The sequence below is a fragment of the Paraburkholderia fynbosensis genome (genome assembly GCF_902859935.1).
GTDB classification, from domain to species: Bacteria; Pseudomonadota; Gammaproteobacteria; order Burkholderiales; family Burkholderiaceae; genus Paraburkholderia; species Paraburkholderia fynbosensis.
This window is the reverse complement of sequence record NZ_CADIKI010000014.1, coordinates 1-56,169: the sequence shown is the minus strand read 5'-3', so window position 1 is coordinate 56,169 and position 56,169 is coordinate 1. Positions and strand designations below refer to the sequence as shown.

Annotated in this window: 55 protein-coding genes and 1 pseudogene; 30 read left to right on the top strand and 26 right to left on the bottom strand. The window is 64.5% G+C overall.

Translation table 11 applies throughout. The annotated features are described in order from the left end of the window. The first annotated feature begins 393 nt into the window (after positions 1-393). The 4 genes from HV770_RS22640 (at position 394) to HV770_RS22625 (ending at position 4,087) form a co-directional block, all read left to right on the top strand. A complete protein-coding gene (locus HV770_RS22640) occupies positions 394-1,806 on the top strand; it encodes a cytochrome ubiquinol oxidase subunit I (protein ID WP_175163152.1) in 1,413 nt (470 codons plus the stop codon). Positions 1,807-1,842: 36 nt separating this feature from the next. Further along, positions 1,843-2,847, top strand: a complete 1,005-nt coding sequence (gene cydB / locus HV770_RS22635) for a cytochrome d ubiquinol oxidase subunit II (RefSeq protein ID WP_175163150.1) — start codon at positions 1,843-1,845, stop codon at positions 2,845-2,847. Then, entirely contained in the window at positions 2,822-3,013 is a 192-nt protein-coding gene (locus HV770_RS22630; RefSeq protein WP_175163064.1) for a hypothetical protein, read from the top strand. The genes cydB and HV770_RS22630 overlap by 26 nt, the downstream gene beginning before the upstream one ends. Before the next feature lie 324 nt (positions 3,014-3,337). Further along, positions 3,338-4,087, top strand: coding sequence for a response regulator transcription factor (locus HV770_RS22625; protein ID WP_175163148.1), 750 nt, complete (start codon positions 3,338-3,340; stop codon positions 4,085-4,087). A 26-nt stretch (positions 4,088-4,113) separates the two neighbouring features. Here HV770_RS22625 and HV770_RS22620 read toward each other — a convergent pair whose 3' ends face one another. Further along, the gene (locus tag HV770_RS22620) at positions 4,114-6,030 is read right to left on the bottom strand and encodes an ATP-binding response regulator (RefSeq protein ID WP_175163146.1); all 1,917 of its coding nucleotides are present in this window, start codon (positions 6,028-6,030) and stop codon (positions 4,114-4,116) included. 248 nt (positions 6,031-6,278) lie between these two features. Beyond that, on the bottom strand, positions 6,279-6,419 hold the full coding sequence (locus HV770_RS22615) for a hypothetical protein (RefSeq protein ID WP_175163144.1): 141 nt from the start codon (positions 6,417-6,419) through the stop codon (positions 6,279-6,281). Between HV770_RS22615 and HV770_RS22610 the strand changes: the two genes are divergently transcribed. Then, positions 6,418-7,209 (top strand): hypothetical protein, encoded by a 792-nt coding sequence (locus HV770_RS22610; RefSeq protein WP_175163142.1) that lies wholly within the window; start codon positions 6,418-6,420, stop codon positions 7,207-7,209. The two genes, HV770_RS22615 and HV770_RS22610, sit on opposite strands and share 2 nt — an antisense overlap. Positions 7,210-7,390: 181 nt before the next feature. Next, a complete protein-coding gene (locus tag HV770_RS22605; protein ID WP_175163139.1) occupies positions 7,391-10,810 on the top strand; it encodes an alpha/beta fold hydrolase in 3,420 nt (1,139 codons plus the stop codon). Between the two features lie 322 nt (positions 10,811-11,132). Here the strand turns inward: HV770_RS22605 and HV770_RS22600 are convergent, their stop codons facing one another. Both HV770_RS22600 and HV770_RS22595 read right to left on the bottom strand, forming a co-directional pair. Continuing rightward, the gene (locus HV770_RS22600; RefSeq protein WP_246291097.1) at positions 11,133-12,584 is read right to left on the bottom strand and encodes an FAD-binding oxidoreductase; all 1,452 of its coding nucleotides are present in this window, start codon (positions 12,582-12,584) and stop codon (positions 11,133-11,135) included. Then, the gene (locus tag HV770_RS22595) at positions 12,581-13,570 is read right to left on the bottom strand and encodes an isopenicillin N synthase family dioxygenase (RefSeq protein ID WP_175163137.1); all 990 of its coding nucleotides are present in this window, start codon (positions 13,568-13,570) and stop codon (positions 12,581-12,583) included. Before HV770_RS22595 ends, HV770_RS22600 begins: the two co-directional genes overlap by 4 nt. 22 nt (positions 13,571-13,592) lie before the next feature. Here HV770_RS22595 and HV770_RS22590 point away from each other — a divergent pair, with 22 nt between their 5' ends. The 6 genes from HV770_RS22590 to hutC (HV770_RS22565) all read left to right on the top strand — a co-directional run bounded on the left by HV770_RS22590 (position 13,593) and on the right by hutC (HV770_RS22565) (position 17,856). After that, positions 13,593-13,793: a hypothetical protein gene (locus tag HV770_RS22590; RefSeq protein WP_175163135.1), complete on the top strand. Its 201-nt coding sequence runs from the start codon at positions 13,593-13,595 to the stop codon at positions 13,791-13,793. A gap of 65 nt (positions 13,794-13,858) precedes the next feature. Next, a complete protein-coding gene (locus HV770_RS22585; protein ID WP_175163133.1) occupies positions 13,859-14,686 on the top strand; it encodes a transporter substrate-binding domain-containing protein in 828 nt (275 codons plus the stop codon). An 83-nt stretch (positions 14,687-14,769) separates the two neighbouring features. Beyond that, positions 14,770-15,420 carry an amino acid ABC transporter permease gene (locus HV770_RS22580; RefSeq protein ID WP_175163131.1) on the top strand — a complete coding sequence of 217 codons (651 nt, stop codon included), beginning with the start codon at positions 14,770-14,772 and terminating at the stop codon, positions 15,418-15,420. A gap of 24 nt (positions 15,421-15,444) precedes the next feature. Then, on the top strand, positions 15,445-16,107 hold the full coding sequence (locus tag HV770_RS22575; protein ID WP_175163129.1) for an amino acid ABC transporter permease: 663 nt from the start codon (positions 15,445-15,447) through the stop codon (positions 16,105-16,107). 13 nt (positions 16,108-16,120) lie between these two features. Continuing rightward, a complete protein-coding gene (locus HV770_RS22570; protein WP_281366226.1) occupies positions 16,121-16,990 on the top strand; it encodes an amino acid ABC transporter ATP-binding protein in 870 nt (289 codons plus the stop codon). Between the two features lie 62 nt (positions 16,991-17,052). Then, complete coding sequence (gene hutC / locus HV770_RS22565) at positions 17,053-17,856, top strand: histidine utilization transcriptional repressor HutC (protein ID WP_175163127.1); 804 nt, start codon at positions 17,053-17,055, stop codon at positions 17,854-17,856. Positions 17,857-17,897: 41 nt separating this feature from the next. Here hutC (HV770_RS22565) and hutC (HV770_RS22560) read toward each other — a convergent pair whose 3' ends face one another. The 10 genes from hutC (HV770_RS22560) to HV770_RS22515 all read right to left on the bottom strand — a co-directional run bounded on the left by hutC (HV770_RS22560) (position 17,898) and on the right by HV770_RS22515 (position 26,807). Continuing rightward, positions 17,898-18,686: a histidine utilization transcriptional repressor HutC gene (hutC, locus tag HV770_RS22560; protein WP_121321568.1), complete on the bottom strand. Its 789-nt coding sequence runs from the start codon at positions 18,684-18,686 to the stop codon at positions 17,898-17,900. A 91-nt stretch (positions 18,687-18,777) separates the two neighbouring features. Beyond that, positions 18,778-20,427: an HAL/PAL/TAL family ammonia-lyase gene (locus HV770_RS22555; RefSeq protein WP_175163125.1), complete on the bottom strand. Its 1,650-nt coding sequence runs from the start codon at positions 20,425-20,427 to the stop codon at positions 18,778-18,780. 38 nt (positions 20,428-20,465) lie between these two features. Then, a complete protein-coding gene (locus HV770_RS22550; RefSeq protein WP_175163123.1) occupies positions 20,466-21,257 on the bottom strand; it encodes an ABC transporter ATP-binding protein in 792 nt (263 codons plus the stop codon). 46 nt (positions 21,258-21,303) lie between these two features. Beyond that, positions 21,304-22,059 carry an ABC transporter permease gene (locus HV770_RS22545; RefSeq protein ID WP_175163121.1) on the bottom strand — a complete coding sequence of 252 codons (756 nt, stop codon included), beginning with the start codon at positions 22,057-22,059 and terminating at the stop codon, positions 21,304-21,306. A gap of 14 nt (positions 22,060-22,073) precedes the next feature. Continuing rightward, positions 22,074-22,796 (bottom strand): ABC transporter permease, encoded by a 723-nt coding sequence (locus HV770_RS22540; RefSeq protein ID WP_175163119.1) that lies wholly within the window; start codon positions 22,794-22,796, stop codon positions 22,074-22,076. Between the two features lie 88 nt (positions 22,797-22,884). After that, the gene (locus HV770_RS22535; protein ID WP_246291108.1) at positions 22,885-23,709 is read right to left on the bottom strand and encodes a transporter substrate-binding domain-containing protein; all 825 of its coding nucleotides are present in this window, start codon (positions 23,707-23,709) and stop codon (positions 22,885-22,887) included. Between the two features lie 310 nt (positions 23,710-24,019). Continuing rightward, positions 24,020-24,700, bottom strand: coding sequence for a methyltransferase family protein (locus tag HV770_RS22530; RefSeq protein ID WP_175163115.1), 681 nt, complete (start codon positions 24,698-24,700; stop codon positions 24,020-24,022). A gap of 32 nt (positions 24,701-24,732) precedes the next feature. Then, the gene (locus HV770_RS22525) at positions 24,733-25,569 is read right to left on the bottom strand and encodes an arylamine N-acetyltransferase family protein (protein ID WP_175163113.1); all 837 of its coding nucleotides are present in this window, start codon (positions 25,567-25,569) and stop codon (positions 24,733-24,735) included. 206 nt (positions 25,570-25,775) lie between these two features. Then, positions 25,776-26,456 (bottom strand): hypothetical protein, encoded by a 681-nt coding sequence (locus HV770_RS22520; protein WP_175163111.1) that lies wholly within the window; start codon positions 26,454-26,456, stop codon positions 25,776-25,778. A 159-nt stretch (positions 26,457-26,615) separates the two neighbouring features. Next, positions 26,616-26,807: a hypothetical protein gene (locus HV770_RS22515; RefSeq protein ID WP_175163109.1), complete on the bottom strand. Its 192-nt coding sequence runs from the start codon at positions 26,805-26,807 to the stop codon at positions 26,616-26,618. Between HV770_RS22515 and HV770_RS22510 the strand changes: the two genes are divergently transcribed. Both HV770_RS22510 and HV770_RS39815 read left to right on the top strand, forming a co-directional pair. Next, on the top strand, positions 26,794-28,317 hold the full coding sequence (locus HV770_RS22510; protein ID WP_175163107.1) for a carbohydrate porin: 1,524 nt from the start codon (positions 26,794-26,796) through the stop codon (positions 28,315-28,317). The two genes, HV770_RS22515 and HV770_RS22510, sit on opposite strands and share 14 nt — an antisense overlap. Before the next feature lie 248 nt (positions 28,318-28,565). Then, complete coding sequence (locus HV770_RS39815) at positions 28,566-28,796, top strand: hypothetical protein (protein ID WP_425497465.1); 231 nt, start codon at positions 28,566-28,568, stop codon at positions 28,794-28,796. Between the two features lie 60 nt (positions 28,797-28,856). Here the strand turns inward: HV770_RS39815 and HV770_RS22500 are convergent, their stop codons facing one another. Beyond that, positions 28,857-29,738, bottom strand: coding sequence for a LysR family transcriptional regulator (locus HV770_RS22500; protein ID WP_121321548.1), 882 nt, complete (start codon positions 29,736-29,738; stop codon positions 28,857-28,859). A 101-nt stretch (positions 29,739-29,839) separates the two neighbouring features. Here HV770_RS22500 and HV770_RS22495 point away from each other — a divergent pair, with 101 nt between their 5' ends. After that, complete coding sequence (locus tag HV770_RS22495; RefSeq protein WP_175163105.1) at positions 29,840-30,760, top strand: DMT family transporter; 921 nt, start codon at positions 29,840-29,842, stop codon at positions 30,758-30,760. Positions 30,761-30,932: 172 nt separating this feature from the next. Here the strand turns inward: HV770_RS22495 and HV770_RS22490 are convergent, their stop codons facing one another. Beyond that, complete coding sequence (locus HV770_RS22490) at positions 30,933-32,231, bottom strand: MFS transporter (protein WP_175163402.1); 1,299 nt, start codon at positions 32,229-32,231, stop codon at positions 30,933-30,935. A gap of 194 nt (positions 32,232-32,425) precedes the next feature. Here HV770_RS22490 and HV770_RS22485 point away from each other — a divergent pair, with 194 nt between their 5' ends. The 8 genes from HV770_RS22485 to mdcH are packed head-to-tail and all read left to right on the top strand — an operon-like array spanning position 32,426 to position 39,552. Further along, complete coding sequence (locus tag HV770_RS22485) at positions 32,426-33,199, top strand: GntR family transcriptional regulator (RefSeq protein WP_175163103.1); 774 nt, start codon at positions 32,426-32,428, stop codon at positions 33,197-33,199. An 8-nt stretch (positions 33,200-33,207) separates the two neighbouring features. Continuing rightward, complete coding sequence (gene mdcA / locus HV770_RS22480) at positions 33,208-34,878, top strand: malonate decarboxylase subunit alpha (protein WP_175163101.1); 1,671 nt, start codon at positions 33,208-33,210, stop codon at positions 34,876-34,878. A gap of 2 nt (positions 34,879-34,880) precedes the next feature. After that, complete coding sequence (locus tag HV770_RS22475; RefSeq protein WP_175163099.1) at positions 34,881-35,915, top strand: triphosphoribosyl-dephospho-CoA synthase; 1,035 nt, start codon at positions 34,881-34,883, stop codon at positions 35,913-35,915. Further along, positions 35,903-36,217, top strand: coding sequence for a malonate decarboxylase subunit delta (locus tag HV770_RS22470; protein ID WP_175163097.1), 315 nt, complete (start codon positions 35,903-35,905; stop codon positions 36,215-36,217). The genes HV770_RS22475 and HV770_RS22470 overlap by 13 nt, the downstream gene beginning before the upstream one ends. Next, positions 36,214-37,098: a biotin-independent malonate decarboxylase subunit beta gene (locus tag HV770_RS22465; protein WP_175163095.1), complete on the top strand. Its 885-nt coding sequence runs from the start codon at positions 36,214-36,216 to the stop codon at positions 37,096-37,098. Before HV770_RS22470 ends, HV770_RS22465 begins: the two co-directional genes overlap by 4 nt. Beyond that, positions 37,095-37,910 carry a biotin-independent malonate decarboxylase subunit gamma gene (mdcE, locus tag HV770_RS22460; RefSeq protein WP_175163093.1) on the top strand — a complete coding sequence of 272 codons (816 nt, stop codon included), beginning with the start codon at positions 37,095-37,097 and terminating at the stop codon, positions 37,908-37,910. The genes HV770_RS22465 and mdcE overlap by 4 nt, the downstream gene beginning before the upstream one ends. Next, entirely contained in the window at positions 37,910-38,620 is a 711-nt protein-coding gene (locus HV770_RS22455; protein WP_175163091.1) for a malonate decarboxylase holo-ACP synthase, read from the top strand. Before mdcE ends, HV770_RS22455 begins: the two co-directional genes overlap by 1 nt. Beyond that, positions 38,620-39,552, top strand: coding sequence for a malonate decarboxylase subunit epsilon (mdcH, locus tag HV770_RS22450; protein ID WP_175163089.1), 933 nt, complete (start codon positions 38,620-38,622; stop codon positions 39,550-39,552). Before HV770_RS22455 ends, mdcH begins: the two co-directional genes overlap by 1 nt. 147 nt (positions 39,553-39,699) lie before the next feature. Here the strand turns inward: mdcH and yjfF are convergent, their stop codons facing one another. The 5 genes from yjfF to HV770_RS22425 all read right to left on the bottom strand — a co-directional run bounded on the left by yjfF (position 39,700) and on the right by HV770_RS22425 (position 45,467). After that, positions 39,700-40,809, bottom strand: coding sequence for a galactofuranose ABC transporter, permease protein YjfF (gene yjfF, locus HV770_RS22445; protein WP_175163087.1), 1,110 nt, complete (start codon positions 40,807-40,809; stop codon positions 39,700-39,702). Next, positions 40,806-41,849 carry an ABC transporter permease gene (locus tag HV770_RS22440; RefSeq protein ID WP_175163086.1) on the bottom strand — a complete coding sequence of 348 codons (1,044 nt, stop codon included), beginning with the start codon at positions 41,847-41,849 and terminating at the stop codon, positions 40,806-40,808. Before HV770_RS22440 ends, yjfF begins: the two co-directional genes overlap by 4 nt. Then, complete coding sequence (locus HV770_RS22435) at positions 41,846-43,471, bottom strand: sugar ABC transporter ATP-binding protein (protein ID WP_175163084.1); 1,626 nt, start codon at positions 43,469-43,471, stop codon at positions 41,846-41,848. Before HV770_RS22435 ends, HV770_RS22440 begins: the two co-directional genes overlap by 4 nt. A gap of 196 nt (positions 43,472-43,667) precedes the next feature. Beyond that, positions 43,668-44,654 (bottom strand): ABC transporter substrate-binding protein, encoded by a 987-nt coding sequence (locus HV770_RS22430; protein WP_175163081.1) that lies wholly within the window; start codon positions 44,652-44,654, stop codon positions 43,668-43,670. A 213-nt stretch (positions 44,655-44,867) separates the two neighbouring features. After that, positions 44,868-45,467, bottom strand: a complete 600-nt coding sequence (locus tag HV770_RS22425; protein WP_175163079.1) for an alpha-ketoglutarate-dependent dioxygenase AlkB family protein — start codon at positions 45,465-45,467, stop codon at positions 44,868-44,870. 160 nt (positions 45,468-45,627) lie between these two features. Here HV770_RS22425 and HV770_RS22420 point away from each other — a divergent pair, with 160 nt between their 5' ends. After that, on the top strand, positions 45,628-46,212 hold the full coding sequence (locus HV770_RS22420) for a malonic semialdehyde reductase (RefSeq protein ID WP_175163077.1): 585 nt from the start codon (positions 45,628-45,630) through the stop codon (positions 46,210-46,212). Between the two features lie 58 nt (positions 46,213-46,270). Here HV770_RS22420 and HV770_RS22415 read toward each other — a convergent pair whose 3' ends face one another. After that, the gene (locus HV770_RS22415) at positions 46,271-46,612 is read right to left on the bottom strand and encodes a hypothetical protein (RefSeq protein WP_175163075.1); all 342 of its coding nucleotides are present in this window, start codon (positions 46,610-46,612) and stop codon (positions 46,271-46,273) included. Between the two features lie 376 nt (positions 46,613-46,988). On the opposite strand from HV770_RS22415, the gene HV770_RS22410 reads away from it, so the two are divergent. Continuing rightward, positions 46,989-48,152 carry a metallophosphoesterase gene (locus tag HV770_RS22410; RefSeq protein ID WP_175163073.1) on the top strand — a complete coding sequence of 388 codons (1,164 nt, stop codon included), beginning with the start codon at positions 46,989-46,991 and terminating at the stop codon, positions 48,150-48,152. Positions 48,153-48,184: 32 nt separating this feature from the next. Here HV770_RS22410 and HV770_RS22405 read toward each other — a convergent pair whose 3' ends face one another. Next, complete coding sequence (locus HV770_RS22405; protein WP_175163072.1) at positions 48,185-48,709, bottom strand: hypothetical protein; 525 nt, start codon at positions 48,707-48,709, stop codon at positions 48,185-48,187. Between the two features lie 490 nt (positions 48,710-49,199). Here HV770_RS22405 and HV770_RS22400 point away from each other — a divergent pair, with 490 nt between their 5' ends. From HV770_RS22400 to HV770_RS22390, 3 genes are all read left to right on the top strand, one after another. Beyond that, complete coding sequence (locus HV770_RS22400) at positions 49,200-49,343, top strand: hypothetical protein (protein WP_175163070.1); 144 nt, start codon at positions 49,200-49,202, stop codon at positions 49,341-49,343. Between the two features lie 3 nt (positions 49,344-49,346). Then, the gene (locus HV770_RS22395; RefSeq protein WP_121321507.1) at positions 49,347-50,054 is read left to right on the top strand and encodes an MgtC/SapB family protein; all 708 of its coding nucleotides are present in this window, start codon (positions 49,347-49,349) and stop codon (positions 50,052-50,054) included. Between the two features lie 163 nt (positions 50,055-50,217). Then, positions 50,218-50,472, top strand: coding sequence for a GlsB/YeaQ/YmgE family stress response membrane protein (locus tag HV770_RS22390; RefSeq protein WP_111933499.1), 255 nt, complete (start codon positions 50,218-50,220; stop codon positions 50,470-50,472). Positions 50,473-50,530: 58 nt separating this feature from the next. On the opposite strand, the gene scpC is transcribed toward HV770_RS22390, so the two are convergent. The 3 genes from scpC to HV770_RS22375 form a co-directional block, all read right to left on the bottom strand. Beyond that, on the bottom strand, positions 50,531-52,045 hold the full coding sequence (gene scpC, locus HV770_RS22385) for a succinyl-CoA:acetate CoA-transferase ScpC (RefSeq protein WP_175163400.1): 1,515 nt from the start codon (positions 52,043-52,045) through the stop codon (positions 50,531-50,533). Positions 52,046-52,244: 199 nt separating this feature from the next. Beyond that, positions 52,245-52,469, bottom strand: a complete 225-nt coding sequence (locus HV770_RS22380; RefSeq protein WP_121321503.1) for a hypothetical protein — start codon at positions 52,467-52,469, stop codon at positions 52,245-52,247. Positions 52,470-52,622: 153 nt separating this feature from the next. Continuing rightward, a complete protein-coding gene (locus HV770_RS22375; protein ID WP_175163068.1) occupies positions 52,623-54,800 on the bottom strand; it encodes an FUSC family protein in 2,178 nt (725 codons plus the stop codon). A gap of 199 nt (positions 54,801-54,999) precedes the next feature. Here HV770_RS22375 and HV770_RS22370 point away from each other — a divergent pair, with 199 nt between their 5' ends. Together HV770_RS22370 and HV770_RS38820 are read left to right on the top strand one after the other, a co-directional pair. Further along, positions 55,000-55,995, top strand: coding sequence for a LysR family transcriptional regulator (locus tag HV770_RS22370; RefSeq protein WP_175163066.1), 996 nt, complete (start codon positions 55,000-55,002; stop codon positions 55,993-55,995). Between the two features lie 56 nt (positions 55,996-56,051). After that, positions 56,052-56,169: pseudogene (locus HV770_RS38820) on the top strand (carotenoid 1,2-hydratase); the annotation flags it as partial.

Below are 56,169 nucleotides of genomic sequence, written 5' to 3'. Positions count from 1 at the left end.
GCCTGAGAGGGTAGCGGCCTTGATTTCCTGCGTGTGAATAAAACTTTATGCTCAGGAAATATCGAAGTCAAGCGGGCCGCGGGCAAACACCAGGGCCGAGTCCTCCCGCAAAGGCGGCGGTGTGCATTGTTGCGGCGCGGTCTATTGACGCAGTTGCGGCGCGCAGCTGCAGAATCCTCGCTCGAAGACAATCAGGAAAACTTGATATCTCTCAATTACTTGCCACCAAGAAACGTAAAACCAGCCTAAAACAAGGCGGTTTTTTGACGCACGTCGCGGTGCAGCAAAATTGTGCCCGGTCCCCTACTCTTGCGCCATCTGCCAGCCGCAGTGCGCACCGACACCGGTCGACGCGCGTAGTCCGCTCCCGCGGCCATCACGCACAACACGCTCATGAACTCCGCAATATCGGCATTCGATCTCGCCCGCATTCAATTCGCGTTCACCGTCTCTTTCCACATCGTGTTTCCGGCGCTCAGCATCGGCCTCGCCAGTTTCATCGCCGTCCTCGAATGGCGCTGGCTGAAGACCGGCAAGGCGTACTACAAAGATCTTTGCCTGTTCTGGTCGAAGATCTTCGCAGTGGCCTTCGGCATGGGCGTCGTCTCCGGCGTCGTGATGAGCTATCAGTTCGGCACCAACTGGTCGGGCTTCTCCAGTTTCGCGGGCCCCGTCACCGGGCCGTTGCTGATGTACGAGGTGATGACCGCGTTCTTTCTCGAAGCGGGCTTCCTCGGCATCATGCTGTTCGGCTGGCAGCGCGTGAGTCCGCGCGCGCACTTCGGCGCCACGCTCATGGTCGCCATCGGCACGCTGATCTCGACCTTCTGGATTCTCGCTTCCAATAGCTGGATGCAAACGCCGCAAGGTTTCGAAGTCGTGAACGGGCACGTCGTGCCGCTCGACTGGTTCAAGATCATCTTCAATCCGTCGTTCCCGTACCGGCTCGCGCATATGGCGCTCGCGGCGTTCATCGTCGCGGGGCTGGTCGTGGCGGCCGTGGGCGCATGGCATCTGCTGCGCGGACGGCGCGATCCGGCCGTGAAGAAGATGTTCTCGATGGCGCTGTGGCTGCTGTTGATTCTCACGCCGATCCAGGCATTCGTCGGCGATCAGCACGGTCTGAACACGCGCGAATATCAGCCGGCGAAGATCGCCGCGATCGAAGGTCTGTGGGACACCGAGAAAGGCGGCACCGCGCTGAACCTGTTCGGCATTCCCGATATGAAGGCGGAGACCACGCGCTACGCGGTGTCGATTCCGCACCTGGGCAGCCTGATCCTCACGCATAGCTGGGACGGCGAAATTCGCGGCCTCAAGGAATTCCCGCCGCAGGATCGTCCGAACTCGACGGTGGTGTTCTGGAGCTTTCGCATCATGGCCGGCCTTGGCGTTCTGATGATCGTGATGTCGCTCGCCGCCTGGGTGCTGCGCCGCCGCGGACGTCTGTTCGAATCGAAGTGGTTCCAGCGCTTTGCCGTCGCGATGGGTCCGACCGGCTTCATCACGCTGCTGGCCGGCTGGGTCACCACCGAGGCGGGCCGCCAGCCGTGGGTCGTGTACGGCGTGATGCGCACCTCGCAGGCCGTGTCGCCGCTGACCGCGCAGCAGGTGGGCATTTCGTTGATGGCCTTCGTGGTCGTCTACTTCCTCGTGTTCGGCACTGGCATCTACTACATGCTCAAGCTGATGCGCTCGGGCCCGGCATTGCCTGGACACACGCCGCACGGCGTGCCGCGCCACGAGCCGAATCAGACCGCGCGCCGCCCGCTGTCCGCCGCCGATCAGATGATCGACGCCGCGTAGCCGCAACCCTCACCCCAACCACTTGCGAGAAAGAAAATGGATGTAACCGTCGTGTGGGCCGCGATCATCGCGCTGGGCCTTTTCATGTACGTCGTGCTGGACGGCTTCGATCTGGGTATCGGCATCGTGTTCCCGTTCTTCCCCGACGAGAAGGAACGCAACCTGATGATGAACACCGTCGCGCCGGTGTGGGACGGCAACGAGACCTGGCTCGTGCTCGGCGGCGCCGCGCTGTTCGCGGTGTTTCCGGTGGTGTATTCGACCGTGCTGTCCGCGCTGTATCTGCCGCTGATCTTCATGCTCGTGTGTCTGATCTTTCGCGGCGTGTCGTTCGAGATTCGCGCCAAGGCCAATCGCACGAAGCATCTGTGGGACCTCGCGTTCATCGGCGGCTCGGCGGGCGCGACGTTCTTCCAGGGCATCGTGCTGGGCGCGTTCCTGCAAGGCATTCCGGTGATCGACGGCGGCTATGCCGGCGACGCGTTCGGCTGGCTCACGCCGTTCAGCCTGCTCACGGGCCTCGGGCTCGTCGTCACGTATGCATTGCTCGGCTGCTGCTGGCTGGTGGCGAAGACCGAAGGCGATCTGCAACGACGGCTGCATCGCGTGGTATGGCCGCTCACGCTGGTGCTGCTCGGCTTCATCGCGATGGTCAGCCTGTGGACGCCGCTGCAGGACCCGACGATCGCGCAGCGCTGGTTCCACGACAACCTTTTCTACCGCCTGTTGCCGGTGCCGTTCCTCGTCGCGGTCTGCGCGTTCCTGATGCATCGCGCGGTGCGCGCGCGACATCACAACACGCCGTTCGTGCTCGCGCTGCTGCTCGTGCTGCTCGGCTACGCGGGGCTGCTGGTGAGCCTGTGGCCGTATGCGATTCCGTCGAGCATGACGCTGTGGGAAGCGGCCGCGCCGCGCGCGAGCCAGACCTTCACACTGGTCGGTGCGGCGGTGATTCTGCCGATCATCATCGCCTATACGACGATGGGTTACTGGGTATTCCGAGGCAAGGTGCGCCATGACGACCAACATCACTATCACTAACCACAACGGCTCGAACTGCACGCTGGCCGGCTCCCCGCCGCGGCGGCGCAAACTGCCCGGCTGGTTGTGGTTCATCGCTCTGTGGTGCTTCGGCGTGGCCTCGGCGATGTCGCTCGGCTTCGCCTTCAAACTGCTGATGAATGCGACGTTATTTGCAGTCAAATAGACGCGGCCGGCACGCACTTTCATCCTCGGCGCATAACCTGTTCGATCTTGCGCGGAGGGATTCAAAAAAAGGCTCGCGCGGCTCGTCTACGTAGCAAGCCGGAACCTATGCGCGGGAGACCTGCCTTACACATCACGTGGCGCATCGAACCAGCCGGCGAGTACTCATAGCGCGCCTCCAGCGCGGCCAGCCGGAAGGCGCGCCACCGATCGGCGCAGGAAACGCGGGGGAGCCGGCCATGATGCGGTTCACGAGGACAGAAGTAAAACGACACCCCACCACGGCGGTGGTCCACAACGGGCAGGCCCGACTCGCGGAGACATCATGAAGTTTCTTGTGGCCGACGACCATGAACTGATCCGGCAAGGCGTCAAGGGCATGCTGCGCGGTTTCGATCCCGACGCCCAGTTCGATGAAGCCGATAGCTGGGAAACCCTCGCCACCGCCGCGCGGCCCGACGCCGATCACGATCTGGCGATCGTCGATCTGCACATGCCGGGCATGACCGGCGCGTCGTCGCTTGAAGTGCTGTTGAAGGCAAACCCGGCGCTACCGGTGGTCGTGCTGTCCGCCGAGGAATCGCCGGACGAAATGCGCGCGGTGCTGGCCGCGGGCGCGCTCGGCTTCGTGCCGAAGCGGCAGCCCGCGAGCGTGATGCTCAAGGCGATCGAACTCGTGTTGTCGGGTGGCGCTTATGTGCCGATGGAAGCGCTCAGTCTGCTCGGCTCACGTGATGCGCAGGGGGCGGTGGCAGGCGCCGGTTCGGCTGCGCAATCCGCTGCACAAGCGGCGTCCGGCCAAGGGGGCGCCGCGCTGACCGAGCCGATCACCCAAGTGCCGGCCTTGCAGCCGCATCAGCAGCATCTGCTGGAAAACCTGTCGCCACGTCAGCAGGACATCATGCGGCTCGTGCATCGCGGCTGGACCAACAAGATGATCGCTCGCGACCTGGGAGTCGCCGAGGGAACGGTCAAGGTGCATCTGTCGGTGATTTTCCGGGCGCTCGGCGTGCACAACCGGTCGACCGCGATTGCGGTGATCAACGGCTGGCTGGAGGCGGGGAAGACTCTGTAGGCCCGGGCACGCCCACCTTGGCGCCCCTACTTTTGCGGTTCGCTCCCGGAGCGCGTCTGCGAGCCGCCGGGCGCGCTGCGCGATGAACCCGCCGCATCCCCTGCCGCGTCACGCGCCACGTCCGCCTCGCCACCCGCCTCGCCCTCGCGCAACGCAGTCGTCGCCAGCGCCCGTCCGCGATCCAGCTCCGCCTGCTGCCACAGCATTTCCAGCGTGCGCCGCAAACGCGCGGGCGTCACCGGTTTATGCAGCACCGGAATGCCCTGCAACGCGAGCGCCGCCAATTCCGCCGAGGCCATGTCGCCGGTAATCAGCAGGGTCACCACGTTCTCGTGCCCCGCGCGCGCGAGCACACCGCGCACCGCCGTCAGCGCCTGCGCGCCGGTGCGGTGATGCGCGAGCTGGTAATCGCACAGCACCGCGTCCGGCACGAAGCCGCTGGTGAGCGCCGCGAGCGCCTCGGCCTCGTCGCGCGCGCCGAGCACGTCGCAACCCCAGCGCCCGAGCAGACTCGCGAGGCCTTCGAGGATCGACGGTTCATCGTCGATGCACAGCACGCGCCGCCCTTGCGCCGACGGACCGCCCGCCACCGCCTGGTTCAGGCTCGCGACGATGCCGCCGGCGTCGCCCGCCTGCACCGGAAAGCGGAACACGGACCCGCGTCCGGGCGCCGAACGCAGTTGCAACTCGCCGCCGAGCATGCCGACCAGCCGCTTCACCGTCGGTAAGCCGAGACCGTGGCCCTGGCGCGCGTCGCGCTGTGGATTGGCGACCTGATAGAACTCTTCGAATATGCGCTCGTGCTCGTCGGCCGGAATGCCGATACCCGAATCGCGCACTTCGATAAAGCCGCCCGTGTGCCGCCCTGCGCGGCGAAAGCCGAGCCAGATCGCGCCTTCCTCGGTATAACGCACCGCGTTCGACAGCAGATTGCTCAGCACGCGCTCGAGCAGCACCGGGTCGTCGTGGACGACCATCGTGGTCGGCGCGATGCGCAGCGCGAGCCCTTTCGCCGCAGCCTGCGGGCGGTACTGGCTACCCACCCGCTCGAACAGTTCGGAGAGCCGGAAGTGCAGGCGGATCACCTGGGTCACGCCGCTTTCGAGCCGCGCGAGATCGAGCACCTGATTGAAGAGCTGATTCAAGGCCTCGACGTTGTAGACGATGTGCTCAGCAGTCTTCGCGTGCTGCGCGGGCGTGGCGGTGCTGTCATCGAGCGACGCCGCCAGCAGGCCGATCGCGTGCAGCGGCTGGCGCAGATCGTGGCTCGCGGCCGCGAAAAAGCGCGTCTTCGCCATGCTGGCTTCTTCGGCGACGTGTTTCTGCGCCGCCAGCGATTCCGCCAGATACTGCTGATCGACGCGCGCTTGCACGACCTGGCGAAACAGCTTGCGATAGCTCATCGCGTAGACGTTGATCGCGCAGAAAAAAAACGCGAGGACGATCGCGAGTATCGTGCGGTCGAACGTATGCGAGCCGAAGTGCAGCACGATCGACGGAAACAGCAGGAACGGAATCGCGGTCGAGAAGTTCAGCAGGTCGAATCCGTTCGACATGAACACGCCGGCCGCCAGCGTCACGAGCAGGACGGTGTGCAGCAGCGGCAAATCGCTCTGCGGGACCTGGAACGCGAACCACACCGCGAGGCCGGGCGCGCTGTACAGCAACACGCCGCGCAATGCGTGCAGATAGATCCAGTCGCGCGGCGAGAAAAACTGCGGATAACGTTGATTGAGAATCCACAGCGCGAGGCCGCCGCAATTGGCCGCCGCATAAAAACCGAAACACGCGACGAACAGCGGCGGCGACGGAATTCTCGGCCAATAGATCGCCACCAGCACCGCGATCGAAAACCAATGCGAAAAGAAGGCGATCGGGTCTTGCGCATACAGCACGCGCACCAGGTCTTCGTCGATGGCACGCTGGATCGGGTCGGCCCGCATTGCGCGGTCTCCTTGTCGGGCACGGCAACTTCGATGAAGGGGCGCGCAAGCCCTGCGCCACGGGCCGCAACAGCAGTACAGGCCGGGCGTGGCGAGCCGCAGGCGCGCTGCGGGGGCGGCAGAGTCATGCAACGCCGTATTGCGGTTGCGCGGGGCGATTTTCCGCTGCCGCGGAGCGCCCTCTCGTCAGACGAATGGCGGGTTTCTCGTAAGAAGGTTTACCCGGCAGTTTACCCACCGGCTACCACTTAATCCATATAGGCGAAGCGGTTGCCGCGAACCATACTGGACTTACGTTCCAGCGCGGCTTCTATGCTCCACTCTTCACCCGCCGGCCCGCAGCCAAGGCTCACCGCGCTCCTCGCCTTACCCCTGACGGAGGTTTTCATGGGCGCAGTTCCGAGCTACGAGTTCGTCCGCCATCTCGACGATGCGATCCTGCCGGATCTATGGCGCCGGCGCACCCGCCTGTCCGCGGACGAAATGGTGTCGATGGTCGAGCTGGTCAAGCGGGCGCTGCGCACCTATCACCCGCTGGAATTGCAGGCACTCGGCGAGGACAAGGAAGAACTGGTCGCGCAGTTCATCTACGCGAAAGTACTGCGGCTCGCGCCGGGCCACACCGAGACCCATGCCTGCGCCGACAGCGCGCCGTCGAACGGCTACGCCGTGTGCGCGTATTTCCGCCGCTATCTGATCGACTGTCTGCGCAGCGCGGGCCATCAACGCAACGTGTCGATGGAAAGCGATGGCATGGCGCAGGAAATCGATCTGCGCGCTCATGCGCTCGAAGACCCGGTGGAAAGCGTGCTGCTGCAATACGGCCTCGACGAACAGCGCGTGCGGCTCGCCGCGCGCGAGTTCATCGATGGTCTCGACGAACCCGAGCGCATCGTGCTGGCTGGCAGCCTCGGCTGGTGCTCGGAAGGCAAAGGCGGCCTGTCGGCGGTCGCGGCTCAGCATCGGGTGCCCTCCTATCACTATCGCGCCGTCAAACTCGGCGTGACGATGAAAAAGACGGCTGGCGCGGAGGATTTTTCCAACACCAAGATCGGCCGCTGGCTCACCGACGTGCTGGGAATCGCCATCGACATCGACAATCGCGCGGTCATTCTGCTCGCACTGAATCTGCTCGCCGCCGAATCGAGCGACAGCGAAATGAATAAAGTGGCCGCCTAAAAGAGACGAAATGGGCGGCGTTGGCCGCACGCGACGCGCCTTTAACATCGCGCGTTGCGCACGCCACGCTTTTTTTGTCACCCCGCACCATCTACGATAAAAAAGCCGCAGCCGCGCACCGTCTTCCTTCCGGAGTCCGCGTCCCCTTCCCCGCATTCGATTCCCAGACGAGGTGGTCCTGATGAACCGCTTATCGAGCGCGCCGACGGCGCTGCAAGACCATTACGACGTGGTCGTGGTGGGCTCCGGCTACGGCGGCGCGATTGCCGCGAGCCGCATGGCGCGCGCCGGCCGCAGCGTGTGCGTGCTCGAACGCGGGCGCGAATTCATGGCCGGTGAATTTCCGCGCACGCCGTTTCAGGGCGCCGCGCAGATCCAGTACAACACCGCCGCCGCGCAAATCGGCTCGCCGCTCGCGCTGCTCGAAGTGCACGTCAACGAAGACGTGAACGCAGTGGTGGGCTGCGGTCTGGGCGGCACCTCGCTGATCAACGCGAACGTCGCGCTCGAAGCCGACCCGCGCCTGTGGGACGATCCGCGCTGGCCTGCCGCGCTGCGCGCCGACATGACGGGCCGCGATCACGGCTATGCATTGGCCCGCGCAATGCTGCAACCGTCGGCGGTGCCCGCCACATTTCCCGCGCTGCCGAAATTGCAGGCGCTCGAGAAATCGGCGCAGGCACTCGGCATGGCTGACCGCTTCAGCCGCCCGCCGATCACCGTCACCTTCACAACAGGGGCGAACGCCGCAGGCGTCGATCAGAAAGCTTGCGTGGGCTGCGGCGATTGCAATTCGGGTTGCAACTACGAAGCGAAGAACTCGACGCACATGAACTATCTGCCCGATGCGGCCGCGCACGGCGCGCAGATCTTCACGGGTGCCGCGGTGCATGCGGTGACGCGCGCGGCCGGCTCGCAGCGATGGAAGGTCGGCTTCCAGCTCGTGGCGCTCGGACGCGAAAGCTACGACGCGCCCGATCTGTTCGTGAGCGCCGACATCGTCATCGTGGCAGCCGGCACGATCGGTTCGACGGCGCTGCTGCTGCGCTCGCGCAAGGAAGGTTTGAGCGGCTCGGACATGCTCGGCCGGCACTTCACCGGCAACGGTGACGTGCTCGCCTTCGCCTACAACACCGACGATCCGATCAATGGCGTCGGCTGGGACTCGCACGAAGAAGGCGAGATTGCGCCGGTGGGGCCGACCATCACAGGCCTGATCGACAATCGCAACACCGCAAACGTGAAAGACGGCTACGTGATCGAGGAAGGCTCGCTCGCCGGGCCGGTCGGCGCGGCGCTCGTCGGCATGCTCGGCGCGGCTGCGCCGCTCGAAGGCGTGGACGTGGGCGGACCGCGCTCGCTGCATGAGCGGCTTGCCTACGACGCGCGCGTGATCGAGAGCCTGCTGCGCGGCCCGTATCACGGCGCGCTCCACCACACGCAAAGCTATCTGGTGATGGCGCACGACGACGAAAGCGGCCAGATCGGCATCGACGACAGAGGCCGCGCGCGCATCGCGTGGGAGAACGCGGGCCGCCAGCCGATCTTTCAAACGATCGAAAACGCGCTGAAACAGGCGACCCTGCCGCTCGGCGGCAAGTACCTGCGCAATCCGATCTCCACCGAGATCGTCGGCAAGCGGACCGTTACCGTACATCCGCTCGGCGGCTGCGGCATGGGCGAGGATGCCGAACGCGGGGTGGTCGATCACATGGGCCGCGTGTTCAGCGGCGCGGCGGGCGACGCGGTGCATGATGGCCTGTACGTGATGGACGGCGCAGTGATGCCGATGTCGCTCGGCGTCAACCCGCTGCTGACCATTTCCGCGCTAGCCGAACGCAATTGCGCGCTGCTCGCGGCCGCGCACGGCTGGTCGATCGACTATCAGTCCAAGGGCAGCGCCGCGACACCGCCCGCCGAAAAAATCGGCCTGCGCTTCACGGAAACGATGGTCGGCACGTACACGCCGGTCGACCCCGGCCTCACAGGCGGCGCCGCCACGAGTCCGATCGAGTTCACGCTGACGGTCGAATCGGACGACCTCGCCGATATGCTTTGCAATCCGCAGCATCTCGCCCGCACCGCCGGCACGCTGACCTGCGCCGCGCTCTCAGCACGACCGATGACGATCACGAACGGCACGTTCAACCTGTTCGTCGTCGACAGTTCGGACGTGGACGAGCGCGACATGAACTACCGCATGACGCTCAATGCCGTCGACGGAAAAACGTACTACCTCACCGGCCAGAAGATCATCACGCGCACGTCGCCCGTCAATCTGTGGGAGCAGACCAACACCCTCTATGCGGAGCTTCGCGACGCGCCGCAAGCCGACGCGCCAGTGATCGGCAAAGCCACGCTGATCATCACGCCCGAGAACTTCCTCAAGCAGCAACGCACGCTCGAAGTGACCCATACGCCCGATCTGGAGACCCGTCTCGAGTGGACGCTGAAGTTCGGCAAGTTCTTCGCGGGCGTGCTGTTCACCGAATACGGCGGAGTGGCCGCACCGTTGCAATACTTCGACGCGAAGACGACGCCGCGTCTGAAGCGGGCGCTGCGCGCGCCGGCGCCGCAAATCTTCTTCTTCGATACACCCGACGGCACGACGCTGCGGCTCACTCGCTACGTCGACCCTGCGCGTAAAACAGCGCGACCGGTGCTGCTGATTCACGGCTCGGGCGTGTCGAGCCGCATCTATTCGACCGATCTGATTGCGACCAACATGGTCGAGTACCTTTGCGCGGCCGGCTACGACGTGTGGCTCGTCGATCTGCGCGTCAGCATCGAGATGCCGAGCGTGCTCGCGCCGACCAACGTCGACAAGGTGGCTCGCGAGGATATCCCCGCCGCGGTCGCGAAGATCCGCGAACTGACCGGCGCGCAGCAGATACAGGCGGTCGGCCACTGCCTCGGCGGCCTCGCGTTGAGCATGTCGTTGCTGTCCGGACTCGAAGGGGTGCGCTCGGCGGTTATCTCGCAGGTGTCGACGCATCCGGTGCCGGGCACGTTGCAGAAGATCAAGGCAGGCCTGCATATCCCCGCCATCATGCAGCATCTGAAGGTGCGCGATCTCACCGCGTACACGCAGGACGACACGTGGCCCGGGAACCTGCTCGACGAAGCGCTACGGCTTTACCCGATCGATCACGACGAGGGCTGCGGCAACCCGATCTGCCATCGCGCGACCTTCCTGTACGGCCTGCTCTACGAGCATGAAAAACTCAACGAGACACTGCATGCGAATCTGCAGGAATTGCTCGGCGTGCATGACGTCGAGGTCTTCAAACATCTGGCGACGATGGTGCGCGCGGGCAAAGTCGTCGATGTCGACGGCAACGATGTCTACCTTACGGGAACCGCCGGCATGAAGGGGCTCGCGGGCATGCGCCTGCCGATCGGCTTCATCCACGGCGACAGGAACGAAACCTATCTGCCGCAAAGCACTGAACTGACTTTCGACATGCTCGTGAAGCACTTCCCCGAGCAACCCTACGAGCGCCACCTGATTCCGGGTTATGGGCACATCGACTGTATCTTCGGCAAGAACGCGTCGGTGGATGTTTATCCGGTGATTGCGCGCTATCTTGACGCGCATTGACGGCGTTCGGGCGAAGCGCCGTTCGCGGCATCAACCCAGCCTGTTCCGGTTCATGCACGCTGCCTGATCGCCGTGCACGGGTTCTCCTATTGCTTCCATTCAGGTATGGTTGATCCTGCGCGGCACCCGCCGCCGCAGACTGCGCAGGCCACCGTCCGTTCGACCGGACTCGACTCCGTCACCACGCATTAACACGCATTAACACGCATTAGCACGCATCGACACGCATTGACGATTCACCCGGCGCGCGTCGGGCAGCCTCGTGCGTGCCCGGAACGCGCCGTGCGCTCTCCTGTATCTCTCGTCAACAACGCCCCCGCGCTCAGAACAGCTTCCCCGGATTGAGAATGCCATGCGGGTCCAGCGCCTGCCTGATCGCGGCCATCGCCGCCAACTCCGCCGGCGACCGCGAGATCGGCAGAAATTCGCGCTTGAGCAAACCGATGCCGTGTTCCGCCGACACCGAGCCATGCAACGGCCCGAGCATCTCATAGACGAACGCGTAAACCGCATGATGATCGACACCAGCGATCGAATGGCCGTCCACGGTCACATGCAGGTTCGAATCGCCGATATGCCCGAAGAAATACGACGCGTTGCCCGGCCAGCGTTCGTCGAGCGCCGCGCGGCAACGCTCGACGAACGCGCCAATCTCGCCGATCGGCAGGCTCACGTCGAAGTTGATCGCGTCGAGGCGCACCGGGAACTCCGCGGTGCATTCGCGAATCGCCCACAGCGCGCGCGCGTCGGCCACCGATTGCGCGATCACCGCATCGCGAATCGCGCCCGCATCGAGCGCTTCGGTCAGTGCCGCGGAGAAGCGTTCACCGTCGTCGCTCGCATCGAAGCTCGCGTGTTCGATCAGCGCGTAGAGCGGATGCGCGTCGGCGAACGGAGAACGGGCGCCGGTCAGCTTCACGCCGAAGTTGTAGAAGTCCGGCCACATGATCTCGAACGCGCCGATGTCGTTGCCGAAGCGGGTCGACAAACGGCGCAGCAGATTCACGGCGGCGTCGTACTGGTCGAGTGCGACGAGCGCCGTATGACGCGCCGCGCGCTGTGGATGCAGCCGCAACACCGCGCGCGTCATCACGCCGAGCGTGCCTTCCGAGCCGATGAACCAGTGCTTCAGGTCATAGCCCGTGTTGTTCTTGACCATCTTGCCGAGCGACGTCAGCACGTCGCCGTTGGCGAGCACGACTTCGAGTCCGAGCACCTGATCGCGCGCGGTGCCCGACTGGATCACGCGATTGCCGCCCGCGTTGGTCGCGAGATTGCCGCCGATCTGGCATGAGCCGCGTGCGCCGAGATCGAGTGCGAGTTCGAAGCCGGCGGCGGCGGCGGCTTCCTGCGCGGCCTGCAACGTGGTGCCGGCGCGCACGGTCAGCGTGGCCGATGCGGTGTCGATCTCTTCAATGCCGCTCAAACGTTCGAGCGACAGCGCGATATCCGTGGCGCGCGCAATCGCGCCGCCCGAGAGGCCGGTCATGCCGCCTTGCGGTACCACTGGCTGATGCGCCGCGTGACAGATGGCGAGCGCGCGCGAGACCTCTTCGGTGGTGCGCGGCAATAGCAGCGCAGCGGGACGCGTTGGGTCGTGACGCGTCCAGTCGGTCAGCGCGCGTTCGCCGATCTGTTCGCCGACGCGCACCGAGTCGTCGCCCAATGCTATGCGCAGTGCGTCGAGAGTCTGCGCGAGCGGCGCGGCGCCGTGAGTGTCTTCATGCGTTGTGCCAAGCGTGCTGCCATGAAGCGTGCTGCCATGATCTGTCATGTAGGGGTTCCTTGCGTTCCTTGAACAGCGTGTTTCTTCCGATAGCCCATCGAATCGTTGATGCGCCCGAGGATATAGTCGCCTGCGGCGACCGGCTGATACTTGAGTTCGGCGTCGCTCGCGCCAAGCTCGCGCGGATCGACCGTCGCGCCGTAGGTCGGATCATAGAACGTGGCGATCGAATAGCGCTCGCGCCCCGACGCATTGATCACGCGATGCAGTGTGGAGCGAAAGCGGTCGTTGGTCCAGCGCGCAAGCAGATCGCCGACGTTCACGACGAAGCTGCCTTCAACCGGCGGCGCCTCGACCCATGTGTCGTTGGCGATCTCGCGCACCTGGAGGCCACCCACCTGATCCTGCCATAGCAACGTGATGCAGCCATAGTCGGTATGCGGCGCGACCCCGAACTGATCTTCGTCCGACTGAGGAGGCTGCGGCGGATAGTAGACCATCTGCGTGCGCTGCATCCGTTTCGTATAACGCGGCGCGAAGAAATTTTCGTCGACGCCGAGGCTCACCGCCACCGCGCGCAGCAGATCGGCGCCGCACGCCGCTACCGCTTCATAGTAGCCATACAGTGCGGGACGTAGCTCCGGCATGAAGTCCGGCCAGTTGTTCGGCCCGCGCAGCGCCTGGCCCGCGAGCACGTCGGGATCGTCTTCGGGCAACTCCAGGCCGATGCTGAAGAACTCCTTGTAGTCGGGCCGCTTCGCCTGATACATGGTGGCATCGCCGAGCGCATTGAAGCCGCGATGCCGATGATTGACGGCCGCGCGCCGCTTGATCTCCGGTGAAAACGCGAAGAACCGGCGCGCCGCGGCGGCGGCGGCGTCGATCGACGCTTGCGGCACGCCGTGATTGACGATGTAGAAGAAGCCGATCGTCGTGCACGCTTCATGGATTTGCGCCGCAACGCGCTGCAAGGCCTGCGGGTCGCCCGCGCGCACGCCGGCGAAATCGATGATCGGAATGCGGGTGACGGGCATCGCGTTGCTCCCTGGAGGCCGGTTGAATCGACTGATGAAACACGCGCATGAAGCGCCGCGCCGCAAGCGCGCCAAAGCATTCGCGCGCCCACTGCATTGCCGTTGTATATACCGCCAAAAGCGTACCGGCAAGCTGCATTTCAGCCCTTCATATCAGGGCTTTTCTCTAGCCGAACGTTTATTTATTTTGCGCGAAAAACGCGGTATATACTGCCTCGCATGACGCGCGCCGAATCCCGACGAACGCACCACTTTCGCGCGACACCGCTTTGCCAACCGGAGAATCCCATGAGTATCCTTGCAGGCTGGAAGTGTCGTCTTGTCATGGTCGCGTTGTGCGCGGCAAGCGTCACCGCCCACGCGGAAGACCAGCTCGCCAAAGTGAAGAAAGCCGGCGAACTGGTGGTCGGCACCGAGATGCAGTTCGCGCCGTTCGACTTCCTCGAAAACGGTCAGCAAGCGGGTTTCAACAAGGACCTGTTCGCCGAGGTCGGCAAGGAAATGGGCGTGAAGGTCCGCTTCATCGACCTGCCCTGGCCGAGCGTGCTGCCGGGTCTCGAAGCGGGCAAATTCGACATGGTGGGCGGCCCGTTGACGGTCACGAAGGCGCGCATGGAACGCTACACGTACACGCTGCCGGTCGCGGACGCCACCGACGCGCTGCTCAAACGCGCGAGCGATTCATCGCTCAAGCAATCGGCGGATATCGCGGGCAAGACTGTCGGCGCGGGCAAGGGTTCGGCGCAGCTCGATCAATTGAAGGCCTACGTGGCCACCTTGCCGAAGCCGCCTGAAATCCGCGAATACGTCGACAACAACCAGGCTTACGCCGACCTCGCCGCTGGCCGCATCGCGGCGGTCGCGAACTCGATGACCAACATCGCGTACGTGGCCAAGCAGCGCCCGGAGACGTTCGCCGTCGTGCAGCCGCCGTTCGGCGCGAAGGTGTACTTCGCTTACGCGCTGCGCAAGGACGCGGACAGCAAGCCGCTCGCCGACGCATTCAACGCCGCGCTCGTGAAGATGCACAACGACGGGCGCCTCGCGGCCTTGCAGAAGAAATGGTTCGGCGTCGCGATGGACGCGCCGACCACGATGCCCGTTCCGAACTATTGATCGCCTCACGCGGCGTTTGACGCACACGATGTGCGCCGCGGCGCGTCGCATCGCCCTCCATCGTTCCAGCGAGTGCTCCGCCTATGTTCAGCACGACCGTCTTCGTTCAGGGCTTGCCATTGCTGCTGCACGCGGCGCTCGCCACCATCGGCATTTCGCTGACGGGGCTCGTGATCGGCTTCTTCGTCGGGATCGGCGTGTGCGCGGCGCGGCTCTCGCCGAAGCGCGCGGCGCGCATGGTCGGCGGCGCTTACGTGTTCTTCTTTCGCGGCGTGCCGATGCTCGTGCAGTTGCTGCTCGTGTACTACCTGCTGCCGTTCGCGGGCATCAACGTATCGCCGGTCGTCGCGGCGATCAGCGCGGTGTCGCTATGTTCCGCGTCATATATCGCCGAGATATTGCGCGGCGGTTTTCTCAGCATTCCACCCGGTCATCTCGAAGCCGCACGCATGCTCGGGCTCTCGCCGTTCGACATGCTGCGGCGCATCCTCGTGCCGCAGGCATTCCGTCTCACCCTTCCGTCGCTCGTCAATGAAATGGTGCTGCTGATCAAGGCCTCGTCGTTGATCTCGGTGGTCGGCGTGGCCGAGTTGACGCGCACCGCGCAGAACATCGCCGCCAGCACGTACCGGCCACTGGAAGCGTATCTCGCGGCGGGGCTGATCTACTTTGTGATCTGCGGTGCGCTCGCGCTCGTCGCGCACACCGCCGAATATCGTTTGCAGCACGCCTGATTTCGCGCCTACGCCACCCACGCCATGCAAACGCTCGACCCCACCGTCATCACGCACAACCTGCAGCCGATCGCGGCGGGTCTCGCGACGACGCTCGGCACCTGGGCCGCGGGCGTCGCGATCGGCCTCGTCATCGGGTTTGTGATCGCCGTGCTGCAACTGTTCTGCGGACGCTGGGTGCGCGGCGCCCTGCGCATCTATATCGAACTGTTTCGCGGCACGCCGTTTCTCGTGCAACTGTTTCTGCTGTACTACGGCGGCCCGTCAATCGGCCTCACGCTCGAACCGATGACAGCCGGGGTGTTGGGCCTCGGCTTCTACGGCAGCGCGTATTTTGCCGAAGCATTCCGCTCCGGCTTCCAGTCCGTTCCGCCGGGACATCTCGAAGCGGCGTCGTGTCTCGGCCTCACGCGCTGGCAAGCCGTGTTGCGCATCCAGGTGCCGCAAATGCTGGTGCTGATCGTGCCGGCGCTGACCAATCTGATCATCGTGCTGAGCAAGGAGACCGCGGTGCTGTCCATCGTCACGGTGCCCGAGTTGACCTTCGTGCTGACCGGCATCGGCTCGGCTACCTTTGCTTTCGTCGAAACGCTGCTGGTGCTGTGCGTGTGCTACCTCGCGCTGGTCGAGCTGACCTCGCGCGCGGGCATGTGGGCCGAAACCCGCATCGCACGCTTCATCGCATGAAACCGGAGCCCTTATGAACGCTATCGCCGACATGCCCTCCTCCGCGTCCGCCGCCGGTATTGCCACGGTGCCTGGCGCACCGCTGATCGAAGTGCGCGATCTGCGCAAACGCTTCGGCGACGTCGAGGTGCTGCGCGGCGTCGATCTGCAGATCGCGCGCTCCGAAGTGGTGTGCATCATCGGCCCGTCGGGCTCCGGCAAGAGCACGCTGTTGCGCTGCCTCGCCGCACTCGAAACTTACGATCATGGCGACGTGCGCATCGAAGGCGAGCTGCTCGGCTATAGCGAGCGCAACGGCAAGCGGGTGCGCGCATCGCAGGGCGAAATCAATCGCGTGCGGCGCAACGTCGGCATGGTGTTTCAGCAGTTCAATCTGTGGCCGCACATGAGCGCGCTCGGCAATGTGATGGAGGCCCTGCTGCGCGTGCGTCATCTGTCACGCGACGAAGCGCGCCGCCGCGCCAACGCGATGCTCGACACGGTGGGCCTCGCGCACAAGGGCGACGCGTATCCGGCGAAGCTCTCGGGCGGCCAGCAGCAACGGGTGGCGATAGCGCGAGCGCTCGCGATGGAGCCGCACATCATGCTGTTCGACGAGCCGACCTCGGCGCTCGATCCGGAGCTGGTCGGCGAAGTGCTGCAAGTGATGAAACAGCTCGCGCGCGACGGCATGACGATGGCGGTCGTCACGCACGAAATGGGGTTTGCCGCGCAGGTCGCGGACAAGGTCATGTTCATCGACCAGGGCCGCATCGCCGTGCAAGGCAAACCGCGTGACGTGTTCCACGATGCCGGGCAGCCGCGTCTGCGGCAATTCCTGCAAAACTACTTCGATCGCAACGCGTTCTGGACGCGCGAAGCCGACGACGCGCCGCCGCTATGAACCCGCGCCGCCCTCCACCCGTGCCCACGCCCGCGTCACCCAACCGCTAGCGAGCGCCGCCGATGACCTCCACGGTTCGCAGCAAGGCTCACGACAAACCGCTTGCCGCGGCGGCGCTGAAAACCGCGCGCGCCGCCGACGAGATACCAGCCGCGCGCTACGAACAGGTCAAGCACCACATCCGCCAGATCATCGAATCGGGCGCGCGCCAGGCGGGCGACCGTTTGCCATCGGAACTGGATCTCGTCGCGACGCTCGGCGTGTCGCGTATGACGGTCAATCGCGCGCTGCGCGAACTGGCCGACGCGGGGCTCGTCACGCGTGTCTCGGGCGTCGGCACCTTCGTCGCGCAAAGCAAACCGCAATCCACGCTGCTGATGATCGCGCATATCGGCGACGAGATTCGCTCGCGTGGACACGAATACCGTTGCGATACGGTGCTGTCGCAACGCGAGACGGCGTCGGTGAGCGTGTCGAACGCATTGGGACTCGCGCCTGGCGCCTCGGTGTTTCACGTGACCTGTGTGCATCGGGAGAACGGCCTGCCCGTGCAGTTGGAAGACCGCTATGTGAATCCGGCAATCGCGCCGGACTTTTTACAACAGGATTTCTCGGCGCTGAGGCCGTCGGAGTATCTGCTCGAAATCGTGCCCGCGCACGACGTCGAGCATGTCGTCGACGCGGCGCTGCCGACGCGCGCCGAAGCCGATCTGCTGGAAATTCGCGTGGAAGAGCCCTGCCTCACGCTGATGCGCCGCACGTGGACAAGCGGCGTGGCGGTGACGTTCGCGCGCTTCGTGCATCCGGGCTCGCGTTATCGGCTGGGTTGCCGCTTTTCGCCGGACATGTCGCAGCGCCAGGGCTGACGCCCCTCACGCTGTCGCCCCGATGCCTTTATGAAACCGCGCTAGACGTTGCCCGCCAGATGAAAGCGCGACGCCGGATGCCATAAGCGCACCGACGTCGCCACGTCGTCGCCGACCCACGTGCGACGCCAGAGCTGCAAGCACGGCTCGCCGATATCCATCGCCAGATGCCGGCGCACATGGGCGTCGGGCTTCTGCGCGTAGATGCGAAACTCCGCGCGCTGGATCGGCGCGAGCCGGACCATGTAATGATTCGGCGTTTCGACCGTGAAGTCCTGCTGCAAATACTCGGGGAATACTTGCGGATTGACGTAGCGGTCCTCGTACTGGATCGGCTCGCCTTCCTCGCTGTGCACGATGCACGAGTGAAACGCCGGGCCGCTCGCGAGTCCGAGCGCTTCGAGCGCCTGAGGATCGTCGCTTGGTTCGAGCGTGAGCACGCGCGCCGCGTGACGATGGCCGCGCGCGGCGATTTCGTCGGCGATATTGCGGATTTCCAGCACCGTCGATTCATAACGCTGCGGCGCGACGAACGTGCCGGAGCCTTGCACGCGCGTGAGCACGCGCTCGGCGGTCAGTTCGCGCAGCGCGCGCGACACCGTCATGCGTGCGACGCCGAACTCCTTGACCAGCTCCATTTCCGATGGGATCAGTCCGTTTGGCTTCCAGTCGCCTTCGCTGATGCGTTTGATCACATAGCGCTTGATCTGCTCATAGGCTGGCATCGCCCTGACCGGCATCTCGCGGTGGCGCTCGCCGTGGTTCTGCGTCTGGGCGCCCGGCGCGGCGGGTGCGTTCGGTGCGGTTTGCGCGTTTGTCGTTGTGTTCACTCCGACCTCGTGGGTAGTACGCGGTGGTACAGGGTTGTGCACCGAAGCCGGTTCGCCGGCGGGTCAGCCCGCTCACCGGCATTGTTGTCCATCATGCCATGTGGGCGGCGGCGTGCCCGTCATTGACCGCGGCGCTCGCGGCTGCACGGACCTTGCCCGCAGCCGCCAGATTCGTCACCGGCACGCGCGCGAACTGCTGCGCACCGTCGACGGAAATGGCCGGCCGGGGTCCAATGCTACCGGGGTTCGGCAACGGCGGCGGCGCCTCGTCGGCGATCATCCGGAACGCGACGCTCATGTCGTCGGCGAGCGGGCGGTCGTCGCGATAGGTCGGCACGACGCACCGCACGCGTTGCCGCAGCGCTTCGGTATGCGGCGCGCGCGGCGCCTCGATACTTTGCAGATCGTAGGCTTGCGCCGCCGCCAGCAATTCGATCGCGACGATGCGCCCGGCGTTGTCGATGATTTCCAGTGCCTTGAGCGCGGCAGGCGTGGCGTGGCACAGGTGATCCTCCTGCAGCCCGGACGTGATGCCGCCGTCGAGGCTCGCGGGCATCGCGAGGCGCCGGTTTTGCGCCACGAGCGAGGCCGCCGTGTACTGCGCGATCATGAAGCCCGAACAGGTGCCGCCCGGCTGCGCGAGAAACGCCGGCAAGCCGCTGACGAGCGGATTGACGAGACGGTCGAGGCGCCGCTCGGCCATCGCGGCGACCTGGGCGATCGCGGTGGCGAGGCTGTCCATGGCCAGCGCGATCGACGCGCCCACCGCATGCGCCTGCGAATAGACACGCGGCGCGTCCGGTGTGCCGGCGACGATCGGGTTGTCGGTGATCGATGCGAGTTCGCGATTGACCACGTCGGCGGTTGCGGCCAGCACGTCGCGCGCGGCGCCGTGCACGTGTGGGATGGTCCGCATGCTCAGCGGGTCTTGCGTACGTTGACCGGCCACCGTCGCGAGAATGCCGCTGTCGGCGAGCGTGATGCGCATCCGCTCGCCGACCAGATTGAGGCCGGCGGAAATGCGCAGCGCGAGCGAATCTTCGTCGAAGGCCGCGAGCTGCCCGCGCAGATTCTCGAAGCTCATCGCAGCGACCATGTCGGTCCAGTCGAGCAGACGTGCGGCGCGCGCCATCGCCAGCGCCGCGAGGCCGGTGACGCACGGCGTGCCGTTGATCAGGCTCAGCCCTTCCTTCGCTTCGAGCACGAGCGGCTCGAGCCCGAGCATTTGCAAAGCGTCGCGCCCCTTGAGCCGCTCGCCGCGATAACGCACATGTCCCTCACCGATACAGACCAGTGCGATATGCGCCATGTGACTCAGATAGCCGACCGAGCCGAAGGCGGGCACCTCGGGCAAGCAATCGGCGTTGAGCAGGGCCACCAGTTGCTCCGCGACTTCGAGGCGAATCCCCGAATGTCCGTGCGCGAAGTTGTTGACGGCCGCGGCCATGATCGCGCGCGTCTCGGCGGACCCGAGCGGCGCGCCGACGCCGACCGCGTGGCTCATCAGAATGTTGCGCGAGAGCGTGCGCTGCTCGGCCGGCGACACGATCACGTCGCACAGCGCGCCCACGCCGGTATTCACGCCATACGCGCGAATCCCGCGCGCGACGATCTGCTCGACGAGCACACGCGCCGCCATCATGCGCGCGCGGGCATCGCCGCAAAGCTCGAGCGGCTCGCCGGCGGCGACTGCCGCCACCTGAGACCAGTCGAGAGGACGTTCGGAACGGATCACGGCCATGATAGTGCTCTGCTCGGTCAATTACCTGGTGATACTGATCAGTGGGTGCTGCGGTCCTGATGACTCGACACGAATTGCCGGAAGCGCTCGGACTTGCATTCAACGAACACTTCGTCCGGCGTGCCGTCCGCTTCCACTTGCCCCTGGTGCAGGAACATCACGCGGTTCGACACATGACGCGCGAAACCCATCTCGTGCGTAACGACCAGCATCGTGCGGCCCTCTTCGGCGAGCGAGCGCATCACGCGCAGCACTTCGCCCACCAGTTCGGGGTCGAGCGCCGAAGTGGGTTCGTCGAACAACATCACCTTCGGATGCATCGCGAGCGCGCGTGCAATTGCCACGCGCTGCTGCTGACCACCCGACAGATGCGCAGGATAGTGGCCGCGCTTTTCCGCGAGACCGACTTTCGCGAGCAAGGCCTCGGCCTCTTCGACGGACTCGGCGCGGCTGCGCTTTTGCACACGCATCGGCCCTTCGATCAGATTCTCCAGCACCGTCATGTGCGACCAGAGATTGAAATTCTGGAACACCATGCCGAGTTGCGAGCGCACACGATCCACCTGGCGGCGGTCGCTCGGTTGCAGCTTGCCGTCGCCGCGGCGTTTCATCTTCAGTTCTTCGCCGGCGAGCGCGACCGAACCGTCGTCGGGCGTTTCGAGCAGGTTCAGGCAGCGCAGGAACGTGCTCTTGCCCGAGCCGCTCGCGCCGAGAATCGAGATCACGTCGCCCTGATGCGCATCGAGCGAAATGCCTTTGAGCACGTGATGATCGCCAAACGATTTATGAATGTTCTTGACCGACAGTGCGACGGGTGCCATAGCGTTCATGGAATTCTCCAGGTTCAATCCAGATTCAGCCAGACGGGCCGGTCATTCAGGACGTGGCGCGGCGCGTCTCAGTGGTGCCCGAGACCGGACGGCTTGGTGTGCGCTGCGCGGGCGCCGCGCGCAAATGGCGCGACAGACGCGTTTCGAGCAGCCCGAGCGCACGCACGATCACGAAGTTCAGAAACAGATAGATCAGCGCCGCGCAGATGAACACTTCAGTCGTGCGATAGCTCTGCTGGATGATCTGTTGCGCGACGCCGGTCACCTCCCACACTGTGACGAGGCTCGCGAGCGCGGTCGACTTGACGAGCAGCACGGCTTCGGTCGAATACGCGGGCAGACACTGGCGCAACGCAATCGGACCGATCACACGGCGCAGCAGCGCGAAGCCCGACAGGCCGATCGCATGGCCCGCCTCGATCTGCCCGACCGGAACGGCCATCAGGCCGCCGCGAATGATCTCGGCGGTGTATCCCGCCGTACACAGCGCGAGCGATAAAACCGCGCACAGGTATGGCTCGCGCAATACCGGCCACAGGAAGCTTTCCCGAATCACGCCGAACTGGCCCATGCCGTAGTAGACGAGGAACATCTGGATCAATAGCGGCGAGCCGCGAAACACGAGGATATAAGCGCGTGCGAATCGGTTCGGCAACCAGTGCGGCGAGACGCGCATCGTCACGATCACGAGCGACAGCAGGCCGCCGAGTATCAGCGAGCAGAAGAACAGCCCGAGCGTGGTCGGCACCGCGGCGATCAGTTGCTTGAGCGTGTCGAGCAGAAAGTCGAAATCGAAATGCATGCTGGCCGCTCCCGTCAGTTGCGCGCGAAGTTGCGCTTGAAGGACCGGCCCACACGCGCCTCGGCGTGGTTGAAGACCCGGTTCGAGATGCTGGTCATCAGCAGATACAGCGCGCCGCCCACCATGAAGAACGTGAAGTACTGATGCGTGGAGCCGGCCGCCACCTGACTCGTGCGCAGCAGCTCCGCGAGCCCCGTCACAGAGATCAGCGCCGAATCCTTCAGGCTCAGCTGCCAGACGTTGCCGATGCCCGGCAGCGCAAAGCGCAGGACCTGCGGAATCAGAATGCGGCGCGCCATCGTCAGCGTCGGCATGCCGATCGAGCGCGCGGCTTCGAGTTCGCCGCGCGACACGGCCAGCACCGCCGCGCGATACACCTCGGCCTGATACGCGCCCGAAATCATGCCGACCGCCAGTGCGCCGACCACGAACGGCGGCACGCCGACGAAACCTTCCGCGCCGAACCACTGACCGACGGTGGTCACGAGCGTCGAGCCGCCGAAATAGAACAGATAGATCACGAGCAGTTCGGGCACGCCGCGAAACACCGTCGTGTAGATATCGCCGATCACGCGCAGCGTGCGAAAGCGCGACAGCTTGGCCGCCGCCACCAGCGCGCCGAGCACGGCGCCTACCGCGAGCGCGGCCAGCGTGAGCGCGACCGTCATCAACGCCGCGAGCAGCAGCACACCGCCCCAGCCTTGCGGCCCGAAGCCGAGCATTTCTATCAGTGCCATTCCCTACTCCTCGTCCATGACCGCGGATCGAACCAGCCGGCGTGCACACGCTCGTTGCGCGCCCCGCTTCTACCGAGCGCTCAACGCATCAAGGCGTGACGTCGGTCTTGAACCACTTATCGGAAAGCTTCCTGACGGTACCGTCGGCGAGCGCTGCACCGATCGCGGTGTCGAACTTCGCCCTCAGATCGGCGTCCTGCTTGCGGAATGCGAGCCCTTCGCCCGGCCCCCAGATCGGGCCGCCGATCTTCGGTCCGGCCATCGTGATCGACGCCGTTTCCTTCTTGTCGATGTTGGCGGCGTAGTAGGTCACATCGTCGAACGAAGCGTCGATGCGGCCGTTGGCCAGATCCAGATCGCGTTCAGGCGAGGTCTTGTAGACGCGAATGCTGGCGACGTCCTTGAAACCGTCGTTGATGAATTTGGTGTAGACCGTGCCGGACTGGATGCCGATGGTCTTGCCCTTCAACTGCTTGCGCAGCGCGTCGATGGCCGGCTGGTCGGCCTTCGGGTCGCCCGAGAGCTTGACGATGGCGGCGCCGGGCGCAGCCTTCGGCAAGATCTTCGCGTCGGCCACGGCGAACGTGGCAGGCGTCGCGGCGTAGGGCCGCGAGAACGCGATGATTTTTTCACGCTCCGGCGTGATCGAGATCGCATCCATCAGGACGTCGAACTTTCCGGCTTGCAGACCGGGAATCATGCCGTCCCAGTCCTGCGCGACGAGGTTGCATTGCAGCTTGGCGCGCTCGCACAGATTAGCGACCAGTTCGGGTTCGAAGCCGCCCAGCTTGCCGCCCGGCAAGGTCAGATTCCAGGGCGCGTAGCCGCCTTCCAGCGCGATCGTCACCGTCTTCCACTCTTTGGCCTGCACCGGGGCCGCGAAAATCGCCACGGCGCCGAGAACGGCGCCCATCAATGCGTTTGCTGCCGTTCTGCGCTTCACTTTCACGTCGAAACTCCTTTGATTGAGGAAACCGTCGAGCTGGGTGTCTTAGCTTTTTACTTGCGTTGATTTGTATAGACAAGCTTGCACGAGTCAAAAAGTGCCTGCAAGTGGATTAAATGGAAATTGCCGCAATCATCGGGCAAACCCCTACTCCACGCCGTGCGATAAGGCTTTACAGGGAATTGTTAGTGGCGGGACGTCACATGATGAAGCTGCCGCTTGCAAGACGCGCAAATCACTTTGTCTAGACAGGTTCGCGCGCGAAGATGAATTCGCACTACCAGATTAACGGCACAAAGCGATAACGCACGCGCGCCATGTACTCGCTGTAACCCTCGAGTTGCTCCGCGAGGACGCGCTCCTCGCGCACCGCGCGCCAACCAATGCCAAACACCATCACGGGCACGAACGCGAGTCCCCACCATGACCCGAGCAGCAACGGTGTACCGACGAGCAGCAGCAGCGCGGCGCAATACATCGGATGGCGGATGTGCGCGTAGGGGCCGGTGTCGATCACCTTATGGCCGCGGCTTGCCTGGATCTTGACGACCGGCGCGGCATAGCTGTTGGCCTCGAACACGAAGCGGCACATGAAGAGGCTAAGGAACACGCAGAGCGAACCGAGACTAACCAGCCAGACAGGCAGCGGTGCGGACCATTGGAAGCGCATCGCGTCGAATCCCATCGCGATGAGCCAGGCGCACCACACCAGCGCGACGCCGATCATAAAGAAACGGTCCCAGCGGCTTTGCTGTGCCTGCACGAACGGTGCGAGACGTTCAGCGAGAAGGCCCGGATCATGGCGCGCGAGCCACAGGCCGATCCACAGACTCAATGCGCCCAGTTCGATCAGATACCACCAGGCGGCCGGCCACGCGAAGCTGCCCGCCGCGCCGAACAGCAGCGCGCCCATCGCCGCCAGCCAGACCACCGTTTGCAGGACGAGGCGCTTGATCATGACGGCGGCCGTTGCACGTTTAACGCTACACGTTACGCGCTTTGCGCCGGCGTGCGCACGCGTTCGAACACCTCGGCGATGTCGATGTCGCCGGTGTCCAGACCGAAGCGCTCATGCAGGCATACGGCAAGTTCGTCGGCGCTGACGAGTTGCCGCTCGCTAATCATCTGCCCGCTACCAGCGCGCTCGTTCAGCTGATCGTTGAACAGCGTGAGACGAGCTTCCGGCAACACGCGGCACACGATCAGGTTGCTCGCGAAAATCGAATCGGGCGACGTCGACGTGTACCAGTTCGAGGTTTCGTAATCGATCCACTCCACCGGCTGCAAGTCGAAGCGATAGACGCGCGCCCAGCTTTCGTCGTGAGCTTGCACTTCGAGATACAGCGCGTCGCGCGATGCGTCGGCGAGCCGGAACGTGCCGAGCGGCGTCTGCTGCGTGAGACCCGTGCTTAGCCGCAGCGGCGCGCTCAGCGTGACGCTGCCGAAGCCGACGTCGGCGATCCACGCGTCGGTTCCAATGTCGATGCGCAGCACCATGTGCGTGCGAGGTGGCACCGCGTCAGACTCGCGCCCCCACAATACGCGCCCGAGCAGCGGCGTGACCTTGAAACCCAGTTGCATCAGCACGTTGGCGAACAGCGCGTTCTGTTCGAAGCAATAACCGCCACGCCGTGCGGTGACGAGTTTGCTCTCGACCGATTCGAGATCCAGCTTCACCGGCCGCCGCGTGAGCGGGTTCAGATTCTCGAACGGGATCGCTGCGGGATGCAGTCTGTGAATCGTCTGAAGGACTTCCAGCGTGGCCGCGCGCGGGCCTTCGTAGCCGATGCGGGCGAAGTAGTGTTGCAGATTGACGGCGTATGACATCGGCATGGCCCGGTAGGTTTTGGAGCTGGACGCTGACGGACCTGCACATGTGTGCCCGGTACGCGATCCGGCGGTTTCGGGACAAGATCATAGCCGCATTTGCCGCGCTTGCTTGCCGCTTGCCCGATGCGCCGCCTCGCCGCTTTCCGTCACCGCGTCGGCCGCCGTCCTACTGCATGAGCGGCGCCCGACGCGCGTACCGCCCGCTACTGGATACCTTTCAATGCCGACGTCGCGATCGACGGCACGGTAATGCCGTGGCTCGACGCGAACTGCACCGCCGAATTCAGCGTGGACATCAGCGACTGCAATTGGCCCGGCGCCGATTGTGCGATGTACGACGCACTCTGCGCCGTCTGCGGATTCAGCCCCGACTGCAACAGCGAAGACGGGCTCATCTGACCGATGCTGCCGAGTCCCGACTGCAGGCTCGAATACTGGCTCACGCCCTTGCCGAGCGATGACAGGCCGTCCGTGAACGCCTGCTTGTCGACCGGCGCCGCCGACGCGCTGCCGCTCGCATGACTCGCGAACGCATCCGTCAGCTTCTGCGAGAGCGACTGTTGCGTGCTGCCCACCTGCGTCAATTGACTGACCGACGGCGTTCCGCCGCTGAGCAGACCCGCGGCCTGCTGCGCCTGCCCTGCGGCGCTGCTCATGCCCATCGCCGAGGCGAGGCTCGACTGGCCGCTCAGCACCTGCTGGTTCGCGCCCACATAGGTTTGCAGCAACTGTGACATGCCGCCTTCGGCAGCCGGCGCGGCGCCCGCCGAACTATTGCCGCCGCCAAGGCCGAACTGCTTCAGATTCAGTTGCGCGCTTGCAACGCCGCTCCCAAGCAAACTGCCGCCGACCAGCATCGACATCAAAAGAATGCGGGTTTTCATCTACTTCTCCTTACTATGTTGGGCTTCGGGTTGATCGTGCGCTTCGACACGTCACTCGCGAGTACGTTCGATCGTCCACACCCATACGATTCAATTACGTTTTCATTCGGTTCAAATTACCTACAAATATCAACCAGCCACAGTAGGTAACGTACAAAATTACATGTCAGTGATATTGATGAGAATCGTTCCCGTTAAATTGACGCCTGCAATACCCGTGAGCCCGATTCGCGTGATCTGCTGCACGGCGTCGCGGGCTGTTACGGCGAATCGCGGGCTGGCGACATCGCTGGTCCGTGATGAATCAATCAGTCGAACAACGCCAATAAGGATTTCGATGAAGTTCGCCAACCTCAACGGCCGCGTCGCTCAGGCACGTCCAGTTCGCGACAGCGCTGCGCGCGCCAGCGCAACTTATCGTACCCGCTTGCCTTCCATGCGGCGCGTGGCCCTCTGCACCGCATTCGCCTGGGCATCGATGACGACCGCCGCCGCGATGGCCGAGGCCAATCCCGATGCCGCACCGGAAGCCCCCGAAGCCGATCTGAAGATCAAGGCCACCGAGACGAGCCAGTGGACCGGCTTCTGGAACCGCGATCAGATGCTCGGCGACATCGGCGGCCTGCGCCCCTGGCTCGGCAAGTACGGCGTGACATTCACGCTCACCGAGACCAGCGAAGTGCTCGCCAATCTGCGCGGCGGCCTCGCGCGCGGCGCGGACTACGACGGTCTGACGACCGCCACCGTGCAGATGGATACGCAAAAAGCGTTCGGCCTGCCCGGCGGCCTGTTCAACGTCAGCGCGTTGCAGATTCACGGCGCCAACCTGAGCGCCAACAAGCTCGGCACACTGAATACGGCAAGCGGCATCGAAGCCGAGGACACTACCCGCCTGTGGGAGTTGTGGTATCAGCAGTCGTTTCTGAACAAGCGGGTCGACGTGAAAATCGGTCAGCAAAGTATCGACCAGGAATTCATCACCAGCCAGTACTCGGCGCTGTTCCTGAACACGATGTTCGGCTGGCCCGCCCTGCCCTCGTACAACATGCCGTCCGGCGGTCCGGCGTATCCGCTGGCGGGCCTCGGCGTGCGCGTGCGCGGCCAGATCACGCCTTCGTTGACGGCGTTGGCCGGGGTATTCTCCGGCGACCCGCTCGGCAACAACCCGGACAACCTGAGCGGCACAAACTTCAATCTGCACAACGGCACGTTGTGGATCGGCGAGTTGCAATACGCGATCAACCAGCCGGCCGACGGCGAAGTGGTCGGCACCGGCAGCAAGGCATTGCCGGGCACCTACAAAATCGGCGTCTGGTACAACAACAACAGCTTCGCGGACCAGCGCTACGACAACAACGGCTTGTCGCTGGCGAATCCCGCATCGACCGGCGTGCCCGCGAATCATCGCGGCAACTACAGCATCTACGCCGTAGCCGACCAGATGGTTTGGCGTCCTGATCCTGACAAGCCGCGCAGTCTCGGTGTGTTCGCGCGCGTGATGGGCGGCCCCGGCGACCGCAACCTGGTGAGCATCGCGGCCAACCTCGGGGTCGTGTTGAAAGCACCGTTCGCCGGCCGCGACGACGATAGCGTCGGCCTCGCGCTCACCTACATCAAGGTGAGCAATCACGTGCACGGAATCGATGAGGACTTCCGGGCCTTCACCAACGGGCCCTACGGCGTGCGCACCAGCGAAACCACGCTCGAGGCGACCTATCAGTATCAGGTCAATCCGTGGTGGCAACTGCAAGCCGACGCCCAATACACGTTCAATGCCGGCGCCGGCCAGAATCCGAACGACCCGACGCAGCCGCTGCGCAACACGTTCGTCATCGGCGTGCGGACCAACATCAATTTCTGATGCGGTTCGCGCCCACCCCGTACGCTATCGATAAACCAGAACCCATGCTTTCGATCACGACCGACACGACTGCTTTGTGCGCAGGCACGGAGGTTCAATCGTGACTCGTCCCACGCGCACGTTGCCGCCGCGCGGGCCCTGATCGCCGCCACTGTCAGCGCGGCCGCCTTCACGACGGCCCCGTTGCGTATGCCGAGCCGCAAGGTTTCCTTGCAACCATCAAGCACCACGCGACGCCGATCAACACCGTGCCCGACAACCGTGACCAAAACCCGTGCGCGGTAGTGGTCGCGCCGGTCACGGCGGGCACCGTCAAGCAAGGCGACGTGCTGGTCGGCAACTTCGACGACTCGACCGATCTGCAAGGCACCGGCAGCACGATCATCAACTGTCGTCCGGACACCAAACAGATGTCGATGTTCGCCGCGGTGCCGCGCGATCTGAAGAAATGCCCCGGCTCGCGGTGGATGGGAAGGTGACCGCTTGTCTGCGGGTCAGGGCCTGGTCTGATTGCAGATCGCCCCCGTCGCACAGTTCACCTACACACCCGCCCCACGCGCCGGCGCCCGCAACGACAGATCCTGCACCATCTGCGCAGCCAGATAATCGCAGGTCGGCCGGTCCGATTTGGCGCTGCGCGCCACCACGATTTCCAATGGCGCGATCTTCGGCAAGCCTTGCGCTTCGCCAAGAATCGCGAGCCGCGCCGGCACGCTGCAACGCGTGAGTGCGATCACCGACAAGCCCGCATCCACGGTCGCCACCAGACCCATCAGGCTCGCGCTGCTGAACGCCGCCCGATAGCGGATCCGCGCGCCGTCCAGTGCGGCCAGCGTGTGCTGGCGCGCGACACAACCGGGCTCGTAGAGTCCCACCGGCAACGGCGACGCCGCCAGCACCGGCGTGTCCACCGATGCCCCCACCCACACCATCGGCTCGCTGCGCACGAATTCGCCGCGCAACTTGCGGTCGCGCGTGACGAACGCGAGATCGATCTTGTTATCGGCCAGCATCGGCGCGAGCGACGTGCTTTGCGCGCAGACGATCTCGATCTCCACATGCGGATACAGGTTCGAGAAACGCCGCAACACCGGCGACAGCAGCGACGACACGTAATCGTCCGGCGCGCCGAGCACCACGCGCCCCGTCACCTCGGGCCGCACGATCGCCGACCAGGCCTCCTCGTGCAGCGCGAGCACGCGCCGTGCGTATTCGAGCAGCGTATTGCCGGGCCGCGTGAGCGACAGATTGCGCGTATTGCGCGCGAACAGCGTGGTGCCGAGCATGGTTTCGAGCCGCTTGATCTGCATGCTGACGGCCGCCTGGGAGCGATGCACGGTGGTCGCCGCCTTCGTGAAGCTGCCCGTCTCCACCACCGCGACGAAACTACGCAACAGGTCGACGTCGAATTCGGGGTGCATGATTTATCAATCCGGCTGATGGAATTACTCAATTTAATTCGTTTGTCGGTGCCACGCAAGCCGCGCAATACTCGGGATATCACGTCTCGGAGCCGCTTCGCATGTCCCTCACCCAACGTCAACAAGGCGCGATCACCCTCGCGGGCGGCGGGCTGCTGATGGGCACGCTAGGCGTCTTCGTCGAGGAGGCGCGGCTCGGCGCGCTGACGCTCGTGTTCTTTCGCTGCCTGTTCGGCTTTATGTCGCTTGCCGCGTATTGCGCGTGGAAGGGCTTTTTCACGCGATCCCATTTCACGCGCCGCACCGTCGCGCTCGCGTTGCTCTCGGGCGTGCTGATGGTCACACAGTGGGTCGGCTTCTTCGACGCGATCCATCGCACCAGCATTGCCGTGGCGACGGTCGTGTTTCACGTGCAGCCGTTCTGGGTCGTGCTGATCGGCGCGGCGCTGTTCAACGAGCGGCTCGGCATGGATCGGCTCGGCTGGATCGCGACCGCCTTCGTCGGGCTCGTGCTCGCCTCGGGCGTCGCGGCCACGGAGAATCTGCAGGGCCATTCGGGTTATCTGATCGGGATCGGCGAGGCGCTGGTCGGGTCGCTGCTGTATGCGAGCGTCACGCTGATTGCCAAAGGGCTCGGCAATCTGCGCCCGCATCTGCTGACGCTCGCGCAATGCGCGGTCGGCGTGGTATGTCTGCCGTTCATCGCGCCGCTCACTGCGGTGCATATCGGCCCGATGCAGTGGTTCTGGCTGGTCGGCATGGGGGTGCTGCATACGGGCTTGGCCTATGTGCTGATCTACGGCGCACTGCCCAGGCTAAGCACGCCGGTGATCGCGGTGCTGCTGTTCGTCTACCCGCTCACCGCGATCGTGGTGGATGCGGTGGTGTACGGCCGGGCGCTGTCGCTGCCGCAACTCGCAGGCATGGCGCTGATCGTGGTGGCGAGCCTCGGCGTCAATTTGGGCTGGCCGCTGCTGTCGCTGCTGCGGCCTCGCGGACAGGCGCGGCGGCACGCGGATTGAGATCCCGTCTCACTGCGGAAAAAAAGTGGCGCCAGACCTCGTGGCTTCATCCGGATAACGAACCGATTCCAAAAAAAAGAGAGAGGGATTCAGACAACTCCTTGCTGAATCCACTCACGTAGGCTGGCCTGCATAATCGCGCTGAAGGCCTATTGACGCCACCCGGCCAACCTCACTGCGGCAACACCTCCCCCTTCGTCTCCGGCGCGAACGGAATCACGAAGAGACCAATCACAAACGCGAGCGCCGTCAACGCGACCGGCACGCCGAGCGTATGCATGTGCAGCACCGCGGCACCGAGCAGAAAGTTGACCCCTGCGCCGACAAACCGCCCGAACGACGTACAGAACGCGAACGCCGTGGCCCGCACGCGGGTTTCGAACTGCTCCGGCAGCCACAAACTGAACAACGCGAAATTGCCGCCGAAAAAGCCCAGCACGCAAAGCCACGCGATGAACGGCGCGAGCCCGTTCGGCAGATAGAACGCCCAGCCGAAACTGCCGACGATCGACACCGCCATGCCGGCGAAGTAAATCGCCAGTGTCTTCTTGCGGCCGATGCGCTCGGCGAGCGGCGGCAGCGCGAGACAGCCGATGATCGTCGCGATGGACAAAAGCCCCGTCGCCACTGACGCCATCCTGATCGAATCGGCCTTCGCCATGCCGGCGCGGGTCGCCAGCTGAATCACCGCGGACGGCTCGTACACCGCACCCGCCCACAAGCCGATGATCGCAATCGTCAACAGGATGCACGCCACCCAGGTCCGGCGCCGATAGGCCGGCCCGAGGATTTCGCGCAGCGGTTTGCTCTGCACGGCGTTGGCTTCCGCCTTCTGCCACTTCTCCGGCTCTTTGACGCGCAGCAGAATCAGAATCGCGACCACGACCGGCACCGCGCCGGTGAGGAACATCGCGCGCCAGCCGAAGTGCACGCCGATCGTGAAGTTGAGCGCCGCCGCGAGAAAGAAGCCGGCGTAGTAGCCCGTTTGCAGATAACCCGCGCCCATCTTGCGGCGATCCTCCGGCCACGCTTCGGCCACATAGGTGCCCGCCAGCGCCCACTCGCCGCCAATGCCGACGCCCGCAATGAAGCGATAAATGCCGAGTTCCCACACGTTCGAAGACGTCGCGGCGAGCCCGGTGAAAATCGCGAACGTGAAGATGGTGCCGGCCAGCACCTTGGTGCGCCCAAAGCGATCGGCGAGCGGCCCCCAGATGAACGACAGCCCCCACCCCACCAGGAACAGCGCAAACAGGATCGAGCCGGCGAGACCCACATTTGCCGGCGTGGCCGCAAAGCCGGAGCGCGGCAACAGCTCGGTCAAGGCCGGCGTCAACACAAGCGCGTAGATGAACGAGTCCATCCCGTCGAGCGTCCAGCCGGCCCATGCTCCCCAGAAACCTACGATCTGCGAACGATTGAGCGGCGTGCGGCGCCGCGCGACCGGTGTACTGTCGGTCAGTGAATTCATCATGCTCCTCCGGCCCTGCGATGGGCGTACGTAATCGGAACTACAGGGAACGACGACATGGAATGGCGCGCGCAGGCGGATTGATACGGCCACCCTCGTATGACGGAGGCGTGGCCCGCGGGGCCGGCCGGCAAAGAACTTTCCGGGTTTGTCCGCGTGTAAAGCGCGTCTTTTTATATATAATATTTGATACTATGAGTGAAGCAACAGATGGTTTTCCCCTGGACGCCCCGGCACGCGGTCCGCTTTTGCCCGCGGCGGCGCCGCGCGAGAGCACTTCGCGTGTGATCGCGGAGGCCCTGCGCGCGGCAATCGTCGACGGCACGCTGGCGCCCGGCGCGCCGCTGCGCCAGGACGCGATCGCGCGGCACTTCTCGGTCAGCGCGATTCCGGTGCGCGAGGCGCTGCGGCAGATCGAGAGCGAAGGCTGGGTGAGAGCCGCGGTGCATAAAGGCGTGACAGTCGCGCCGTTGTCGGCGGATGAGGCACGCGAGATCTACGAGATCCGCTCCGCCCTGGAGAGCCTCGCCATCGGCCTTGCAATTCCGAACCACAGCGCCGCGACGCTGCGCGAAGCCGCAAACCTGTGCCGCGCCGCCGAAGGCGAGCCCGACCCGTCGCTGTACGTCGCGCGCAATGCCGCGTTTCACATGAGCCTGTATGCGCCCGCCGGGCGTCCGCAACTCGCGGACATGATCGGCATGCTGCATCGGCGCGGCGAACGGTATCTGCGTCTGAAGTTCGGCTTGCCTGCGTACAAGGGCGAGTCCGACAATGAGCACACGGCGCTGCTCGACGCCGTGCAGCGCCGCGACATCGCAATGGCCCAGTCGCTCGTCGTCGCGCATCTGCTCGGCACCGGCGAGCTGCTCCATCGTTTTCTGACCGAACGCGCGCAGGCGGAAGCCGCGCTTGCGAATCAACCGAAGCCGCGCGGCAGACGCCCGCGCACCACCACCGGGAGTTGACCGAGCCGATGAACCGCCCCGCCGAAGCCACTGCGTCACTACCCTCCGCCCGTTCATGGACCACGCGCCGCGACGAGAAGAGCCGTCGCCTCGCGGCCATCGCTCCGTGGCTCGAAGACGGCGTCCTGCCGACCCACCGCATCGTCGATGCGCTCGAAACGCTGATCCAGCCCGGCGACCGCGTCGCGCTCGAAGGCGACAACCAGAAGCAGGCCGACTTTCTGTCCCGCTCGTTCGCCAAGGTCGATCCGCAGAAGCTGCATGACGTGCATCTGCTGATTTCGAGCATCAGTCGTCCTGAGCATCTGACGCTGTTCGAGCGCGGCATCGCGCACAAGGTCGACTTTTCGTTTGCCGGGCCGCAGAGCTTGCGGGTCGCGCAACTGCTCGAAGACGGCCAGTTGGAAATTGGCGCGATCTATACGTACGTCGAACTGTACGCGCGCATGTTCGTCGATCTGACGCCGCACGTCGCGCTGCTGTGCGCGGAAAAGGCCGACCGCCACGGCAATCTGTACACGGGCCCGAATACCGAGGACACGCCCACCATCGCCGAGGCCGCCGCGTTCCGTCACGGCATCGTGATCGTGCAGGTCAACGAGATCGTCGACGAATTGCCGCGCGTCGACATTCCGGGCTCATGGGTCGACGTGATCGTGCAGGCGGACCGGCCATTCGCCGTCGAGCCGCTCTTCACGCGCGATCCGCGCCACATCGGCGACCTGCAGGTGCTCACCGCGATGATGGTGATTCGCGGCATCTACGAGCCGTATGGTGTGACCTCGCTCAATCACGGCATCGGCTTCGATACCGCGGCGATCGAATTGCTGCTGCCTACTTACGGCGAATCGCTCGGGCTAAAGGGCAAGATCTGCCGCAACTGGACGCTCAACCCGCATCCCACGCTGATTCCCGCGATCGAATCGGGCTGGGTCGACAGCATTCATTGCTTCGGCAGCGAGGTCGGCATGGAGGCCTATATCGAGGCGCGTCCCGACGTGTTCTTCACCGGCAACGACGGCAGCCTGCGCTCGAATCGCGTACTGTGCCAACTGGCCGGGCAGTACGGAGTCGATCTGTTCATCGGCTCGACTTTGCAGATCGACGCCGACGCGAATTCGTCGACCGTCACGCGTGGACGCCTCGCCGGCTTCGGCGGTGCGCCGAACATGGGCCACGATCCACGCGGCCGGCGTCATTCGAGCGAAGCATGGCTCAAGCTGCTGAAGGACCAAGGCCCGGTGTCGCGCGGCCAGAAGCTGGTCGTGCAACTGGCCGAGACGTACAAGAAAGGCGGCGAACCGACTTTCGTCGATGAACTCGACGCGGTCGCGGTCGGCGCGAAAAACGGCATGCCGGTTGCGCCGGTGATGATCTACGGTGACGACGTGAGCCACGTCGTCACCGAGGAAGGCATCGCGCATCTGCACAAGGCCGAGGGCATCGACGAGCGGCGCGCGGCAATCGCCGCCGTGGCCGGCGTCACGCCGATCGGCTTGCGCGCCAGGCCTGAAAAGACCGCCGGGCTGCGCCGGCGCGGCATCGTCGCGTATCCGGAAGATCTCGGCATCCGGCGCGGCGAAGCCAAGCGTTCGCTGCTGGCCGCACGCAGCATCGACGATCTGGTGACGTGGTCGGGCGGCCTGTACGCGCCGCCGGCGCGCTTCAGGAGCTGGTGACGATGGCGCCCGCTGCCTGGCTCAAGCGTGCGCAGGTGCGGTCGTGCGCGCTGGAGGGCGAGGCGCAATCGCCCCGCGCGGGTGCCCATGCCACGCGCGCCGATTCGCGCCGCGCCGCGCCCTCCGACGCGCAACTGGCCCACTATGCGAGCACCGCGCTGATCGATGAAGCGCAGCTCACGCCCAAGCCCGCGCTGGTCGACCAGCGCGGCAGCGGCGCGCATCGCGACCTCGATCTCGCGACGATGCTGTGTTCCGCACAGGCACTCGAACCGACCTTCGCGGCGCTCGCGCGCACAGCGCGCCGCCGTGGCGAACCGTCGGCGCTGCTGCGCACCGAACTCGCGCAGATCGGCCGCGCCGGCGAGCAGGACATGTTGCGGGCCACCGGCGGCAGCAATGCACACCGCGGCGCGATCTGGATCGTCGGCTTGCTGGTCGCGGGGGCGGCGATGGACGCCTGCGCGGTTTCGCCCGCGAGTACTTTCGCGGCTGCGTCCGATCGCCGGTCGACCGCCGGTCATACTGAGCATCCGGACGCATCGCAAATCTGCACGCGTGCCGCGCAAGTCGCCTGTTTCCCGGACCGCTTCGCCGCGCCCTCCGACAGTCACGGCGAACGCGCAAGACAGCGCTACCAGGTCGGCGGCGCACGCCGCGAAGCGCAAGACGGTTTCCCGCACGTAATCGACGTCGGCTTGCCCGCGCTGCTCGCGGCGCGTGCCAAAGGCATCGAGGAAAACGCCGCGCGCGTCGATGCATTGCTCGCGATCATGGCCTCGCTCGACGACACCTGCCTCCTGCATCGCGCCGGCTTGCCCGGCCTGCACGCCGGACAACACGGCGCACGCCGCGTGCTGCAAGCCGGCGGCAGTTCGACGCCCGCGGGCCGCGCCGCGCTCGCCGCACTCGAACACGAATTGCTGTCGCTCAACGCATCGCCCGGCGGCGCAGCCGATCTGCTCGCCGCCACCCTCTTTCTCGACATGCTGGCGCACCACCGCGCCGGCCGGAGCCCAGACCCATGGAACATCTGACCTTCGACTATCCGGCGCAACGCGCCGTCACGACCCGCGCGCATGTCGGCGTGGTGGGTTCGGGCGATCTGGAAGTGCTGCTCTCGCCCTCCGATCCCAGCGGCTCGCTCGCAGCCCATGTGGTCGTGCGCACCAGCGTCGACGGCTACAGCCACATCTGGAAAAGCGTGCTCGACCGCTTCTTCACCCGCTACGACGGCGCCGCGCAAATCGAAATCAACGACTTCGGCGCGACGCCCGGCGTAGTCGCGTTGCGGCTCGCCGAAGCGGTCGAAGCCGCCGAAGAAGGAGACGACGCATGAACACGAGTGTAAGCACCCATTGCGCGCCGCTATTGCGCGACAGTTTCATCGAACTGCCCGCGCGTGAACGCGCGCGCTCGCTGCTGGACGCGGGCAGCTTCCGCGAATTGCTCGGCCCGTTCGACAGGATCGAGTCGCCGTGGCTGCCGCTGCAGGGCGTGGTCTGCCAGGCCGACGACGGCTGCGTGATCGCGCGCGGCACGATCGACGGGGAGCCCGCCGTCATCGCTGCGATCGAGTCCGCGTTCCAGGGCGGCAGCATCGGCGAAGTCTCGGGCAGCAAGATCGCCGCGACGCTCGAGATGGCGCTGCGCGACTGCGAACGCGGCAAGCTCGTGCGTCCTGTCGTGCTGTTCGAAACCGGCGGCGTGCGGCTGCAGGAAGCGAATCTGGGTCTCGCGGTGATCGCGGAGATTCAGGCGGCGATCGTCGCGTTGCGCCGGCACGTGCCGGTGGTCGGCGTGATCGCGGGGATGGTCGGCTGCTTCGGCGGCATGTCGCTCGCGGCGGCGCTGTGCTCGTATCTGATCGTGACGAAGCAGGGCCGGCTCGGCATGAACGGCCCCGAGGTGATCGAGCAGGAAGCGGGCATCGACGAACTCGATGCGAGCGATCGCCGTCGCGTGTGGCAACTGATCGGCGGCGAACAGCGCACGGCGAGCGCGCTCGCCGATCAACTGGTCGACGACGATGCCGATGCGCTGCGCGCCGCCGTGCATGCGGCGTTCAAGCAAGGCGTGCCGGCCGCGCATCGCAGCGAACAGGTGGACGTGTTTCTGAACCGGCTCGCGCAGATCGACCCGGCCAGCGTCACACCGCAGAGCATGCGTGGCGTGTACAACCCCCGCGTTCAACACGTCGCGCGCAAGGAGCAAGCATGAGCCACATTCAATCGAGCCGCGGCGCGCGCTGGTTCCTTTCACTCGCCGGCGAACCGTCGGGTCAGGCGCCGGTATGGAGCGGTGATGCGCCGCTCGGCGGCGAGACGGCGCGCTTCATCGCGGTCGTGCCCGATCCCGCAAACCGCTTCCCGCGCGCAACCGACAACGTGGTCGGCCTCGAACAGGGCTGGCAGCTCGCGCGCGCCGTGCGCGAAACCATCGCGCTGGACAATGCGGGCGGCACGCGCCGGCCGATCGTCGCGATCGTCGATGTGAAGAGCCAGGCGTATGGCTATCGCGAGGAAATGCTCGGCATCCACCTCGCCTGCGCGGCCGCCGTCGATGCGTATGCGTCGGCGCGAGACGCGGGCCATCCGGTGGTCGCGCTGATCGTCGGGCCGGCGATGTCGGGCGCGTTCCTCGCGCACGGCTATCAGGCCAACCGCATCGTCGCGCTCGACGCGCCCGGCACGATGGTCCACGCAATGGGCAAGGAAGCGGCCGCGCGCGTCACGCGCCGCACGGTCGAAGCACTCGACGCGCTCGGCGAAACCATCGTGCCGATGTCGTATTCGATGGCGTCGTTTGCGAAGCTCGGGCTGCTCGATCAACTGATCGAAGGCGTCGATGCGGACGCGCCGGATGCAGCGCAGATCGAACGTGTGCGTCAGGTGTTGTGCGAGCAGGTTCGCAGCGCACGCGACGGTGGCCGCACGCTCGCGCATCGGCTGGAATCGGCGGCGGCGCAGAAGAATCGCGCGGCGTCGATCGAGGTGCGGCGGCGGCTTGCGCAACAATGGGATGCCGTGTGATGCGAGTTTGCGCGGCGCCGCCGTTCGTTGCCGAACACGCGTTGCCGTGCGATGCGCGGGGGCGTCCGCACGACCTGCTGTGTCTGCGGCAACTGCAGGTGTTCGATGACGAGCCGGCGTGGGTTCGTGACGCGTTCGAGCGCGCGCCGTATGCGGTCGTCAGACGCGCGCCGGCGCCAGAAGGCCTGGTGGCGATCGGCCTGCGCGGTGTCGAACGGGCGCAGCGTTATGGCACGTGGGCGCGTGCGGCCGATGTCGTGACTGTGGTCTCGCCGGAGAGCTTGCGGCAAACCGGGCCGCTGACCGGTCGCGATACGTTGCCTCCTTTCGCTGCCCTCGCCTTTTTGCAAAACTGCTCGGGCGGTCCATTGGCGGGTTTTGTCTGGGGACCGACGGGCAGCGCCGGTTTTGAACTGGCCACGCGTGCACCGGCAGTGAGCGAATCGAGCGATCTCGATCTTCTGATCCGCACGCCCGAACCGCTCGCGCGAGACAGCGCCCGCGCGTTGCTCGATCAACTGCAGGCGCTTGCGGAACGCATCGGCATCCGTGTCGATGCGCAACTCGAAACGCCAGCGGGTGGCGTCGCCCTCGCCGAGTGGGCTGCCGGCAAAGCGCGTGTGATGGTGCGCCATGCAAGCGGTCCGCAATTGCTTGCCGATCCGTGGGCGCAAACCATCGCTCGTACAACTCGAAGCGGTGCCGTCTGATGCTTGCGCTGCTTTTCCCCGGCCAGGGCGCACAGACCGATGGGCTCCTGCACAGTCTGCCGCAGCATCGCGCAGTGCGCGACACACTCGAAGAAGCCTCGCAAGTACTCGGCCTCGACGTGTTGACCCTGGACACGCCGGACGCGCTCCGTTCGACCGTTGCCGTGCAGGTCGGCTTGACGATCGCGGGCGTGGCCGTGACGCGCGCGTTGGCTGACGAACAGCTCGCGCCGGAGATCAGCGCGGGGCTGTCGGTCGGTGCGTATGCGGCAGCGGTGAGTTGCGGCGCAGTGCAGTTCGCTGACGCGTTGAAAATGGTGCGGCGGCGTGCCGAACTGATGGAAGCGGCATATCCGTCCGGATATAGCCTCGCGGCGATATCGGGCTTGACTGAGCATCAGCTGGAAACACTCGCCGCGCGGCATGCGGATGAGAACCGGCAACGCGTCTATATCGGCAATGTGAATGCGCCGCGCCAGATCGTCATGGCGGGCGCAAACGACGCGCTCGATGCGTTCATCGCCCGCGCAATGGCGGCGGGTGCGCGTAAAGCGACGCGGCTCGCGGTGAGCGTGCCGTCGCATTGCGAGTTGCTCGCGCAGGCCAGCGACGAACTGCTCGCCTACGTGAGCCAGGTCCCTTTTCAAGCGCCGCGCAGCACGTATATCGGCAATCGCGGCGGCCGACCGTTGTATACGGCCGACGCGATCCGTGACGATCTCGCCACCAACATGCGCTACACCGTGCGCTGGTTCGACGCGCTCACCGCAATGCAGGAAATGGGTGCGCGCGTGCTGATCGAGGCGCCCCCGGGGCAGGTATTGACCGACATTACGCGCGAGCATTTTCCGGATGCCGCAGCGCTTGCGGCCGGCGGTCTTTCGTTCGACAGACTGGTGGCGACGGCCCGGCGGCGGTTGGAGACTGGCTAACGCGGCCGTGAACGGTGATGTGGTCCGCATCCGCTTTGCACCAGCGCCAGCTTTTTCACCTTCAGCCCTCTGCACGGGGCGACGCTGCCCGAAACCGGAGGCAGGCAACTCAGCGCCCGAGTCAGGCCGCCGCGTGCGCAGCCCGCCTCACGCCTGCTCCGGCGTTCCCCGCCCAAGCACCTGCGAATCCGACGCCGTGGCCGATGTCTCGCCATGCGCGTGTCCATGCCCATGTCCCGGCGTCGTGACCGCGGCGGTGCCACCGGGGCGCCGCACCGACTTCGCGTGCCGCTCGATCAACCGTTGCAACAGACAGAACGCGCACAACAGCGCACCGATCACGATGCGGGTCCACCACGAGCTGAGCGTGCCATCGAACGTGATCAGCGTCTGGATCGTGCCGAGAATGCCGACGCCGAACAGCGAGCCGATCACATACCCCACGCCGCCCGTCAGCAAGGTCCCGCCGATCACGGTCGCCGCAATCGCGTCGAGTTCCATGCCCTGCCCCTGCAAGCCATAGCCCGACAACACATAGAACGTGAACACCGCGCCGCCCAGCGCGGAGCAGAAACCGCTCAGCGCATACACACCGATCCTCGTATGCGCGACCGGCAGACCCATCAGCAGCGCCGAACGCGGATTGCCGCCCACCGCATACACATTGCGGCCAAAGCGTGTGAAATGCGCGACAAAGATTGCGGCCAGCAGCGTCACCATCGCAATCAGCACGTTCGCCGTGACCGAGCCGATGCCGATGTCGAGACGAAACGCCGAGATCTTCTGGAACGTCGGATCGGTGATCGTGATCGATTGCGTCGTGATCAGAAAACACAGGCCGCGTGCGAAGAACATGCCGGCCAGCGTCACGATGAATGCCTGCAGACGGAAGAAATGAATCAGCGCGCCCTGCACCGCGCCGAACACGGTGCCCATCAGCAGCACGATCGGGATGATCACCCACACCGACAGATGCATGTGTTCGGACAGCACCGCCTCGACGATGGTCGTCAGCGCGACGACCGAGCCCACCGACAGATCGATCCCGCCCGACACGATCACGAACGTCATGCCAATCGCGACGATCAGCAGAAATGCGTTGTCGACCAGCAGATCGAGCAGCACCTGCCACGAGAAGAAACCGGTGTACATGACCGAGCCAAAGCCGAACAGCGCGCAGAACAACAGGATCGTGACGGCGATCGGCAACGTGCGCGGATCGACGACATGCGCCAGGGCATCAAGAAGTCGTTTCATCGTGCCACCCCGCGTTGCTTGAAGATCGACGCGCCGAACGACATCGCGAGAGCACGCGCCGCCGGCGACTGGATCACGCTGACCGCGAGGACCACGGCTGCCTTGACGACGAGCGTCGCCTCAGGCGGCACGCCGATCGAATAGGTCGTGTACGTCAGCGTCTGAATGATCAGCGCGCCCAGCACCGTTCCTGCAAAACTGAAGCGGCCGCCGAGCAGCGACGTGCCGCCGAGCGTCACCGCGAGAATCGCGTCGAGTTCGAGCAGCAGGCCCGCATTGTTGCCGTCGGCGCTGCGCACATTCGAGCTGATCAGGATGCCCGCCATCGACGCGGTCAGGCCCGAGAAGCCGTACACCGCGAATACGAGCGCCTTGGAGCGCAAGCCGACCAGACGCGTCGCCACCGGATTGACGCCGATCGCGCGAATGAAGAGGCCGAGCGCCGTGCCTTCGACGAGCGCCGCGGTCGCCAGCACCACCACCGTGGCGATCCACACCGAACACGGCACGCCGAGCCAGTAGCCGCCGCCGACGAACAGATAGCCGGGCGCGCCGATCGGAATGATCTGCCCGGCCGTCAGCAACTGCGCGATGCCCCGGCCCGCGACCATCAGGATCAACGTGGCGATGATCGGTTGCATACCGACAAAGGACACCAGCACGCCGTTCCACATGCCGCTCAACACGCCGACGATCAACGCCGCCACCAGCGCCTGCGCGACGAGCCCAGCGCTCGGTACGGGCTGCGTCGCGAGAATCGTGGCCGCGGCGGCACCGGCGATCGCCACCACCGCGCCGACCGAAATGTCGATGCCGCGCGTCGCGATCACCAGCGTCATGCCGATCGCGACGAGCACGAGCGGCGCGGCGCGATTGAGCACGTCGATCGGCGCGCCGAACAGATGGCCGTCGAGCATGCGCAGCGACAGGAAATGCGGATTCACCCACAGATTCAGGCCGCACAGCAACGCGAGCGTGACGCACGGCCAGATCAACGGACGTTCGACGCCGTCGCGCGCGAACCAGTTCGATAGCTTCATTCGCCGCTCCCCGCGATGAGTCGATAGATGTTGTCTTCGGTCGACGCCTTGCCGGCGACTTCGGCGATCTTGCGGCGGTCGCGCAGCACCGCGACGCGATGGCTCACGCGCAGCACCTCGCTGATCTCCGACGAAATGAACAGGATGCTCAGACCGTTCGCGCACAGCGCCAGCAGGCGGTCCATGATGTCGAACTTGGCGGCGACGTCGATGCCGCGCGTAGGTTCGTCGAGAATCAGCAGCTTGGGGTCGGTGGCGAGCCAGCGCGCGAGCAGAGCTTTCTGCTGGTTGCCGCCCGACAGCAGGCCAATCGGCTGTTCGGCGTCCGAGGCCTTGATGCCGAGCCGCTCGATCCACAGATCGGCCAGCTCACGCGCGCGCTGCCGGCTGATCTTGCGCCACCAGCCGCGCCGCGCCTGCAAGGCGAGCAGGATGTTCTCGCGGATCGACAGTTCGGCGACGATGCCCTCTTTCTTGCGGTCTTCCGCGCAATAGCCGATGCCGTGGCGCACCGCGTCGCGCGGCGAGCGCAGCCGCACGGGCTTTCCATCGACGAGAATCGTGCCGCTGTCCGCGCGATCCGCGCCGAACAGCAGGCGCGCGGTTTCGGTGCGGCCGGAGCCGAGCAGGCCGGCGAGGCCGAGAATCTGGCCGGGCTGAACGTCGAGATCGATTGGCTGCAGCGTGCCGCGCCGGCCGACGCCGCGCAGTTCCATGAACGGCTGCGCAGCCTGCGACGCCGGCACGCCCTCGTCAGACTCGTGCGCCGCTTGCGCTGCCTGCGCGTCGTGCGCGGCTTCGCGCAAACGCGCGCTCATGCGCTCGTGGCCGACCATTTTCGAGACGAGTTGATCGGCGGACAGATCGCGCGCGAGATATTCGCCCTCGCGCTCGCCATTGCGCATCACCGTGATGCGGTCGGAAATCGCATAGGTCTGTTCGATGAAATGCGTGACGAACAGAATCGCGATGCCCGATTGCTTAAGATGCCGAAGTATTTTAAAAAGCTGCGCGACTTCGCTGTCGTCGAGACTCGAAGTCGGCTCGTCGAGAATCAGCACGCGCGCGTCGACTGACAGCGCTCGCGCAATCGCCACCATCTGCTGCACGGCGATCGGATACGCGTCGAGCGAGCGTGTGACGTCGAGCGACACGTCGAGACGCGCCAGCGCAGCCTGGGCACGCCGCTTGATGTCGGGCCAGTCGATCGCGCCGAAGCGCCTCGGTTGCCGGCCCGCGAAAATATTCTCGGCCACCGACAGATTCGGGCACAGGTTCACTTCCTGATACAGCGTGCGGACACCGGCCGCTTCGGCCTCCTGCGGCGACGCGAACGCCACCACTTCGCCGCCGAGACGGATCGTGCCGGCATCCGGCGCGACCACGCCGGTGAGCACGTTGATCAAGGTGGACTTGCCAGCGCCATTCTGTCCCATCAGCGTGTGAACCTCGCCGGGAAAGAGACGGAAATCGACGCCTTGCAGCGCCTTCACGCCGGGGAATGTCTTGCTGACGCCGGCGGTGGCCAGAATGAGTTCGGGCGCGTTCGCGGCGCCCGTTGCGCCCTTCGCGCGGTGGGCACCGATAGCCGGCTGATTCGGTTCGAAAGCGGGATGGGTCATGGACCTCGCTCGATCGGCTATGCGTGGGTTCGGCAGGCTCCGGCGGCGTCCATCTGAAAAGAGACCGCCCGCTGCCGAAGCAGCCCGGGCGGCCAGGCACCACTGGAGAAACCTGTTCGATCTATCCGTACTGCGCGTGTTCTCTTCTGCGCGCCGCGACGCGGCGCTCATCATGAGGATAGCTGAGTACTTCGTTTCAGTACTTGCGTGTCGGCAGCGTCTGCGCTGCGACGCTCATCGGGAAGACCGTTTCTTCCGTGAGGATGCGCTTGGGCAGCGGCTTGCCGGCCACGACATCCTTGACCGCCGACATCAGTTGCGGCCCCAGCAGCGGGCTGCACTCCACGTCCACGTTCATCTTGCCTGCGGCCATCGCCTGGAAGCCGCCCTTGGTTGCATCGAACGACACGACGATGACGTCCTTGCCCGGATGCATACCGGCCTCTTCCATCGCCTGGATGGCGCCGAGCGCCATGTCGTCGTTATGCGCATAAACTACATTTATTTTATTTCCATAAGTTTTAATAAACGCTTCCATGACCTGCTTGCCGCCGGCCAGCGTGAAGTCGCCACTCTGCGACGCGATGATCTTGAATTTGGGATCATTCTTGATCACTTCCATCAGACCGGAGTGCCGGTCATTGGCGGGCGCCGAGCCGACCGTTCCCTGCAGTTCGGCAATGTTGACGGGGCCTTGGCTGCTTTTGTAGTGCTCTTCGAGCCAATGGCCGCCGCGCCGGCCTTCTTCGAGGAAGTCGGAGCCGATCATCGTCACGTACAGGGACGTGTCTTTGACGTCGATGTTACGGTCGGTGAGAATCACCGGAATTTTCGCGGCCTTGGCTTCGCGCAGCACCGGCTCCCAGCCGGATTCGACGACCGGCGAGAACGCGATCACATCGACTTTCTGCGCAATATACGAGCGGATCGCCTTGATCTGGTTTTCCTGCTTCTGCTGCGCATCCGAGAATTTGAGCTTGATCTTCGCGTCCGCTGCGGCGGATTTGACCGACTCGGTGTTGGCGGTTCGCCATGCGCTTTCCGCGCCGACTTGCGCGAAACCGAGCGTAATCTGTTTGTCCTGCGCATAAGCGCCGGGCGCGGTCAGCGTCAGCGCGCCGATGCCAGCGGAAAGTGCGAGCGCGCCCAACGCACGACATGCGGCACGTCGTGTATTCGCCATGACTGTCTCCTGATGTTGTTGTGTAGACGACCCAGCGAACCTGCCCAGCCCTCGCGGCCCTCATGGTGCGTGGATCGTGATGTAGCGTACTGTGCGACGCGTTAACCGTCCAATCATATGATTCGCACCGGCGATATCAATTCTGGTATCGCGGGCGGGGTCGGCTTGCGCCGGCTATGTGAGAGTGGATCGTTAAGCAAATTGGCGGGCGAACTAGCGTGCAGCCACTCGCGGCGTGACCCAGCGAAACGTCAGATTGATGCGCTCGCCGGCCACGCGCGGCTCCTTCGGCACCCGGTGCCGCCACTGCGCCTGAGTGGTGCCCTTCATCACGAGCAGGCTGCCGCCGTTCAGCGAAAACGACTGCACGACGCCCGTCTTGTTGTGCCGCAAGTCGAAAGTGCGCGCGACGCCCAGGCTAACCGACGCGATCACCGGCCGGGGGCCCAACTCGGGTTCGCGGTCCGCATGCCAGCCCATGCTGTCGGCGCCGCTGCGATAGCGGTTGAGCAGCACACTGTTGAAACGCGTGCCGCAGACAGCTTCGGCGGCCTCCTTCAGTTGCGCGACGGCCGGCGTCCACGGCTGCGGCACGTTGCGAATGCCCGAATAGACGTACACCGCATCCGGTTCGCCCTGCCAGGCGGTCAGCCGCGGCAGCGCGACACGGCCCGCGGGCGTGCCCATCGTGTCCTGACGCCACTGCACTTCGTCGATCAGTTGCATCAACGCCTGCGCCGCCGTGGCAGGCGTGAGCCAGTCGGGATACCAGTCGACGTCGGGCGTCGGCGGGTCGTCGAAAAGATCGGTCATACCGTTACCTGAATACCTGTGCGATTGCGCGAGCAAAACCTGCGAGCGTGAAAACCCCTGGCTATTATGGCGGCAACGACGCATGCGCTCACCCCGGCGCGTTGCGGTGTCATTCCAGTCTGTCACCCGTCTTTCATTTTTATTTCAACGGACCCTCATCATGACTCTTTCCGATCAGGCGCTCGATCAACTCTTTCGTGAGGCGCGCACGCATAACGGCTGGCTGCCGAAACCCGTCGACGACGCCCTCCTCAGGCAACTGATCGAACTGACGCTGCTCGGCCCGACCTCGGCAAATTCGAGCCCGGCCCGATTCGTCTTCGTCAAGACGGCGGAAGGTAAGGAAAAGCTGCGACCGGCGTTATCCGCGGGCAATCTCGGCAAGACGATGGACGCGCCGGTCACCGTAATCGTCGGGATGGATATGGCGTTCTACGAGCAGCTGCCGAAACTCTTTCCGCATGCGGACGCGCGCAGCTGGTTCGCCGGCAATGACCGCGCGATCGCGGACACGGCGTTTCGCAATTCGACGCTGCAAGGCGGTTATCTGATTCTCGCTGCCCGCGCGCTCGGTCTGGACACAGGTCCGATGTCGGGCTTCGACGCGGCCAAAGTCGACGAAGCGTTCTTTGCCGGCACAGCCGTGAAAGCGAACTTTCTGATCAATCTCGGTTACGGCGACCCGTCGAAATTGTTTGCGCGCAGCCCGCGCTTTTCGTTCGACGAAGCCGCCCGGATTGCGTGACGTTGCCTGAGGTCGTGTAACGCGCGGCGGACAGTCCGCCCGCGCGTCCAACTTGCGTTCAGGTGAGCAGCGCCACGTAGAACACCACGGTGCCGATCAACGCGCCGACAAAGCAGAAGCCCTCGTTGGCGTCGTCGTCACTCGAACTCGAGCCCGAACGCAACCAGGCACCGACGACGCCGAACAGTCCCGCGATACCCAGCGCGACGCACAGCATCACCACGCCGAATAGCGCGCTCTTACCTAGCTCGGAGAAGTCGATGTTGCGCACGCCGACGTACACGCCGATTGCCATCAGCGAAATGACGACGAGTGGCAGCATCACGTGACTGCCTTCGTATCCGACGTGGTGCGCATGATGCGCGTGGTGTAATTGTTGGCTCGATCTGAGCAGCTTCATGATGTGCCTCCCCCTCGCCCTCTTCCGGCGATAAAACCCGTCACTACCGAACCCCTGCGGCCCCATTGCGAGCGTCAAACGAACCGGTTCCCTTTGAGCATACTCCACGCACGAACACCATTCAAAGCCCATTTAATTAGCTTGCCCAGCGCCTTTCGACGCGCTTTCTGTAGCCGTGCCGATTGCTGCAACGCACGACCCTGTGGACGCCTTCGGGCACGCGGATCGAGCGCATCGTGCCGGGTAATTTTGCGCTGCCGGCGCGCGTCGGTACATGCCGGTAGAATGGTTCGCCCGGCCGCGAACCGCATCGCCGCCGACGATTCGCCGCCACCCTTGTGCACCGTGTCGGCCCCTTCCCGCCCTGATCCTCTTTATGCGCCGCTCATCCTTTCTTGTTCGCATCATCCTGATTGGCATCCTGCTGCATATCTACGTCGGCTTGCGTCTAATTCCGGACATGCCGATCGACGCCACCGGCCGCTGGTTGAGCGTGTTATGGCTCGTGCTGTCGATTTTCCTGATTCCGTTGGGCATGATGGCGCGCAGCATCAAGCGGCAACCGCTCGGCGACCGGCTCGCATGGGTCGGGCTGCTGGCGATGGGCTTCTTTTCGTCGCTGCTGGTGCTGACCTTCGCGCGCGACCTCGCACTCGCCTCTCTGCTGACTGTGGATGCGATCTGGCCAAACACCATCACGATCGCGCATTGGCGGACGGGCTCAGCGGCAGCGGTGCCGTTGCTTGCGCTGCTCTCGACGCTGATCGGTCTGTTCAACGCACGTCGCCGCGCGCGGGTCGTAACGATCGAGGTGCCGATCGACGATTTGCCTGCGGCGCTCGACGGCTTCACGATCGTGCAGATCAGCGATATCCACGTCGGCCCGACTATCAAAGGCCGCTATGTGGATGCAATCGTCGACGCGGTGAACCGGTTGAAGCCGGATCTGATCGCAGTGACCGGCGACGTGGTGGACGGCAGCGTGCCGCAACTGACCCAACACACGCAGCCGTTGTCACGGCTCAGCGCACGTCACGGCGCATTTCTCGTGACAGGCAACCATGAGTACTACGCCGGCGCGAATGCGTGGATCGCCGAATTCCGCAGGCTGGGATTGAACGTACTGCTTAACGAGCATGTGATCGTCGATCACGACGGCGCGCGCGCAGTCATTGCCGGTGTGACCGATTACTCGGCGGGCCATCACGACCCCTTGCACCGCAGCGATCCCGTCGCGGCGCTCGCGGGCGCGCCCGGCGACGTGCTGATCAAGGTGCTGCTCGCCCACCAGCCGCGCTCCGCCGAAGCGGCTGCGGCGGCGGGCTTTACGTTGCAGTTGTCCGGCCATACGCACGGCGGCCAATTCTTCCCGTGGAATTTCTTCGTGCGGTTTCAGCAACCGTTCACGGCCGGTCTCGCACGTCTGAACGGGTTGTGGGTGTACACGAGTCGAGGCACCGGCTACTGGGGACCGCCGAAGCGCTTGGGCGCTCCTTCCGAAATTACGCGCCTGCGGCTCGTGCCCGGCGAGCCGGACTGAGCTGAATGAGCCGAACGTGGCGGAGTCGACCGCTACTGGGCTGGCGCCACGGCCACGCTCACTTGCGGCGCATACGTCACGGACACTTGCATGCCCGCCGCCAGATTGGCGACCGCGTCCGGCGTGCGGCTCTCGATATGGAACACCGAGCCGTTTGCGCCTTTGAGCGCCAGCACACCGGCTGAACGATCCACCGCTGTGACTTCGGCCGTCACATTCTGCATCGTGTCGCGCCGCGCTCCCTGAGCGAGGCTGCCTTTACCGTCCCCGCCGTCCGTGACACGGATCACCGCGTTGCGGATCATCTGGATATGGACCTTGCTGCCCGGCCGGATTTGCGTGAGATTGCGAGCATCCGTGACGGTGAACGAGCCTTCGCCACCTTGCGCGTCGAGCACGGTCAGCGACTGTTTCGTCTGGTCGATCGATTTGACGACGCCGTCCGCCTGCAACAGGCTGCGGCCTTCGAACGGTGCGGGCAGACCCGCGGCGAACGACACCAGCGGAGCGACCGCCAACAATGCGCCGGCAATCACACCGGAAGCTTTGACTTTCATACATTCCTCGATTGGGCTGAACAGCGGCAGAGCGCCGACGTCGTGCTGATGAATGGTCCACGCGAACATGAAACAGAGCGACGAAAAGCAAACCTGATTTGAACAGTGCCACTACTGGACACGTTCCGAAGTGTTCAGGCAGTTTGTTTTCCGGGATGGAGTCCGTCAATATTCGGAGTCCGCATTTGAGCAAGGATTGTTCTCCGATGGCGTCGGAAATTTCAGAGAAGAACTGCCAATGGATTCGGCCGCCCCGTTCAATCGGCTTGACTTGCCTTCGCTCCGCCGCCTAAAATTCGGCCACTTCTTTTTAACCGGAATAACGATCTTGGACAGTAGCAGTCGTCCCCGAGCTGCGCTTCGCCCGCTCGCCTGATCGGCAGGATTTCCGCGTCAGTCTTTACCTGCCGCCGTCTTGCCTCCTGGCCTGATGGCGCGCTTCGCTCACTACCCTCGCACTGGCGGGTGAATCCCAGCATGGCGCATTGCCATGCCGATGCTTCACGCCATTACGTTTCGCGAGCCGTTGCTCGCGTGCATCGCCACGACTGATCCACGCGCGTCCATGACCCATGACGCGCTGCTGTCACGCGTCGTGTTCACACTGCGCGAACCTGCGCTTCAACCTTACTGAACAATGACACTCGAATTCGTCTGGCGGCTGCTTGCCGCTTTCGCCTGCGGCGTCGCCATCGGCCTCGAACGGCAGATACGTCAGCGCAATGCAGGACTGCGCACCATTACGCTGGTCGCGAGCGGCGCGTGCCTGTTCGTTACGCTCGGCGTACTGACCGGCACCGGGACGGCCGGCGTCACCCAGATCGCCGCGTATGTGGTCTCCGGCGTCGGCTTTCTCGGCGGCGGCGTGATCATGCGCGACAAAGGCTCCATTCAGGGGATCAACACCGCCGCGACGCTATGGTGCTCAGCGGCGGTGGGCGTACTGTGCGGTGCGGGTCATTACGGCCCGGCGCTCGCAGGCACGGCAGTCGTATTGCTGACCAATACGGTGCTGCGCGAAGTTAGCCGTACTATCAATGCGACGCCGGTTTCAAACGCCGACCTGATTCGCGAGTACGTCTTGACGGTTGTCTGCCGCGAGGCCGATGAGATCCACATTCGCACCGCCATCTCCAACTCGATGTATTCGACGCCGCTGTCGTTCCAGAGCCTGACGAGCGAGGACGTGGAGAGCGATCCCGGCCGTATTCGCGTGACGGCGACGCTCAAGCTGCATCCGAAAGACCAATCGAAGCTCGAACAGATGGCCAGCCGCCTCAGCATGGAAAAGAGCGTGTCCAGCGTCAGCTGGACGGCACGCGAGGCGGAGCCGACGCCAGAGTGATGCGCGACTCGTCATGCTCCCCATGTCGGCATGCATCGTCTACACTTACACGGCAGCAGATTCAAACAATGTCAATTCCTCGTCCGCAACATGGACTGTCCGATCAGCTTCGACTAAGCTCTAGCCGCGTGATTTGTTCTCACTCAACCTTGGAGTCTCGAATATGGAACACGGCATCATTGCATGGCTCATCATCGGTGCGATCGCGGGCTGGCTGGCCGGCGTGCTGGTCAAAGGCGGCGGCTTCGGCCTGATCGTCGACATCATTGTCGGGATTGTGGGCGCGTTCATCGGCGGCTGGCTCGCCGGTGTGCTGCATATTTCGCTGGGCGGCGGCTGGATCGGCTCGATCATCACCGCGGTGATCGGCGCGGTCATTCTATTGTTTCTTATCCGGCTCGTGCGACGAGGCGGCTGAGCGCAGCACTTGATGTCCGAACGCGTCAGGGGCGAATGCCACCTGACGCCACATTGCTTTAAAGCACTGCTTCCATTGCCTGCAACATCGAGCCGGTGTCACGCAGCCGCGCATGCCAGGCGAAAACCTGGTCCAACCGATGCGGCGTCTGCCCTCCTCCTTGCAACGCGTCCCGATAGTAGTCTCGCAGCAGATCGCGATACAACGGATGCGCACAGTTTTCGATGATCAACGTCGCCCGCTCGCGCGGTGCCAGGCCGCGCAGATCGGCGAGCCCCTGCTCCGTCACGACCACGTCGACGTCGTGCTCGTTGTGATCGCAATGCGGCACCATGGGTACGATGCTCGAAATGCGGCCGTCCTTCGCGGTCGACTTGGTGGCGAAAACCGCGCACGACGCGTTGCGCGCAAAGTCGCCCGAGCCGCCGATGCCGTTCATCATGTGCGTGCCGCCCACGTGCGTGGAATTTACGTTGCCGTAGATGTCCAGTTCGAGCGCAGTGTTCAACGCGATCAGCCCGAGCCGGCGAATGACTTCAGGATGATTGCTCACTTCCTGCGGACGCAGGACGAGACGATCGCGATAGCGTTCGAGTTCGCCGAACACCTGCGCCTGCCGCGCGGCCGACAACGTGATCGACGCCCCTGAGGCGAACGTCACCTTACCTGCGTCCATCAGATCGAAGGTCGAATCCTGCAGTACTTCTGAGTAAATTTCGAAGGCGTCGAAAGGCGAATCGACGAACCCGCCCAGCACTGCGTTCGCGATCGTGCCAATGCCGGCCTGCAACGGCGGCAACTGCCTGGGCATGCGAGCGCGCGATACTTCGTGCTGGAAGAATTCGATCAGATGACCGGCGATCAGCTCGGTCTCCTCGTCCGCCGGCAGCACCGTCGACGAACTGTCGCCCTTATCGGTGATGACGATCGCCGCAATCTTCTCGATCGGAATCTCGATGGCCGGCGTGCCGATGCGATCGTGCGCATGAATGATGGGCAGCGGCTCGCGGTTCGGCCTACGGCCCGGAATCCAGATGTCGTGCAGCCCTTCGAGCGCGAGCGGCTGCGCGAGATTGATTTCGACGATCACCTTGTCGGCGAGGATCGCAAAGCTGGCCGAATTGCCGACCGAGGTCGTCGGCACGATGCCGCCGGTCTCGGTGATCGCGGCCGCTTCGATAATCGCGACGTCGAGTTTGCCGAGCTGATTTGCGCGCAGCATCTCGACGGTTTCGGACAAATGCTGATCGACGAACATGACTTCGCCGCGATTGATCGCGTCGCGCAAGGTCTTGTCCACCTGGAACGGCAGACGGCGTGCGAGTACGTGCGCCTCGGTGAGCATGCGGTCCACGTCGTGACCGAGCGAGGCCCCCGTCATCAACGTGATACGCAGCGGCTTGCCTTCCTCACGGGCCCGTTGCGCAAGCGCAACCGGCACGGCCTTCGCGTCGCCCGCGCGCGTGAAACCGCTGGCGCCGACGCGCATGCCGTCCTGAATCAGCAACGCCGCTTGTGCAGCCGAGGTGATCTTTCCGCGCAGCGCGGCACAACGAATCCGGTCTTCGTACATGAAACTCAGTCTCTCCATAGTCATCGATCCAGTCTACCGGTGCGCACGTCTGCGGTGTGCTTCGCTCAATAGCCGGATTGCCGCACCGGCCGCGGCGTCTCGATGGAACGGCGTCGCGGCCTGGTGTTTCATCGCGGGCGACGTGCTCGCGACGGGTCTTGCAAATACTTCAGGTGTTGCATGCGGCGCATGCCTGGCTTTAGCTGCCGAAATAGATGCTGCAGAAGCTCACAGGACCGACACACTCCTCCAGCCGGGCCTTCGGCGCGGTGCTGCGCTTCGGTGCGACGACGTTGCTCGTGCGCGGCGCGTCGGCTTGCGCAACCTGTTGCTCCGGTGCCGCGGCTGCCGCGGGCGCAGTTTGCGCATGGGCGACGGCGGCGGACAAAGAACAGGCTATAAGGACAATCTTCAACACTTTCATCTCGTTCTCCAGTACTTACGATGACTGCGTGGCAGTGATGAAACTATATGACCGTCACCTACGCGGATAAAGCGGCCTGCCAGAAAGTCATCCTTCCAGCTCGCGGAAGGATCAGTGGGAATCGGCGCCAGCGAGCGAGTCAAAGTCCGGCGTTCAACGCGCGTTGAACGGCGCGTCCTTGTCGAGCAGTGCGGTACGAATGAAGTGCAGGCAGCTCAGGATGCGCTGCAAATCGTGGCGTCTGCCGCGATCCGCGTGCACCGTTTGCAGTATGTCCTGCGCAATCCACGTGGCCGAGCGCACGGAGGTGAGCGCACGTTCGAGCGCGCGTGTGTCCGGCCGCTCGAAGAGTTGTGCGAGGTCATCGCAGGTGCGCTCGATCGCGCTGTGCCAACGTGGATGGAGCGCGTGTGCATAGGCGGCGTACGCCGTCTCGTTGCGCAGATCGATCGCGGCGCGACCGGCTTCGAGCGTGGCGAGCATCCAGCGCAATGCATCGCGACGGCGACGGGATCGCCGCGTCAGGAGCATTCGCAATTGCGAGGTCAGATCATGCGTGCCCGACTGGAAGCGCTGGCTGAGTCCGCGCAATTCGCCCTTGCAGGCGGACACCGCTTGCGCACGCAAGTCGCCCATGATCCGCTCGATGAGCCAAGGCATGTCGGCGGGAAAAACCACCGCAAAGACGATCGCGGCGAGCAGCATCGACGCAATGAGCGCAATGCCGTTGTTGATGAGCAGATCCGGCGCATAGGTGACGACATTGTCCGGTCCCGCGAGCAGGCAGAAAAATACTGAGAAGCCGATGCCGTATCCGGCTGCATGCTTGCGCGTCGCGATGAACGCGCCTAGTGCGAGCACTGGCGCGAGCGTTATGCATAGCAGCGGAAAGCCATCGATGTTGGGATACACGTAGCACGTGAAGAGATAGCCGGTCATCGTCGCAAACATGGCGCCGACCGCCATCTGCAGGGCCATTTTCGTCGCGTTCGGCGAGGTCGAGGTGAGCGCGCACGCCAGCGCCGTGCCGATCACGGCAAAGCCGCCGCTCGGCCAGTCGGTTGCAATCCAGAACCAGCCGACGATGGCCATCGCCACAGCGGAGCGAACAAACGCAAACGCGACGACGAAGCTGTTGGTCCGGCTCACATAGCGGCTGAAGTCGCGCTGCGAGCTGACCGGTTTGCGCCGCGCCAGCGACGCGTAAGTCTCCGAGTAGCGAATCCATTCGTCGACGAAGCGGTATAGCAGTTCCGCTGCCGTATCGAAGTCGGCCAGCGATTCGACGAGCACGGGTTTCAGCGGCCGCCTCGTTTCGCGCACACGGCGCGGCAGGCCCGCCTGAAAGAGGCGCAAGCGGACCGCTACGCCTGAGGCATCAAGGGTCGCTTCCAGTCGTGGCGCCAACAGCGTGGACAGCTCATCGAAGTACGGCCTGATTGCGGCGAGCGTCGGCGTCGAGCCATTTGTGCGCAGACGTTTGAGCAGTTGATGCAGCGCGTGCAAACGCGCGCATGCATCCATGAATTCGCCGTTCAGACGGCCGAGGTGTTGACGGCGAGAACGCATCGCGGGATCTTCAAAGGCGGCGAACGAGCGCGTCGCCTCGAAACCGACGATCTCGTCGACCATGTCCGCAAAGCGCCGCTCAAATTGACCACGCTCGATTCCGCAGCCCAGCACCTGCGCGGCGAACACCGTAAAATTCGCATACCGGATCCGCAAGGCATGGCCCAGTGCGAGGCTGGAGCGCTGCGGCACGATCAGCGCACTCACCGCACTCGAGCAGATAATGCCGACTGCCACTTCCGCGGCACGTGTGAGCGCCGCAAGAAACAGGGCGTCCGGCGCGGTAACGTTCGGAATGCCAATCAAAGCGGCTGTGTAACCCGCCAGCACAAAACCGTACCATCTGAAATGCCGATATCGGACTGCCGCGGCAATGCACGCGCTCACCCACCCGATCATGCCGAGCATGTACAACTCGGGCTGTTGGACGAACAATGCGCCGAGCACGATGGCGGCGACTGTCCCGGCCGCCGTCCCGAGAATGCGGTAGAAACCCTTGGCGAGTACCATTCCGCTGAACGGTTGCATTAGCACGAACACCGTGGTCATCGCAATGCGCGGTTGCGGCAGGTCGAGCAGCATCGCGATGCCCAGCGCCAGCAGACCGGCGGTGACCGTTTTCAGCAGATGCAGCCAGGTCAGGCCATCGCTGTTCGCCCAGTCGCGAATGGCGGGACGGAAGCTTCGCCGGCTGAACGCCTGCCACAGGATGCTCCACGAGCGGAAGCAGTCCGTCGGTTTGATCGCATGATTGCGTTTCATCTGAAGGCAATGCGCCGCAGTTGGTCGCTGAAAGAAGCGCCGGCGAAGACTGCGCACACCGGCAGGCAAGGCGCCGATTTTAGGAGCATGCTATGTGCGCATTAAGGGCACCGGTACGGAACGTCTCTTCCAGAACGAACAACAATGCAGGTACGAGATAGGCGGACAATATGGCTTCTGCCGTGAAATAGAAGGATTGATGGATACGTTACAAAATATGCGAGTGTTCGTGCGCGTGGTTGAGGCCGGTAGCTTTACCGCGGCCGCGCAGTCGCTCAATTCGACGACGGGCGCTATGTCACGCGCAGTCTCCGAACTCGAGGCGCATCTGCGTACGCGCCTATTGAACCGTTCGACGCGACGGCTCGCGCTGACCACTGCCGGTGAGCGCTATCTGAAGCGCTCGCAGCAGATACTTGCGGATATCGACACCGCGGAAGAAGAAGCCAGTTGCGCGCACGAGCGTCCGGCAGGCGCATTGCGCATGCATAGCTTCGCGAGCATCGGTCAGCATTACTTGTTGCCGGCTATTTCGCGTTATCGCGCGCTTTACCCGGAGGTGACCGTCGAGTTGTCGTTATCGCAACGCATGCCCGATCTTTTCGAAGGCAGCGCCGATGTCGCGGTGATCGGAGCGTCGAGTCTGCCGAACTCGGATCTCGTATCGCTGCCACTGGGGACGACTTTCAGCATCCTGTGCGCGTCGCCCGCCTATACGCGCGCGCACGGCGCCCCGCAGACACCGGCCGATCTGGCGCACCACGAATGTCTGATTCTGCATACCCCGGCCTTTCCGCCGCACGAATGGGTGCTGGACGGCCCGCATGGCAGTGAGACGATGGTGGTGAACGGTCCTGTGCAGGTGAACATCGCGGAATCGTTGATCGTGGCGATTCGCGAAGGCATGGGTATCGGCATGGTGCCGCTTTACTCGGCCATCTCCGGGTTGCGTGATGGCTCATTAGTGCGGGTGTTACCGGACTATACGCTGCAAAAGACGAATGTCTATGCGCTGTATCCATCGCGCAAGTTCATCGATGCAAAGACTCGGACATGGGTCGAGTTTCTGCGAACACACCTGCCGACGGTTATTGCGCGCGATGAGGCGTTGCTTGCTGAAGTTGGGCAAGCGGAGGCTGGTGATAGTGAGTTGCCTATTGCAGGAAGCGGCCACGGGGATATCGCGACCCAGTGAGTTGAGATGACGATGGGCGCCGTTGGCTGGATTTTGCTGTGGCGGCGCCGAAGACGGGTCCGCTCGAATTCACACCGGTTCGCACCTGGCGCTCTCCGCGCACGAACACGCTGTATCCCGTTTCGATGGCCGTCAGGACAGGGACGCTGAGGTGGCGACTGGATCCGCTGATGG

Coding starts and splice junctions, on each gene's coding strand:
- mdcA (WP_175163101.1), top strand. CDS start 33,208: ATGAACCGCCCCGCCGAAGCCACTGCGTCACTACCCTCCGCCCGTTCA.
- HV770_RS22585 (WP_175163133.1), top strand. CDS start 13,859: ATGAGTATCCTTGCAGGCTGGAAGTGTCGTCTTGTCATGGTCGCGTTG.
- yjfF (WP_175163087.1), bottom strand. CDS start 40,809: ATGAAACGACTTCTTGATGCCCTGGCGCATGTCGTCGATCCGCGCACG.
- HV770_RS22390 (WP_111933499.1), top strand. CDS start 50,218: ATGGAACACGGCATCATTGCATGGCTCATCATCGGTGCGATCGCGGGC.
- HV770_RS22475 (WP_175163099.1), top strand. CDS start 34,881: ATGGCGCCCGCTGCCTGGCTCAAGCGTGCGCAGGTGCGGTCGTGCGCG.
- HV770_RS22530 (WP_175163115.1), bottom strand. CDS start 24,700: ATGATCAAGCGCCTCGTCCTGCAAACGGTGGTCTGGCTGGCGGCGATG.
- HV770_RS22490 (WP_175163402.1), bottom strand. CDS start 32,231: ATGAATTCACTGACCGACAGTACACCGGTCGCGCGGCGCCGCACGCCG.
- HV770_RS22440 (WP_175163086.1), bottom strand. CDS start 41,849: ATGAAGCTATCGAACTGGTTCGCGCGCGACGGCGTCGAACGTCCGTTG.
- HV770_RS22525 (WP_175163113.1), bottom strand. CDS start 25,569: ATGTCATACGCCGTCAATCTGCAACACTACTTCGCCCGCATCGGCTAC.
- HV770_RS22570 (WP_281366226.1), top strand. CDS start 16,121: ATGAACGCTATCGCCGACATGCCCTCCTCCGCGTCCGCCGCCGGTATT.
- HV770_RS22415 (WP_175163075.1), bottom strand. CDS start 46,612: ATGAAGCTGCTCAGATCGAGCCAACAATTACACCACGCGCATCATGCG.
- HV770_RS22485 (WP_175163103.1), top strand. CDS start 32,426: ATGAGTGAAGCAACAGATGGTTTTCCCCTGGACGCCCCGGCACGCGGT.
- HV770_RS22630 (WP_175163064.1), top strand. CDS start 2,822: ATGACGACCAACATCACTATCACTAACCACAACGGCTCGAACTGCACG.
- HV770_RS22580 (WP_175163131.1), top strand. CDS start 14,770: ATGTTCAGCACGACCGTCTTCGTTCAGGGCTTGCCATTGCTGCTGCAC.
- hutC (WP_175163127.1), top strand. CDS start 17,053: ATGACCTCCACGGTTCGCAGCAAGGCTCACGACAAACCGCTTGCCGCG.
- HV770_RS22620 (WP_175163146.1), bottom strand. CDS start 6,030: ATGCGGGCCGACCCGATCCAGCGTGCCATCGACGAAGACCTGGTGCGC.
- mdcE (WP_175163093.1), top strand. CDS start 37,095: ATGAGCCACATTCAATCGAGCCGCGGCGCGCGCTGGTTCCTTTCACTC.
- HV770_RS22435 (WP_175163084.1), bottom strand. CDS start 43,471: ATGACCCATCCCGCTTTCGAACCGAATCAGCCGGCTATCGGTGCCCAC.
- mdcH (WP_175163089.1), top strand. CDS start 38,620: ATGCTTGCGCTGCTTTTCCCCGGCCAGGGCGCACAGACCGATGGGCTC.
- HV770_RS22465 (WP_175163095.1), top strand. CDS start 36,214: ATGAACACGAGTGTAAGCACCCATTGCGCGCCGCTATTGCGCGACAGT.
- HV770_RS22520 (WP_175163111.1), bottom strand. CDS start 26,456: ATGAAAACCCGCATTCTTTTGATGTCGATGCTGGTCGGCGGCAGTTTG.
- cydB (WP_175163150.1), top strand. CDS start 1,843: ATGGATGTAACCGTCGTGTGGGCCGCGATCATCGCGCTGGGCCTTTTC.
- HV770_RS22370 (WP_175163066.1), top strand. CDS start 55,000: ATGGATACGTTACAAAATATGCGAGTGTTCGTGCGCGTGGTTGAGGCC.
- HV770_RS22425 (WP_175163079.1), bottom strand. CDS start 45,467: ATGACCGATCTTTTCGACGACCCGCCGACGCCCGACGTCGACTGGTAT.
- HV770_RS22375 (WP_175163068.1), bottom strand. CDS start 54,800: ATGAAACGCAATCATGCGATCAAACCGACGGACTGCTTCCGCTCGTGG.
- HV770_RS22500 (WP_121321548.1), bottom strand. CDS start 29,738: ATGCACCCCGAATTCGACGTCGACCTGTTGCGTAGTTTCGTCGCGGTG.
- HV770_RS22400 (WP_175163070.1), top strand. CDS start 49,200: ATGCCGATGCTTCACGCCATTACGTTTCGCGAGCCGTTGCTCGCGTGC.
- HV770_RS22470 (WP_175163097.1), top strand. CDS start 35,903: ATGGAACATCTGACCTTCGACTATCCGGCGCAACGCGCCGTCACGACC.
- HV770_RS22495 (WP_175163105.1), top strand. CDS start 29,840: ATGTCCCTCACCCAACGTCAACAAGGCGCGATCACCCTCGCGGGCGGC.
- scpC (WP_175163400.1), bottom strand. CDS start 52,045: ATGTACGAAGACCGGATTCGTTGTGCCGCGCTGCGCGGAAAGATCACC.
- HV770_RS22625 (WP_175163148.1), top strand. CDS start 3,338: ATGAAGTTTCTTGTGGCCGACGACCATGAACTGATCCGGCAAGGCGTC.
- HV770_RS22615 (WP_175163144.1), bottom strand. CDS start 6,419: ATGAAAACCTCCGTCAGGGGTAAGGCGAGGAGCGCGGTGAGCCTTGGC.
- HV770_RS22540 (WP_175163119.1), bottom strand. CDS start 22,796: ATGGCACTGATAGAAATGCTCGGCTTCGGGCCGCAAGGCTGGGGCGGT.
- HV770_RS22575 (WP_175163129.1), top strand. CDS start 15,445: ATGCAAACGCTCGACCCCACCGTCATCACGCACAACCTGCAGCCGATC.
- HV770_RS22535 (WP_246291108.1), bottom strand. CDS start 23,709: ATGGGCGCCGTTCTCGGCGCCGTGGCGATTTTCGCGGCCCCGGTGCAG.
- HV770_RS22455 (WP_175163091.1), top strand. CDS start 37,910: ATGCGAGTTTGCGCGGCGCCGCCGTTCGTTGCCGAACACGCGTTGCCG.
- HV770_RS22420 (WP_175163077.1), top strand. CDS start 45,628: ATGACTCTTTCCGATCAGGCGCTCGATCAACTCTTTCGTGAGGCGCGC.
- HV770_RS22610 (WP_175163142.1), top strand. CDS start 6,418: ATGGGCGCAGTTCCGAGCTACGAGTTCGTCCGCCATCTCGACGATGCG.
- HV770_RS22510 (WP_175163107.1), top strand. CDS start 26,794: ATGAAGTTCGCCAACCTCAACGGCCGCGTCGCTCAGGCACGTCCAGTT.
- HV770_RS22550 (WP_175163123.1), bottom strand. CDS start 21,257: ATGAACGCTATGGCACCCGTCGCACTGTCGGTCAAGAACATTCATAAA.
- HV770_RS22545 (WP_175163121.1), bottom strand. CDS start 22,059: ATGCATTTCGATTTCGACTTTCTGCTCGACACGCTCAAGCAACTGATC.
- HV770_RS22410 (WP_175163073.1), top strand. CDS start 46,989: ATGCGCCGCTCATCCTTTCTTGTTCGCATCATCCTGATTGGCATCCTG.
- HV770_RS22605 (WP_175163139.1), top strand. CDS start 7,391: ATGAACCGCTTATCGAGCGCGCCGACGGCGCTGCAAGACCATTACGAC.
- HV770_RS22600 (WP_246291097.1), bottom strand. CDS start 12,584: ATGACAGATCATGGCAGCACGCTTCATGGCAGCACGCTTGGCACAACG.
- HV770_RS22555 (WP_175163125.1), bottom strand. CDS start 20,427: ATGGCCGTGATCCGTTCCGAACGTCCTCTCGACTGGTCTCAGGTGGCG.
- HV770_RS22395 (WP_121321507.1), top strand. CDS start 49,347: ATGACACTCGAATTCGTCTGGCGGCTGCTTGCCGCTTTCGCCTGCGGC.
- HV770_RS22595 (WP_175163137.1), bottom strand. CDS start 13,570: ATGCCCGTCACCCGCATTCCGATCATCGATTTCGCCGGCGTGCGCGCG.
- HV770_RS22405 (WP_175163072.1), bottom strand. CDS start 48,709: ATGAAAGTCAAAGCTTCCGGTGTGATTGCCGGCGCATTGTTGGCGGTC.
- HV770_RS22640 (WP_175163152.1), top strand. CDS start 394: ATGAACTCCGCAATATCGGCATTCGATCTCGCCCGCATTCAATTCGCG.
- HV770_RS22430 (WP_175163081.1), bottom strand. CDS start 44,654: ATGGCGAATACACGACGTGCCGCATGTCGTGCGTTGGGCGCGCTCGCA.
- HV770_RS22380 (WP_121321503.1), bottom strand. CDS start 52,469: ATGAAAGTGTTGAAGATTGTCCTTATAGCCTGTTCTTTGTCCGCCGCC.